This window comes from Pseudomonas sp. PDM16 (assembly GCF_014851865.1).
In the GTDB taxonomy this organism is placed as follows: Bacteria; Pseudomonadota; Gammaproteobacteria; order Pseudomonadales; family Pseudomonadaceae; genus Aquipseudomonas.
The window spans coordinates 1193365-1249187 of the sequence record NZ_JACVAM010000001.1; the positions used below are offsets into that span (position 1 = coordinate 1193365).

The 55823-nt window shown below is 63.7% G+C and carries 51 protein-coding genes and 3 tRNA genes (3 of these 54 cut by a window edge); 34 read left to right on the plus strand and 20 right to left on the minus strand.

Annotated elements, in window-relative coordinates:
- The 8 genes from IB234_RS05520 to IB234_RS05550 all read left to right on the plus strand — a co-directional run.
- Positions 1-471: the 3' portion of a lipopolysaccharide kinase InaA family protein gene (locus tag IB234_RS05520; protein ID WP_192315117.1), read on the plus strand. The gene continues 264 nt to the left of window position 1, outside the view; only the last 471 of its 735 coding nucleotides appear in the window; its start codon lies off the left edge, out of view; the stop codon is at positions 469-471.
- Complete coding sequence (locus IB234_RS05525; RefSeq protein WP_192315119.1) at positions 468-1211, plus strand: lipopolysaccharide kinase InaA family protein; 744 nt, start codon at positions 468-470, stop codon at positions 1209-1211. Before IB234_RS05520 ends, IB234_RS05525 begins: the two co-directional genes overlap by 4 nt.
- Positions 1211-2632, plus strand: a complete 1422-nt coding sequence (locus tag IB234_RS05530; RefSeq protein ID WP_192315121.1) for a lipopolysaccharide kinase InaA family protein — start codon at positions 1211-1213, stop codon at positions 2630-2632. Before IB234_RS05525 ends, IB234_RS05530 begins: the two co-directional genes overlap by 1 nt.
- Positions 2633-2789: 157 nt before the next feature.
- Positions 2790-4544, plus strand: coding sequence for a carbamoyltransferase (locus IB234_RS05535; protein WP_192315123.1), 1755 nt, complete (start codon positions 2790-2792; stop codon positions 4542-4544).
- Positions 4531-5661, plus strand: a complete 1131-nt coding sequence (locus IB234_RS05540; RefSeq protein WP_192315125.1) for a glycosyltransferase — start codon at positions 4531-4533, stop codon at positions 5659-5661. The genes IB234_RS05535 and IB234_RS05540 overlap by 14 nt, the downstream gene beginning before the upstream one ends.
- A 2-nt stretch (positions 5662-5663) precedes the next feature.
- A complete protein-coding gene (locus IB234_RS23900; protein ID WP_225580245.1) occupies positions 5664-6938 on the plus strand; it encodes a capsule biosynthesis protein in 1275 nt (424 codons plus the stop codon).
- Between the two features lie 2 nt (positions 6939-6940).
- Complete coding sequence (locus IB234_RS23905) at positions 6941-7681, plus strand: glycosyltransferase family 25 protein (RefSeq protein WP_225580247.1); 741 nt, start codon at positions 6941-6943, stop codon at positions 7679-7681.
- Positions 7682-7703: 22 nt separating this feature from the next.
- Positions 7704-8834 carry an O-antigen ligase family protein gene (locus tag IB234_RS05550; protein WP_192315127.1) on the plus strand — a complete coding sequence of 377 codons (1131 nt, stop codon included), beginning with the start codon at positions 7704-7706 and terminating at the stop codon, positions 8832-8834.
- Positions 8835-8891: 57 nt separating this feature from the next.
- Here the strand turns inward: IB234_RS05550 and IB234_RS05555 are convergent, their stop codons facing one another.
- On the minus strand, positions 8892-9506 hold the full coding sequence (locus IB234_RS05555; RefSeq protein WP_192315129.1) for a lipopolysaccharide kinase InaA family protein: 615 nt from the start codon (positions 9504-9506) through the stop codon (positions 8892-8894).
- A 35-nt stretch (positions 9507-9541) separates the two neighbouring features.
- On the opposite strand from IB234_RS05555, the gene msbA reads away from it, so the two are divergent.
- The 4 genes from msbA (at position 9542) to hldE (ending at position 15209) form a co-directional block, all read left to right on the plus strand.
- Positions 9542-11371 carry a lipid A export permease/ATP-binding protein MsbA gene (gene msbA, locus IB234_RS05560; RefSeq protein ID WP_192315131.1) on the plus strand — a complete coding sequence of 610 codons (1830 nt, stop codon included), beginning with the start codon at positions 9542-9544 and terminating at the stop codon, positions 11369-11371.
- The gene (locus IB234_RS05565) at positions 11371-12267 is read left to right on the plus strand and encodes a GNAT family N-acetyltransferase (RefSeq protein ID WP_192315133.1); all 897 of its coding nucleotides are present in this window, start codon (positions 11371-11373) and stop codon (positions 12265-12267) included. Before msbA ends, IB234_RS05565 begins: the two co-directional genes overlap by 1 nt.
- A gap of 42 nt (positions 12268-12309) precedes the next feature.
- The gene (locus tag IB234_RS05570; protein WP_192315144.1) at positions 12310-13710 is read left to right on the plus strand and encodes a PIG-L deacetylase family protein; all 1401 of its coding nucleotides are present in this window, start codon (positions 12310-12312) and stop codon (positions 13708-13710) included.
- Positions 13711-13787: 77 nt separating this feature from the next.
- Complete coding sequence (gene hldE / locus IB234_RS05575; RefSeq protein ID WP_192315146.1) at positions 13788-15209, plus strand: bifunctional D-glycero-beta-D-manno-heptose-7-phosphate kinase/D-glycero-beta-D-manno-heptose 1-phosphate adenylyltransferase HldE; 1422 nt, start codon at positions 13788-13790, stop codon at positions 15207-15209.
- Positions 15210-15240: 31 nt separating this feature from the next.
- Here hldE and IB234_RS05580 read toward each other — a convergent pair whose 3' ends face one another.
- From IB234_RS05580 to IB234_RS05595, 4 genes are all read right to left on the minus strand, one after another.
- Complete coding sequence (locus IB234_RS05580) at positions 15241-16146, minus strand: metal ABC transporter ATPase (protein WP_192315149.1); 906 nt, start codon at positions 16144-16146, stop codon at positions 15241-15243.
- An 88-nt stretch (positions 16147-16234) separates the two neighbouring features.
- Entirely contained in the window at positions 16235-17032 is a 798-nt protein-coding gene (locus IB234_RS05585) for an aldo/keto reductase (protein WP_318651977.1), read from the minus strand.
- Positions 17029-18204 carry an FAD-dependent oxidoreductase gene (locus IB234_RS05590; RefSeq protein ID WP_192315153.1) on the minus strand — a complete coding sequence of 392 codons (1176 nt, stop codon included), beginning with the start codon at positions 18202-18204 and terminating at the stop codon, positions 17029-17031. Before IB234_RS05590 ends, IB234_RS05585 begins: the two co-directional genes overlap by 4 nt.
- A 58-nt stretch (positions 18205-18262) precedes the next feature.
- On the minus strand, positions 18263-18595 hold the full coding sequence (locus IB234_RS05595) for a DMT family transporter (RefSeq protein ID WP_192315155.1): 333 nt from the start codon (positions 18593-18595) through the stop codon (positions 18263-18265).
- Between the two features lie 83 nt (positions 18596-18678).
- Between IB234_RS05595 and IB234_RS05600 the strand changes: the two genes are divergently transcribed.
- Both IB234_RS05600 and waaA read left to right on the plus strand, forming a co-directional pair.
- Positions 18679-19563: a LysR family transcriptional regulator gene (locus IB234_RS05600; protein WP_192315157.1), complete on the plus strand. Its 885-nt coding sequence runs from the start codon at positions 18679-18681 to the stop codon at positions 19561-19563.
- Positions 19564-19597: 34 nt separating this feature from the next.
- Positions 19598-20869: a lipid IV(A) 3-deoxy-D-manno-octulosonic acid transferase gene (waaA, locus tag IB234_RS05605; RefSeq protein ID WP_192315159.1), complete on the plus strand. Its 1272-nt coding sequence runs from the start codon at positions 19598-19600 to the stop codon at positions 20867-20869.
- Here waaA and IB234_RS05610 read toward each other — a convergent pair.
- The gene (locus IB234_RS05610) at positions 20843-21385 is read right to left on the minus strand and encodes a metal-dependent hydrolase (protein WP_192315161.1); all 543 of its coding nucleotides are present in this window, start codon (positions 21383-21385) and stop codon (positions 20843-20845) included. The genes waaA and IB234_RS05610 overlap by 27 nt on opposite strands.
- Positions 21382-22947 carry a histidine kinase gene (locus tag IB234_RS05615; RefSeq protein WP_192315164.1) on the minus strand — a complete coding sequence of 522 codons (1566 nt, stop codon included), beginning with the start codon at positions 22945-22947 and terminating at the stop codon, positions 21382-21384. Before IB234_RS05615 ends, IB234_RS05610 begins: the two co-directional genes overlap by 4 nt.
- A gap of 146 nt (positions 22948-23093) precedes the next feature.
- On the opposite strand from IB234_RS05615, the gene serB reads away from it, so the two are divergent.
- Positions 23094-24308, plus strand: coding sequence for a phosphoserine phosphatase SerB (gene serB / locus IB234_RS05620; protein WP_225580249.1), 1215 nt, complete (start codon positions 23094-23096; stop codon positions 24306-24308).
- 55 nt (positions 24309-24363) lie between these two features.
- Here serB and IB234_RS05625 read toward each other — a convergent pair whose 3' ends face one another.
- From IB234_RS05625 to IB234_RS05645, 5 genes are all read right to left on the minus strand, one after another.
- The gene (locus IB234_RS05625; RefSeq protein WP_192315168.1) at positions 24364-26430 is read right to left on the minus strand and encodes an EAL domain-containing protein; all 2067 of its coding nucleotides are present in this window, start codon (positions 26428-26430) and stop codon (positions 24364-24366) included.
- 64 nt (positions 26431-26494) lie between these two features.
- Positions 26495-28303, minus strand: coding sequence for a molecular chaperone (locus IB234_RS05630; protein ID WP_192315171.1), 1809 nt, complete (start codon positions 28301-28303; stop codon positions 26495-26497).
- A gap of 187 nt (positions 28304-28490) precedes the next feature.
- Entirely contained in the window at positions 28491-29351 is an 861-nt protein-coding gene (asd, locus tag IB234_RS05635; RefSeq protein ID WP_192315172.1) for an archaetidylserine decarboxylase, read from the minus strand.
- A 16-nt stretch (positions 29352-29367) separates the two neighbouring features.
- Positions 29368-30183 carry a rhodanese-like domain-containing protein gene (locus tag IB234_RS05640; protein WP_192315173.1) on the minus strand — a complete coding sequence of 272 codons (816 nt, stop codon included), beginning with the start codon at positions 30181-30183 and terminating at the stop codon, positions 29368-29370.
- A 45-nt stretch (positions 30184-30228) separates the two neighbouring features.
- Positions 30229-31758, minus strand: coding sequence for an HDOD domain-containing protein (locus tag IB234_RS05645; protein ID WP_192315174.1), 1530 nt, complete (start codon positions 31756-31758; stop codon positions 30229-30231).
- A 120-nt stretch (positions 31759-31878) separates the two neighbouring features.
- Between IB234_RS05645 and motA the strand changes: the two genes are divergently transcribed.
- Together motA and motB are read left to right on the plus strand one after the other, a co-directional pair.
- Positions 31879-32730, plus strand: coding sequence for a flagellar motor stator protein MotA (gene motA, locus IB234_RS05650; RefSeq protein ID WP_192315175.1), 852 nt, complete (start codon positions 31879-31881; stop codon positions 32728-32730).
- Positions 32731-32746: 16 nt separating this feature from the next.
- Positions 32747-33787 (plus strand): flagellar motor protein MotB, encoded by a 1041-nt coding sequence (gene motB, locus IB234_RS05655; RefSeq protein WP_192315176.1) that lies wholly within the window; start codon positions 32747-32749, stop codon positions 33785-33787.
- A gap of 42 nt (positions 33788-33829) precedes the next feature.
- Here motB and rsgA read toward each other — a convergent pair whose 3' ends face one another.
- Positions 33830-34861, minus strand: coding sequence for a small ribosomal subunit biogenesis GTPase RsgA (gene rsgA, locus IB234_RS05660; protein WP_192315177.1), 1032 nt, complete (start codon positions 34859-34861; stop codon positions 33830-33832).
- 87 nt (positions 34862-34948) lie between these two features.
- Between rsgA and IB234_RS05665 the strand changes: the two genes are divergently transcribed.
- Together IB234_RS05665 and orn are read left to right on the plus strand one after the other, a co-directional pair.
- Entirely contained in the window at positions 34949-35719 is a 771-nt protein-coding gene (locus IB234_RS05665) for a class I SAM-dependent methyltransferase (protein WP_192315178.1), read from the plus strand.
- A 178-nt stretch (positions 35720-35897) separates the two neighbouring features.
- Positions 35898-36443 carry an oligoribonuclease gene (gene orn / locus IB234_RS05670; RefSeq protein WP_192315180.1) on the plus strand — a complete coding sequence of 182 codons (546 nt, stop codon included), beginning with the start codon at positions 35898-35900 and terminating at the stop codon, positions 36441-36443.
- A 17-nt stretch (positions 36444-36460) separates the two neighbouring features.
- Here the strand turns inward: orn and queG are convergent, their stop codons facing one another.
- The gene (gene queG / locus IB234_RS05675) at positions 36461-37534 is read right to left on the minus strand and encodes a tRNA epoxyqueuosine(34) reductase QueG (protein WP_192315182.1); all 1074 of its coding nucleotides are present in this window, start codon (positions 37532-37534) and stop codon (positions 36461-36463) included.
- Positions 37535-37598: 64 nt separating this feature from the next.
- Here queG and IB234_RS05680 point away from each other — a divergent pair, with 64 nt between their 5' ends.
- From IB234_RS05680 to IB234_RS05735, 12 genes are all read left to right on the plus strand, one after another.
- Positions 37599-39092: an NAD(P)H-hydrate dehydratase gene (locus IB234_RS05680; RefSeq protein WP_192315184.1), complete on the plus strand. Its 1494-nt coding sequence runs from the start codon at positions 37599-37601 to the stop codon at positions 39090-39092.
- Entirely contained in the window at positions 39083-39535 is a 453-nt protein-coding gene (tsaE, locus tag IB234_RS05685; RefSeq protein WP_192315195.1) for a tRNA (adenosine(37)-N6)-threonylcarbamoyltransferase complex ATPase subunit type 1 TsaE, read from the plus strand. Before IB234_RS05680 ends, tsaE begins: the two co-directional genes overlap by 10 nt.
- Positions 39536-39563: 28 nt before the next feature.
- On the plus strand, positions 39564-41000 hold the full coding sequence (locus tag IB234_RS05690; RefSeq protein WP_192315197.1) for an N-acetylmuramoyl-L-alanine amidase: 1437 nt from the start codon (positions 39564-39566) through the stop codon (positions 40998-41000).
- The gene (mutL, locus tag IB234_RS05695; RefSeq protein WP_192315199.1) at positions 40997-42877 is read left to right on the plus strand and encodes a DNA mismatch repair endonuclease MutL; all 1881 of its coding nucleotides are present in this window, start codon (positions 40997-40999) and stop codon (positions 42875-42877) included. The genes IB234_RS05690 and mutL overlap by 4 nt, the downstream gene beginning before the upstream one ends.
- Before the next feature lie 15 nt (positions 42878-42892).
- Positions 42893-43864 carry a tRNA (adenosine(37)-N6)-dimethylallyltransferase MiaA gene (gene miaA / locus IB234_RS05700; protein WP_192315201.1) on the plus strand — a complete coding sequence of 324 codons (972 nt, stop codon included), beginning with the start codon at positions 42893-42895 and terminating at the stop codon, positions 43862-43864.
- A 99-nt stretch (positions 43865-43963) separates the two neighbouring features.
- Positions 43964-44218, plus strand: coding sequence for an RNA chaperone Hfq (hfq, locus tag IB234_RS05705; protein ID WP_021701802.1), 255 nt, complete (start codon positions 43964-43966; stop codon positions 44216-44218).
- A 12-nt stretch (positions 44219-44230) separates the two neighbouring features.
- A complete protein-coding gene (gene hflX / locus IB234_RS05710; RefSeq protein WP_192315212.1) occupies positions 44231-45532 on the plus strand; it encodes a ribosome rescue GTPase HflX in 1302 nt (433 codons plus the stop codon).
- A 95-nt stretch (positions 45533-45627) separates the two neighbouring features.
- Positions 45628-46779, plus strand: coding sequence for an FtsH protease activity modulator HflK (hflK, locus tag IB234_RS05715; RefSeq protein WP_192315214.1), 1152 nt, complete (start codon positions 45628-45630; stop codon positions 46777-46779).
- Entirely contained in the window at positions 46779-47648 is an 870-nt protein-coding gene (hflC, locus tag IB234_RS05720; protein ID WP_192315225.1) for a protease modulator HflC, read from the plus strand. Before hflK ends, hflC begins: the two co-directional genes overlap by 1 nt.
- 111 nt (positions 47649-47759) lie before the next feature.
- Positions 47760-47945 (plus strand): DUF2065 domain-containing protein, encoded by a 186-nt coding sequence (locus IB234_RS05725; RefSeq protein WP_192315227.1) that lies wholly within the window; start codon positions 47760-47762, stop codon positions 47943-47945.
- A 34-nt stretch (positions 47946-47979) separates the two neighbouring features.
- Complete coding sequence (locus IB234_RS05730; RefSeq protein WP_192315229.1) at positions 47980-49167, plus strand: ATP phosphoribosyltransferase regulatory subunit; 1188 nt, start codon at positions 47980-47982, stop codon at positions 49165-49167.
- Positions 49168-49219: 52 nt separating this feature from the next.
- Positions 49220-50515, plus strand: coding sequence for an adenylosuccinate synthase (locus IB234_RS05735; protein WP_192315231.1), 1296 nt, complete (start codon positions 49220-49222; stop codon positions 50513-50515).
- A 64-nt stretch (positions 50516-50579) separates the two neighbouring features.
- Here the strand turns inward: IB234_RS05735 and IB234_RS05740 are convergent, their stop codons facing one another.
- Positions 50580-50918 carry a PilZ domain-containing protein gene (locus IB234_RS05740; protein ID WP_192315233.1) on the minus strand — a complete coding sequence of 113 codons (339 nt, stop codon included), beginning with the start codon at positions 50916-50918 and terminating at the stop codon, positions 50580-50582.
- A complete protein-coding gene (locus IB234_RS05745) occupies positions 50919-53240 on the minus strand; it encodes a DUF1631 domain-containing protein (protein WP_192315235.1) in 2322 nt (773 codons plus the stop codon). It abuts the gene before it with no gap.
- Positions 53241-53417: 177 nt separating this feature from the next.
- Between IB234_RS05745 and IB234_RS05750 the strand changes: the two genes are divergently transcribed.
- The 3 genes from IB234_RS05750 (at position 53418) to IB234_RS05760 (ending at position 53660) form a co-directional block, all read left to right on the plus strand.
- Positions 53418-53493 (plus strand) — tRNA-Asn (locus IB234_RS05750).
- 9 nt (positions 53494-53502) lie between these two features.
- Positions 53503-53579 (plus strand) — tRNA-Pro (locus tag IB234_RS05755).
- 5 nt (positions 53580-53584) lie between these two features.
- A tRNA-Lys gene (locus tag IB234_RS05760) sits at positions 53585-53660 on the plus strand.
- A gap of 106 nt (positions 53661-53766) precedes the next feature.
- Here the strand turns inward: IB234_RS05760 and IB234_RS05765 are convergent.
- Positions 53767-55065, minus strand: coding sequence for an NAD(P)/FAD-dependent oxidoreductase (locus IB234_RS05765; RefSeq protein WP_192315237.1), 1299 nt, complete (start codon positions 55063-55065; stop codon positions 53767-53769).
- A gap of 60 nt (positions 55066-55125) precedes the next feature.
- Positions 55126-55299, minus strand: coding sequence for a DUF3094 domain-containing protein (locus IB234_RS05770; RefSeq protein WP_192315239.1), 174 nt, complete (start codon positions 55297-55299; stop codon positions 55126-55128).
- A gap of 42 nt (positions 55300-55341) precedes the next feature.
- On the minus strand, positions 55342-55823 hold the 3' portion of the coding sequence (locus IB234_RS05775) for an MOSC domain-containing protein (RefSeq protein ID WP_192315241.1). It continues 1 nt past the right edge of the window; 482 of the gene's 483 nt are visible here — the last part of the coding sequence; only part of the start codon is in view: it crosses the right edge, with 2 bases visible at positions 55822-55823; its stop codon occupies positions 55342-55344.
- Positions 55821-55823: the final stretch of a DUF1780 domain-containing protein gene (locus tag IB234_RS05780; protein WP_192315243.1), read on the minus strand. The gene runs 624 nt beyond the window's last position; the window shows 3 of its 627 coding nt (coding positions 625-627); its start codon lies off the right edge, out of view — the gene reads right to left on this strand; it ends in the stop codon at positions 55821-55823. Before IB234_RS05780 ends, IB234_RS05775 begins: the two co-directional genes overlap by 4 nt.

The window sequence follows — 55823 nt, forward strand, 5'->3', positions numbered from 1 at the left end:
CCCATCGTCGCCTACGGGCTGGAGCGCAAGGGAGCCGCCTTCGTGCGTGGCGCATTGATCACCCGGGAGTTGGAGGGCACCAGTGATCTGGCCGAGATGGCCAGGCAAGGTGATGAGCGCTTGAGCGATGCGAACTGGGTGGATGGCATCAGCCGCCAGTTGGCCCGGGCGACACGTGCCTTGCATGATCATCACTTTGCCCACAACGACCTGAAGTGGCGCAACCTGCTGGTCAACCAGGCGGGGGAGCTGTTTCTGATCGATTGCCCGACGGGTTCGTTCTGGTGGGGACCGCTGTTGCGTTATCGGATCGTCAAGGACCTGGCCTGTCTGGACAAGGTCGCCAGCAAGGTACTGTCGCGCTCCCAGCGCCTGCGCTTCTTCCTGCAGTACCAGGGGGGCGAGCGCCTTGGCGCCGATGACAAGCGCCGGGTTCGGCAGATACTGAGGTTCTTCGAGGGTAGGGAATGAGCGACTTCATCGCTGCGGAAGATCGGGCGTTGCTCGAGCGCCATGGATTGGCGGACTACGATGCGCTGTGGGCGCTCAAGCTGGTGGCGGTGGACGAGCCCAATACCGAGCGAGGTGGCTGGAGCAGCGTCTACCGTCTGGACCTGGGGGAAGCGGCCTATTACCTCAAGCGTCAGAGTAACCACCTCACCCGTAGCTTGCGGCATCCGCTAGGTGAGCCCACCTTCGCCCGTGAATTCCGTAATATCCGGCGTTACACCGAGCTAGCTATCCCGGCCTTGCAGGCCGCCTTCTTCGCCCAGCGCCGAGTACCGGGTGAGTGGCGCGCCATCCTGCTGACCCGTGCACTGGATGGTTGGCAGGACCTTGATCACTGGTTGTCGCGCTGGAGTCAGCTTGGTGATGCCGCGCGCAGTTCAATACTGCGGGCCTGTGGCGAACTCGCACGGCGCCTGCACGGCGCGGGACAGATGCATGGCTGCTTCTATCCCAAGCACATCTTCCTGCGTGAGGCCGAAAGTGGCTTCTCTGCCCAGTTGATTGACCTGGAAAAGACTCGCCCTTTGCTGTTCGGGGAGCGCGACCGGGTCAAGGATCTGGAACCATTGCTGCGTCGGGCGAGCGTTTGGAATGAGAGTGAGGTACGCCAGTTGCTGATTGCCTATCTGGGCGATGGTGGTGGCATCGAGCGCTGGAGCCAGCGGCTCGGCGCCCGTCGCCGATATAAGGAGGCGCGTTGATGCGTCTGGACGAGCTGCAACAGGCCGGGCGCGAGCCTGCACTTCCGCTCCAGCTGGAGTTGGGCGGCGACACGCTGGTGCTGGAGCGTCTGTTGCGGGTGCTGCCAGGGCAGCGATATGTCGGCCTGGCCCGCTGGCGAGGCCGTACGGTTCTGGCCAAGCTGCTGGTCGGAGGCAAGGCTGGGCGCCACTTCGAGCGTGAGCTGGCCGGAGCGCGTCTGCTCGCCGAGCAAGGACTGGTCACGCCGCAGTTGCTGACCGAAAGCTTCGTGGCGGGGCAGGGCGGTTGGCTGCTGTTCGAATATCTGGATGGCGCCGAGAGTCTGTGGGATGCCTGGCGCACCGTAGAGCGCGAGCCGATGCTGTCCGATGGTCAGCAACTGGTACTGGGTGAGGCCCTGGGCTCTATCGGCCAGCTGCACGCCAGGGGGCTATGGCAGGCCGACCTGCACCTGGACAACCTGCTGCGTCATGAGGGCCGCCCGTTCGTGATCGATGGCGGAGGCGTTCAGGTCGAGATGGCCGGCCAGCCACTGTCGCGCCAGCGGGTTCTGGAGAACCTCGGGGTGTTCTTCGCCCAACTGCCGGCCGAGCTGGAACCCTTCATCGAAGAGCTGCTGGTGCACTACCTGCTGGCCAATGCCGAGCATGCCTTGCCGCTGGAAGCGTTGCTGAAGGAGGTGGATAAGGTGCGGCGCTGGCGGCTGCGTGACTACCTGAAGAAGGCTGCGCGTGATTGCAGTCTGTTTGCCGCCAGGGTGGGGGCCTTCGGCCTGCGCGTGGTGCGCCGCGAGCACGAGGCGGAACTGGCGCCGCTGCTGGCGCAGATCGACGGGCACATCGAGGATGGACACATCTACAAGACCGGCGGCGCCGCCACCGTCGCCCGGGTCGGGCTGAGCGGTCGGCCACTGGTGGTCAAGCGATACAACATCAAGAACTGGCTGCACTGGCTCAAGCGTTTCTGGCGCCCGAGCCGAGCCTGGCACAGCTGGATGGAGGGTAATCGCCTGGAGCTGCTGGGTATCGCTACGCCGCGCCCGCTGGCAGTGATCGAACGGCGCTGGTGCTGGTTGCGTGGGCGAGCCTACGTGGTCACCGAGCACTGCGGCGGCGAGGATCTGATCGCACGCTTCGCCCCGTACATAGACGGGGCGCCGCCGGAGGACGAGTTGCTCGCCCTGGATCGACTGTTCGCTGCGCTGATTCGCGAGCGCATCAGTCATGGCGACTTCAAGGGCCATAACCTGTTCTGGGATGATGGCCGCTGGAGCCTGATCGATCTGGATGCCATGCGACAGCACGACGGCACGACTGGCTTTGCCCGGGCTTACGCGCGTGACCGTGCGCGCTTCCTGCGTAACTGGCCTGCGGAAACACCTCTTCATACTTTGCTTGACGCTCGGCTGCCGCGGCTCTAGAACCTGCGGTAAATCGGTCGAGCCGCCTGCTTCCCAGCGGCATACCCTCGGTCAGGCGCAGCGGCTATAATCCACCGCTTTCTCTGGCGGCCCCGTGCCCGCTTTCCACCATTTCTTCGCGGCGGCTCGCCCGCCCGTAGCTGCAAGAGGCTTTCCCGTGGCATTGACCATTCTCGGCCTGTCCGGCGCACTCAGCCATGACCCGTCCGCCGCCCTGTACATCGACGGCAAGTTGATCGCGGCGGTCGAGGAAGAGCGCTTCGTGCGCGACAAGCATGCGAAGAACCGCATGCCCTACGAGTCCGCCAAATTCTGCCTGGAACAGGCCGGGATCAAGCCGTCCGACGTCGACGTGGTGGCCATTCCCTTCGCCCCGATCAGCCTGTTCGGCAAGGCCCGCTGGCACTACGCCAAGCGCTACTGGTACGCACCGGACCGCTCGCTCGATGCGATCCTGATGGGCAACCGCCGCTACAAGCGCTACCACAAGAAGATTCAATGGTGCCTGGAGCAGCTCGGCTTCGACCTGAAGAAGGTCAAGATCGAGCCGGTCGAGCACCACCTGGCCCACGCCTCCAGCGCCTACCACTGCTCGGGCTTCAAGGAAAAAACCGCGATCCTCGGCATCGACGGCAAGGGTGAGTACGCCACCACCTTCTTCGGCTACGGCGAGAACGGCAAGATCCACAAGATCAAGGAATTCTACGACCCGGACTCGCTCGGCGGCCTGTACGGCGCGATCACCGAGTTCCTCGGCTTCGAGATGCTCGATGGCGAGTTCAAGGTCATGGGCATGGCGCCCTACGGCGACGCGGCTAAGTACGACTTCTCGCGCCTGGCCAAGTTCGAGAACGGCGAGCTGATCATCAACACCGACTACGCCAACGTCATCGGTTTCCGCCGCTACAAGGAAAACGGCAAGGGCTACTACTTCTCGCCCAAGCTGATCGAGTGGCTGGGGCCGAAGCGCCAGGGCGACATTGCCGACGACCCGTACATCCACTACGCCGCCAGCATGCAAGCGCTGTTCGAGAAGCTGGCGCTGGAGATGATGGAGTACTACCTCGGCGACATCCTCAAGGAAACCGGCAAGATCGCCTTCGCCGGCGGCTGCGCGCTGAACGTCAAGCTGAACCAGAAGATCATCGCCCGCGACGACGTGAAGGAGCTGTTCGTGCAGCCGGCCTCCGGCGACGCCGGTACCTCGGTCGGTGCCGCCGCCTACGTCTCGCACCAGCGCGGCGTGCCGGTGGAGAAAATGGAACACGTCTACCTCGGCCCTTCGTACTCTAACGAAGACGTGATCGCCGCCTGCGCCCGCCACCCGAGCAAACCGGTGTTCAAGCGCATCGACAACACTGCGCAGCGCATTGCCAAGATCATGGTCGACGCCAATCCGGTGGCCTGGTTCCAGGGCCGCATGGAGTTCGGCCCGCGTGCTCTCGGTGGTCGTTCGATCATCGGCTGCCCGAGCGTGCCGGGCGTGGCCGACCGCATCAACGAGCAGATCAAGTTCCGCGAGCGCTGGAGACCCTTCTGCCCGTCGATGCTCGACACCGTGGCGCCGCAGATGCTCAAGGTCGATCACCCGAGCCCGTTCATGACCTTCACCTTCGAGGTCAACGAAGAGTGGAAGAACCGCGTCGGCGAAGTGGTGCACGAGGACGGCACCTCGCGCGCCCAGGTGCTGGAGCGCCGCTTCAACCCGCGCTGGTATGACCTGATGCTGGAGCTGGAGAAGCTCACCGGCAACGGCGTGTCGCTGAACACTTCGCTCAACCGCCGCGGCGAGCCGATGATCTGCTCGCCGACCGACGCGCTGAACATGTTCTACGGATCCGACCTGCAGTACCTGATCATGGAAGACATCCTCGTGGTCAAGGACGGCAAGGACTGGTATGACAGCATCTGAGGTCAAAGGGGCCGGGCAGCAGTGGGTGCTGCAGTTCTGCCACGGCTATGACGGCCCCTTCCTCGATTGTGCGCGGCAGTACGCCGCGCTGTTTGCCGGTACGCCCTTCAAGGTCTGCACTGTCTACCTGACGGGTGCGCCGAGCGCCGAGGTTGAAGCCGGCTCTGCGTCCGACGAGGTGGTCTTCCTCGATTATTCCAGTCGCCAGGTGCGCGGTCTGAAGTTGGCGGCCATCCGCGACTTCAAGCGCATTGCCGCTTCCCGTGATTTCCGCCTGTGCATCGCCCACCGCTTCAAGCCGGTGTACGTCGCCCTGCTCGGTAGCGATCTGCCGGTGATCGGCGTGCATCATGCCTTTGGTGACTATCGGCGCCTGTCGCGCCGGCTGTTCGCCAACTTCTTCAAGGCGCGCCTGGCGTTGCTCGGCGTCTCCGACGCGGTGCGCGACGACATGCGCGCCTGCTTGCCGAGTTGGTCGGGCGAACGCATAGAAACTCTGTACAACCGCATCGACATCGCTGCGGTGCAGGCAGAGCAGATGTCCCGAGAGGTGGCTCGCGCGCATCTTGGGCTGCCGCAGGATGTGTGGGTGGTGGGCAATGTCGGGCGCCTGCATCCGGATAAGGACCAGGCCACCCTGATCCGTGGCTTCGCCCAGGCACTGCCCGGGCTGCCGGCCGGCAGCCTGCTGGCGATCATGGGCAGCGGCAAGCTGGAAGCTTCGCTCAAGGTGCTGGCCGCCGAGTTGGGCGTGATTGATTCGGTGCGCTTCCTCGGCCAGGTGGCTGGTGGCCGGCGCTACTTCAAGGCCTTCGATCTGTTCGTCCTGAGCTCCGATCATGAGCCCTTTGGCATGGTGCTGTTGGAGGCCATGGCCGCCGAGGTGCCGGTGATCGGCACCGACTGCGGCGGCGGGCGCGAGGTGGTGCAGGGCATCGGCGAGCTGTTTCCGCTCGGCGCTGTGAGTGGGCTGGCCGAAGCCCTTGAGCGTCAGGCACAGATCGGCGATCTGCACGCGCTGCGCCAGCGCATGCAGGAGCGCCTGCTGCAGCGCTTCTCCGACCAGGCGGTGCGCGAGCACTTCTGGTCCCTCCCCATGCGCGCCATGCTGGGCTGAACATGACGCAGAATGCAGTCGCCAACCCTTGGGCCTCCAAGGCCCGTGCTCTGGACCGCTACCGCTGGCTGCTGCTGCGTGAGCGTCACGGCCTGCTCGGCAGTGCGCTGCGCTTCACTCGCGAGGCGCTGAGTGACTGGTGGTTCGGCGTACGTGCAAAAGGGTGTCTCGCCGAGTCCGTCAAGGTCGAGCCCTGCGACTTCCTGCTGCTGCAATCGGCGCCCAAGGTCATCAAGTTTCAGCGCAAGAAGCTGCTGATCGAGGGGTTGCGTGGACGTGGCCACAATCTGGTGGAGACCGCGCTACAGGAGCCGAAGACGATCCTGCGCGAACGCCTTCTCAAGCGTCCGCCCCATCCGGTGCCGACCCGTTACTTCGGTATTGCCGCCTATGCCGAGTGGCTGGTGGAGCACCATCAGCCCCGTGTGCTGCTGAATGACCGCAACGGCAGTCTCTACGCCCCTTTCCTGCGCCTGTCGCTCAATGCGCGTCAGCGCCTGTTGGTACATCTGGCCCATGCCACCACGGTGGAGGGCTCGCGCCGGCTGGGCATGAACGACTACGACTACTACTTCCTGTTCGGCCAGAGTTCCCTGCAGGCGCTGCAGGCGCGCGAGTTGCGTTTCGGCAGCTCTATCGCGGCGCTTGTCGGTTCGCACATGATCGACCGGGAGTTCGACCTGGAGCCTGCAAGTCCCGCGTTGAAGGTGTTGCTGGTGCTCGGCGTCGGACCTGACAAAGAGAAGGAGCCGGGGTACAGGGCCACGTATGAGTTCTTATGTGCCTGGATTGCGGCTCATCCCGAGTACCGAGTTCTGATCAGGCCGCACCCGCGAAGCGGTGTGCCGTTCTGGCGGCGAGCTGCAGAGCAGTTGGATTCAGTCGAGGTGCTGGGGCCGGAGTACACCCTGGCGCAGTCGTTGGGGCGTGCTTCAGTAGTGGTCAACATCATGTCCAACGCGGTAATCGAGGCGGCACTGGCGCGTCGGGCCATCATCTATGCCAATGCGGGCAGCGATGAGGACATATTCGAGCAGGAGCGCTTCTTCGGTCCTCCGGCAGAGTCGCTGAACAGTTTCGGGAGCCGCCTGGACGCGGTGCAACAGCGCTTGCAGCGGGCACTGCAGGCCTCTCGTGACTTCGCGGAGTACCATCTCGCTCATGGTACCCAAGGGCTTGGATGCAATATCAATGCGCTCGAATCGTTGTTGTTGGGTGGTGGCTTGCCTGCCGAAATCGAGAGAGTTGCCCTGTGTTCTACTGAGTCGGAGGAGTAGCGATGGCTCAGCCCTGGCCATTTTTTGAGCATGTTCGAGTTATCAATCTCGATTCTCGCCCCGATCGCTGGGAGTCCATGCAGCGGCAATTCGCTCGCTTGAGTGTGGCAGGGGATGTGCAGCGTTTCTCGGCCGTGCGCCCGCCCATGGACGTGGTCGATCAGCCGGAGTTGGCTGGCCTTCGTGCATTCCTGCAATGCGTTGACGGCGATACCGAGGCGCTTGCGGGCAAGCTTCGCGCGACCTGGGGGTGTCTGCAGAGCCATTTGGCTGTCATCCGTATGGCCCAGGCTGAGGGATGGCCTCATGTTCTGATTTTGGAAGATGACTGCGAGTTTGAGTCCTATACGCTTCCAGTGCTGAAGCAGGTAGCTCGTCAATTGGATGGACGCGATTGGGGGATGATCTACTTGGGTGGCACCTTCAAGAAGGGGGGGCGTTTTCGTCGCTTTTCGGCCAACCTCTGGGATGCCGGACGTATCCGCCTTGGCCATGCCTATTTGGTTCACGAGCGCTTGTATTCACGCATTCTCGCGGAAGCGGAGGGTTCCTCTCTGCCAGTTGACTGGTATTACTCGGAAGTCTTGCACCCTCAGGTGGATAGTTTTCTCGTCGAGCCTGTCATTGCTTATCAACGTTTGCTGGATATGAGCGATATCGAGTCGGTAGTGCGCAGGCCGGAGTTCAAGACTCGGAAAGCCCTGCGTCGGTTTTGGAGTCGGATTCGCTATGCATTTTTTTGAGAGGGGAGCCATTGCCTCCGTTATGAGGCAATGGCTCTCGCTGGGCATGCTCTGGTGGCTTCTGGGCATGCTGTTGCTGCCGACGCACAAGCTCTATCAGCAGGGTGTGATCTTGCTGCTTTGGTTGCCAGGCGTGCTCAGCTTCGTGTTGTTGAGTGATGTACGGCGAGCCTGGTTGCAGCCGTTAGGGGGGCTGCTGGTGGCCTTCTGTTTGTGGTCATCCATTTCCGCCTCATGGAGCCGCGTTGGGGTGGACTGGGGAGAGCAGAAGATCTTCCTGTATGTGCTCATGGCTGCCAATGCGGTCATGGCATTGTCATGCCTGGACCCGCAGCGCCTGTGGCGCGTGCTGGCGATGGCAGGGCTGATCGGCGGGGTTCTGGCATGGGGCAGTCTTTTCTACTTCTATGGCTACGGTGGCCGCCCTCTGGAGGCACGTGCTCAGGGCCTCACTCTGACGTCCAATCCGATACTCGCGTCCCAGTTGCTGGGAGTGCTGGGGATTTTGCTGTTCTACCTGCGTGCCTACCTGCCCGCCTGGCTACGGGGGCTAGCCTGGGCGTCGTCGTTGTCGGGCCTGCTCGCGTTCCTTCTGCTCAGCCAGTCTAAAGGGCCTTGGCTGGCTGCGATTGCGGTGGTGATTCTTGCTCCCTTATGGGCTAGTCGCTATGACGTCAGGGGCGCGGTGATTTGCAGTGTCGTGGTGGCCGGCGCCTTGTTTGCATGGCCTGATGTCTTGTTGCAACGTGGCTTTTCCTATCGACCAGAGCTTATTCAGCAAGCCCTGCATCTGTTGGGCGAGGCCCCATTGCTGGGGCTCGGATATGGCTCCACCTATAGCTTGCCGATAGCTGCCCAGAACACCTCATACGAGCATGCTCACAATCTCTATCTGCATATCGCCGTTACCCTGGGCCTGGTCGGCCTTGCATTCTGGTTGTCGCTTGTCGCGTATGCGCTGGTTCAGGCATGGCGATCGCGCGGCGAGGTACCTGGGCGCCTACTGTGCTGCCTGCTGTGTTTTGCGGGGGTGGCTTTGTTCACCGACGGAGTAGGGCCGTGGGTGAAGCCGAGGGAAGAGTGGTTTTCGATGTGGCTGCCGCTATTCCTTTGCATGGCCTGGATGGTGAGGGGGCGGCGGTTGGAGCGGTGAGCGTTGCACGTGCCAAGCGCTCGGTGTTTCGATGGCAAGTTCTTGGCTGGAGTATGCTCACTTACCCGCTTTGCTGGCTGTCTCGTAGTGGCTTAGCAGCTGCTCCCACGGAAATCCCTGTACCTTTCGGCGCTCGAGATAGCGCTGCAGGTGGCGGAAGTTTCTGCGCACCAGCATTCGCCCCAGCGGGCGATTCTTGAAGCGGATGTCGAGAAAGTCGATCAGTCCGAAATCACCGTCGGTTGTCAGTAGGACGTTGCCGAGGTGCAGCGAGCGAAAGTAGATGCCCTGGCGATGTAGCCTGAAAATGTAGCTGGCGAGCCGTGGCAGTAGCTGATCAAACTCCGCTCGGGAGGCATTGAACAGTTTGTCCAGTGCTCTCCCTTCCAGCGGGTGATAGATACAGGCGCTGATGGCCTTCTCACGGTCTACCCAGCAGCATTCGATGATGTCAGGCGTACTGATGCCCAGGCTCTTCAGGCGCGTCGCCCTGTCAGCGAAGCGGCGAGCATCTGGGCTCATGCGGGCCAGGAGCGGCGTGCGGCGGCTGCGAAAAATCTTCAGCAGAGTGCCGTCTTCTCGACGGACTACCTTGGGGCCATTGCTGTCTTTTTCCAGCACCTCGCCCTGGCTCAGCCAATCTTGTAATTCGTTCGCTGCTACAATCCGCATCTTTTCTCTCTAGCCAGTCGTACGAGGCTCGCCGAATGGCCAATTCTAACCAGCAATCAAGCCTGAGGGTTTACCTGAGATTGCTGAAATATGTGATGCCGTATTGGATGCCGTTCACGGTGAGTCTGTTTGGCTTCCTGATATTCGCCTTGACCCAGCCCATGCTTGCGTACGTGCTCAAGTATTTTGTAGATGGTCTGGAGAATCCGGACGCCAGCTTCTTCGCCAACGCCCCCTTCCTCTCGAACATACCCTATATCGCCGATCTCAAGCTGCTGCTGGCGGTGCCGTTGCTGATCGTGCTCATCGCTCTATGGCAGGGCGTTGGCTCCTACTTGGGCAACTACTACTTGGCCAAGGTCTCCATGGGGCTCGTTCAGGATCTGCGCATCGCGCTATTCAACAACCTGCTGACCTTGCCCAATCGCTACTTCGATAACCACAACTCCGGGCATCTGATTTCCCGCATCACCTACAACGTGACGATGGTCACTGGCGCCGCTACTGATGCGATCAAGGTCGTGGTGCGTGAAGGGATGACAGTGATCTTCCTGTTCGCCTCTCTGCTGTGGATGAACTGGAAGCTGACCCTCGTGATGGTGGCCATCCTGCCGCTTATCGCCGTGATGGTGGGCAGCGCCAGTAAGAAATTCCGCAAGCAGAGCAAGAAGATTCAGGTTTCCATGGGCGACGTGACCCATGTGGCTTCCGAGACCATTCAGGGGTATCGGGTGGTGCGTAGTTTCGGTGGCGAGGGTTACGAACGGCATCGCTTCCAGGTGGCTAGCGAATCCAACAGAGACAAGCAGCTGCGCATGGTCAAGACCAACGCGATTTACACGCCCAGCCTGCAGTTGGTGATCTACAGCGCCATGGCCGTGTTGATGTTCCTGGTGCTGTTGCTGCGCGGTGACGCCACGACCGGCGATCTGGTGGCCTACATCACCCTGGCCGGCTTGCTACCCAAGCCCATCCGCCAATTGTCCGAAGTCAGCTCGACCGTCCAGAAGGGGGTGGCCGGTGCCGAGAGTATCTTCGAGCAACTGGATGAAGAGCCCGAGCTGGATCACGGAACCCAGGAGCGCGAGCGCGTCAGCGGGCGACTCGAAGTCCGTAACCTCTCCTTCCAGTATCCGGCTGCCGAGAAGCCGGTGCTGCGCGACATATCCTTCGTCGCCGAGCCGGGGCAGATGATCGCGCTGGTCGGCCGTTCCGGCAGCGGCAAGTCGACACTGGCCAGCCTGATCCCGCGCTTCTATCACCATGAGCAGGGGCAGATTCTGCTGGATGGCCTGGATATCGAAGAGTACCGCCTGCGCAACCTGCGCAAGCACATTGCCCTGGTTACCCAGCACGTCACCCTGTTCAACGACAGCGTGACCAACAACATCGCCTATGGCGATCTTGCTGGCTCATCGGCCGAGCAAGTGCGCCAGGCTGCCGAGGCCGCCTATGCCGCCGAGTTCATCGACAAGCTGCCTGAAGGCTTCGACACATTGGTGGGCGAGAATGGCGTACTGCTTTCCGGAGGCCAGCGGCAGCGTCTGGCGATCGCCCGTGCACTGCTGAAGAATGCGCCGTTGCTAATCCTCGATGAGGCCACTTCGGCACTGGATACCGAGTCCGAGCGACACATTCAGGGAGCGTTGGACGAGGTGATGAAAGGGCGTACCACCCTGGTGATCGCTCATCGCCTGACCACCATCGAGAAGGCCGACCTGATCCTGGTGATGGATCAGGGCGAGATCGTCGAGCGCGGCAGCCATGCCGAACTGTTGGCGCAGAATGGCTACTACGCCCGCCTGCATGCCAAGCAGTTCGAGGAGGACGGCGAGTCGCCACAGGCGCTGGAGCAGGGTGCCTGATGCTGGAATTTCTGCGCAGCTACCGCGAGCGTGGCTGGTGCGAGATTGATGCTTGCGCCTATGCCACTACCTGGCACCGCTTCGGTGGCAGTGTTGCCACCCATCCGCAGGTGGTCGAGCGTCTGGCCGGCCTGGCAGGCATCCCGGTTCGCTACCTGGGTTGCGAGCAGGACGGTGAGCTGCAGGCTGCCATTCCTGCCTGGGGGCGCCACCTGGCACTGTCCAAGGATGTGCTGAAGAAGCACGGTAAGCGTGGTCTGTTCGATCTGGGCAACGCCGAACTCATCCTGCCTGTCGCCGAAGGGGCGCGTATCACGCTACGCCACAAGGCGCGCTATCTTTCTCAGCTCAATGCCGAATCCATTGTCGGCCTGCGCGAACAGCCTGAAGGCCTGGCTCTGGCTCGTGAGCCGGAGGAGTACAGCAAGAAGTTCCGCTACAACCAGCGGCGCGAGCAGCGCCTGCTGGAAGAGGCTGGTGGGGTGATCCGGCCAATGCTGGAGCTGACGGCCGAGGAGCAGGCGCGTATTTACATTGAGTTGTTTCACCGCCGCTGGGGCTTCGAGGCCACAGGCAAGGAGCGTCTGGTCGAGGTCTTCGGTCTGCTGCGTGAATTCATGACGGGCTCGCTGGTCTACCTCAACGACGAGCCTGTGGCGATCCAGGTGCTATATCGGGTCGAGGCACCCAGATGGATTAGTCTGGAGTACATCAATGGCGGGGTCGATCCGCAGCAGCGTGAGTTCAGCCCTGGCAGCGTGCTCAGCTACGTCAATACGCAGGACGCATGGGCCGAGGCGCGCGCCATCGGTAAACCGCTGCGCTATTCGTTCGGTCGCGCTGATCGTGAGTATAAGGACCGCTGGTGCCACCGAGTGCCGGCCTATCAGGTGTAGCGGTGCTTTGCGAGCACACAGATAGCAACGGGTGACGACATCATGACCGGTCGCAAGCAGCAACTGCTCAAACGCCATCGTCGCAACAAGCGCATTGCCATGCTGGTGGCGCTGCTGCTGATGGTGTTGCTCGGCGTATTCGTCGCCTGGTGGTGTGTACCTCTGCTGCTGGCGCTTGCATGGGTCGCCCATGAGGCCTGGTTCGCCGACCACCTCTTCTACTCGCCGGACGACGACTACCACTACGATTTCCCCGCTGGAACGCCCTGCCTGCTGGCGCGTATCGCCGATGGTCAGTTGCGTATCGATGGCGAGCTTGGCAGTGCGGAAACACTGGTCCTAGAGCTGGAGGTCACCGCGACCTGGCTGGGCCGCTTTCTCGATCCGCGAGTTCGGCTGGGCGATGACCGGCAGGACCTGGAGCGTCGCGTCGATGGCCTGCGCTATTTCAATCTGTCGGGCCAGGGGGATGCATTGCGCGCTGGCACGCTGCGCCTGCGCGAGCGTTTCTGTCGGCTGGGCAGGGAAGGGCGCCTGTTCGCCATGACCAACCCGGATTATGCCGAGCGACGGATCATGGTTGTCGCCCCGCATGCCGATGACGCGGAACTGGCCGCCTTCGGCCTGTACAGTCGTTGCTCTCAGGCCAGTATTGTCACGCTGACCCAGGGTGAGATCGAGGCCGAGAGCTATCGGCGTCTGGGGCTCTCGACGCAGCTGGCGGCGACGCTCAAGGGTCGTCTGCGCGCATGGGACAGCCTGGCCGTACCACTTTGGGGCGGGGTGCCGCAGAGCCGCTGCGTGCAACTCGGCTACTACTGCCTGCAATTGCCGGCGATGGCCGATGCACCCGACCAGGCCTTTCCCTCGCGTGAGTCGGGTGAAGCAGATATCCGCAGTGTGCGTCTTCACAACCCGTTGACCTTGCCTGGCGATGCCGACGGCGCTCCCTCATGGCGTAACCTGGTAGCCGATCTGGCCGCATTGCTCGAACACTTTCGGCCCGAGGTGCTGGTCACTCCGCACCCGCAGCTCGATCCACACAGCGATCACGTTGCCAGTACTCGCGCGCTACTCGAAGCCGTTCAGCTCAGCGACTGGCAGCCGCAGATGCTGCTGCTCTATGCCAACCACCTGCACGACAACGATCGTTGGCCCATGGGGCCGGCAAATCACGGCATCGCCCTGCCTCCGGCGATAGTCGCCCTTCCGGCCGACGCCCTGTGGAGCCCGGTCCTGTCCGCCGAGACGCAGCTCGATAAGGCCATGGCGCTGGCCATGCAGCACGATCTGCAATCGCCGTTGGCGGGCAAGAAGCGCCTGCGCCGTCAGATCCAGCGCCTGCTTGCCGGCCGGCGCTGGCCGGTTACCGGCGAGGACGAGTTCTTCCGCAAGGCAGTGCGCCGTCACGAACTGTTCTGGGTGCGCCCACTGGGCGAGTGAGGCCGGCTGCTCGCACCTGGCGTGTTATGATCCGCGGCGATTTTTGCCGCTCCCACTCTGTCGAGAGTTCAGTATTCATGAAGCTGTCCATGCCCCGTTACGACCAAGCCCCCGTTCTGGTGGTGGGTGATGTCATGCTCGACCGATACTGGCATGGCGGTACCTCGCGCATCTCTCCCGAGGCGCCGGTACCGGTGGTCAAGGTCGAGCAGATCGAGGATCGCCCAGGTGGAGCCGCCAACGTCGCGTTGAATATTGCAGCGCTCGGGGCGCCGGCACTGCTGGTTGGTGTGACCGGTGAGGATGAGGCGGCCGAAAGCCTTTCGGACAGCCTCCATGCCGCCGGCGTGAAAGCCCACTTCCAGCGCATCGACGACCAGCCGACCATTGTCAAACTGCGCGTCATGAGCCGCCATCAGCAACTGCTACGCATGGATTTCGAGGAGCCCTTCCGTACCGATGCCGTCGCACTGGCCCAGGATGTCGACGGCCTGCTAGCCGGGGTCAAGGTGCTGGTGCTGTCCGACTACGGCAAAGGGGCTCTGCAGAACCATCAAGCGCTGATTCAGTTGGCCAGGGCTCGTGGTATCGCTGTATTGGCCGACCCCAAGGGCAAGGATTTTTCCATCTATCGCGGCGCCAGCTTGATTACGCCCAACCTCAGTGAATTCGAGACCATCGTCGGGCACTGCGCCGACGAGGCCGAGCTGGTGTCCAAGGGGGCCAGGTTGATGCGCGAGCTTGAGCTGGGTGCGCTGCTGGTCACCCGTGGCGAGCACGGCATGACACTGCTGCGCCCGCAGCATGCACCGCTGCATCTGCCAGCTCGCGCTCGCGAAGTGTTCGACGTGACTGGTGCCGGTGATACCGTGATCTCCACTCTGGCTGCCTCCATCGCCGCCGGCGAGGAGTTGCCGCAAGCCGTGGCTCTGGCCAACCTGGCCGCCGGCATTGTGGTTGGGAAACTGGGTACCGCCGCCATCAGCGCCCCGGAACTGCGTCGTGCCGTGCAGCGCGAGCAAGGCTCTGAACGTGGCGTGCTGAGTCTGGAGCAGTTACTGGTGGCCATCGAAGATGCGCGTGCCCATGACGAGAAGATCGTCTTCACCAACGGTTGCTTCGACATCCTGCATGCCGGCCACGTGACCTACCTAGAGCAGGCGCGTGCGCAGGGCGACCGTCTCGTGCTGGCGGTCAACGACGACGGCTCGGTGTCGCGTCTGAAGGGGCCTGGCCGGCCGATCAACTCGGTGGATCGGCGCATGGCCGTACTCGCTGGCCTTGGGGCTGTGGACTGGGTGGTGAGCTTCAGCGAGGACACGCCCGAGAATCTGCTGCGTGCGGTTCAGCCGGACGTGCTGGTCAAGGGCGGTGACTACGGCATCGATCAGGTGGTCGGTGCGGATATCGTCCGCGCCTATGGCGGCGAGGTGCGGGTGCTGGGGTTGGTGGAGAACAGCTCCACCACCGCGATCGTCGAGAAGATCCGCAACAAGTGACCTCCGCGGCCACCATGGGTGGCCGCTCTTGCTAACCGGCCAGGCGGCCGGGTTCCTTCTCCGCCTGGTTCAGGCGGGCCTGCCAGTCCTTCCAGTGGATGCGCTCGTCGCGTACCAGCCAGCCGTCCTGCGCGGCAAAACTCTCCGATAGCCAGACGCCACGGGTACTGGCCGGCAGCAATTCGCCCCTGCGCAGGGTGAATAGCTCGTCGGTGGGCTTGCCCTGTTTCAGCGGCAGCAGATAAAGATCAGGCCGGCGGCGCTCCAGGCAGGCCACCAATTGCTCGTCCTCCAGGCGCTCGTCGACATGGAACAGACTTGGCTGGCGGCAGTCTTTCGGCAGCTCCAGGTGCAGGTCATAGACCAGCTGTAGGGAGGCCGTCGGCAGATGCACATAGGCCCGCGGACGCTCCATCAGCATCAGGTTGCCGCATTGCACCGGGCGTGCGGCGCCGGAAAGTGGTGTGAGGCGGAAGTGGTCGCCTTCGCGGTAGCGCAACGCGCCTTGATAGGGGGTTGGCAGCCATGTGTCGGCGTAGCGGCCAGCCAGCCAGGTGCCGTCGTTCTCGATAAGGCACTCTTCGGCAACCTCCTGAATGGCAGTGAGCAGCGGCAGATTCAGCTCGTGAGCCGGCACATAGCCGGAGATCAGCTTGAGTACCACGTCGCCGCGGTCCGGACGGCGCTGACGTACCAGCAGCCAGTAATCTCGGCCCTGCCAGGATAGGGTCAGACGCACCGATACACCGAGATTGGCCAGCTCCAGGGCGAAGCGCTGGCTGTCGGCCGCTTCTACCGGGCGGCGCCGTTCGAGCATCTGGGCAAAGTTCAGTGGCAGGCCGAGGCTGCGGTAGTTGAGTCCGTCTGCTGTGGCTTCCACGTGCAGCGGAAGGGTCTTGAAGTTACCGGGGGCCTTGCGGGCCAGCAGTCTCGACATATCGGCTCCTCAGTCGGCAGCAATGGGGTGGGCTGCATCAGATGGATGGGGCGGGTTGAAGTTCTGACCGCGCCCGGAGCCTTGCAGTTTAGCCGCGGATAACCGCAGCGGCGGCCGCGGCATTTGCCGCCAGATGTTGCGGGTTGATGGTGCCGACAATGGCGGAGCTGACGCCGGGGTGGCCGAAGACCAGCTCGAAGCTGGCGCGCACTGGATCTTTCCCCGCGAGCACCGCATGGCCGCTGGCCAGGGCTTTCTTGATCAGGATGCCTTTGTGGTGGCTGGCCGCATGGTCGAGCACGGCGCGTTCGCCCTGCTCGGCGAGGTTGTAGGTGACCATGGCGCAGTCGCCCTGTTCGAGCGCCAGCAGGCCCCCTTCGACGGTCTTACCGGAGAGGCCGAAGGCGCGGATCTTGCCCTCGCGCTTGAGCTCGGCCAGGGCCTCGTACACGCCGCTGTCGCGCAGCACTGCTACGTCGTTGCCGTCCGAATGCACCAGTACCAGGTCGATGAAGTCGGTCTCCAGGCGCTGCAGGCTGCGTTCGACCGAGAAACGCGCGTGTTGCGGCGAGAAGTCGAAGTGCGACTGGCCGGCTTCGAACTCCTCGCCGACCTTGCTGACGATCACCCAGTCCTGGCGCTGGCCACGCAACAGTGGGCCCAGGCGCTGTTCGCTGACACCGTAGGCGGGGGCTGTGTCGATCAGGTTGATGCCGAGTTCGCGGGCCTGCTGGAGCAAGGCGCGCGCGGCGGTATCGTCGGGGATGGTAAAGCCGTTGGGGTACTTCACGCCCTGGTCGCGGCCCAGCTTGACCGTGCCCAGGCCGAGCGGCGAGACCAGCAGGCCGGTGTCGCCCAGCGGGCGATGCAGGTCGTGCAGACTCACGGCAGCAACTCCTCCCACACCGGTGTACCCAATGGCGGGCGTGGCAGTGCCGGCGCTGCCGCATGGCTGCCCGGAGTTATGCCGTCACGCTCGAGAGCGGCGATGGCGCGGTCGGCGAAGTCCGGCGACAGCGCCAGCTTGGTCGGCCAGCCGACCAGCAGGCGGCCCTGCTCGGCGAGGAAGGCGTTGTCCGGGCGCACCAGGCCGGATTGTGCCGGCTCGGCGCGATCGACGCGCAAGGTGGCCCAGCGTGCGTCGGAGAGGTCGACCCAGGGCAACAACTGCTGCACTTCCTTCTGCGCTGCGGCGATCTGCTCTGGCTCGCTACGCGCCACGCCGTCGGCCTCGGCGAAGTCGCCGCCGAGGTACCAGACCCACTGGCCGTCGGCGGCCGGGTGGCTGGTCACGGTGATACGCGGCTTGGGGCCGCCGCCCAGGCAATGGGCATACAGCGGCTTCAGGCTTTTACCCTTGACCAGCACCATGTGCAGCGGGCGCAGCTGCTGGCGCGGTTGCTCCACGCCTAGGGTGGCGAGCAGCGCAGCATTGCCGGCGCCGGCGCCGAGTACGACGCGCTGGGCGCGGATCTCGCGGCCGTCGACATTCAGCCCGACCAGCTCGTCATTTTCGCGCAGCGGCGTGATGTCACGGCCGGCCAGCAGGCTGTCGCCGGCCAGTTCCGCCAGGCGCGCGATCAGGCTGGGCACATCGAGGACCAGTTCGGCCAGGCGATAGACCTTGCCCTTGAATTTGGGATGTTGCAGCGCCGGTGGCAGCTGGTCGCCCTTGACCTGGTCGACACGGCCGCGCACCGCCTTGCTGGCGAAGAAGCTGGTCAGGTTGCCGGCCAGGCTGCCCGGCGACCACAGGTAGTGGGCCTCGGAGAGCAGGCGTACGCCGGTGAGGTCCAGTTCACCCTGGCCTTCCACGGCCTCGCGCCAGCGCCGCGGCATGTCGGCGATGGCTTCGGAAGCACCGGTCAGCGCGCCATGCAGGGCGTACTTGGCGCCGCCATGGATGATGCCCTGGGACTTCAGGCTCTGCCCGCCGCCCAGCGCGGCGTTTTCCACCAGCAGGGTGGCGTAGCCGAGCCGGCGCAGGCGCGCATTGAGCCAGAGGCCGGCGATACCGCCGCCGACGATCAGGATATCGGTGCTGAGGGACTGGGACATGCCGGGGCTCGCTGCAAAACGGTCCGGCAGTATAACGCGAGCGGCGCGGTACGCCCGATCAGTGTCCGGCGGTCTGCGAGAACAGCTGGATCACCACCACGCCGCTGACGATCAGGCCCATGCCGAGCATGGCCGGCAGGTCCAGGCGCTGCTGGTAGAGGAAGGTCGCGGCGATGCTCACCAGCACGATGCCGAGGCCGGCCCACACGGCGTAGGCGATGCCGACGGGGATGGTCTTGATCACCAGGCTGAGCATCCAGAACGAGATGGCGTAGCCAACCACTACCAGCACCAGCGGCAGGGGTTTGTTCAGGCCGTCGAGGGCCTTCATCGAGGTGGTGGCGATCACTTCGGCGGTGATGGCGATGGCGAGGTAGAGATAGCCGGTCATGTCGATTCTCCTGTTGAACCGCGCCATTCTAGATTCGTGGGTGATGGGGTAAAGTCATTACCTATCTTGTATGGAGATGGGTTATGCAGTGGAGCCTGGAGCAGATTCGCCTGTTCGTTGCGGTCGCCGAGGGCCAGTCCTTCTCCGCCGTGGCGCGCCGCATGCGCCGTGCGCAATCGGCGGTGAGCAACGCCATCGCCCTGCTGGAGACTGACCTTGGCGTGCTGCTGTTCGAGCGCAGCAGTGGCCGCCAGCCAAGGCTGACGGCGGCGGGCATCGCCCTGCTGGAGGAGGCCCGCGAGCTGTTGCGCCAGGAGGAGCGCCTGCAGTCGCGCGCCCAGGGCCTGGTGCGTGGTGAGGAGGTCTGCCTGCGCCTGGCCCAGGATGAGGCGATGCCCTATCAGCCGGTGCTGAACAGCTTGGAGGCACTGGCCAGGGCTTTCCCCCTGTTGGAGGTGCAGCTGGCCAGCGGCGCCCAGGGCGATGTGGCGCGCAAGCTGTTGGAGCGCCGTGCCGACCTCGGCCTGCTGTTCCACCACGAGGACATGCCGGCCGCGCTGGAGCGCCAGCGCCTGGGCACCATCGAGCTGGTGACCGTGTGCGGCGCCGGGCATCCACTGGCTGCGCTGGGTCAGGTCGATCGCCGCGAGCTGGCGCGTCACCGACAGCTACTGATGGCGCCGCAGGACAGCCACTACCCCGGCGGCGAGCAGCTCAGCCCGTCGGTCTGGCGCGCCGACAGCTTCTACGCCATGGCCGAACTGCTGATGCGTAACCTGGGTTGGGCCTGGCTGCCGCGCCACGTGGTGCAGTACCCGACCTATCAGGGCCAGCTGGTCGAGCTGAGTTGCGACTGGACGCCGCCGCCGCTGCTGGTGGAGCTGGTCTGCCGCCGTGACGAGGCGCTGGGGCCTGCTGCGCTGTGGCTGGCCGAGGCCTTCGCCGAGCACCTGCAGGCGATGGGCTGATCGGGCGCGGGACGCTCTGTTAAGCTGCGCGCCCATGAACAGAACCCTCTATACCCTGATCCTGCACCTGGCCCTGCCGTTCATCTTCCTGCGTCTGTGGCTGCGGGCGCGGAGCGCTCCGGCCTACGGCAAACGCATTGGCGAGCGCTTCGCCTTCGGCCTGCCGGCGTTCCGCCAGGGTGGCATCTGGATTCATGCCGTGTCGCTGGGCGAGAGCATCGCCGCCGCGCCGCTGATCCGCGAGCTGCTGGCGCGCCATCCCGAGCTGCCGATTACCGTCACCTGCATGACGCCGACCGGCTCCGAGCGTATCCAGGCGCTGTTCGGTGAGCGTATCCAGCACTGCTACCTGCCCTATGACCTGCCTTGGGCCTGCTCGCGTTTCATCCAGCGCCTGCAGCCGCGGCTGGCGGTGATCATGGAAACCGAGCTGTGGCCCAACCACATTGCCGCCTGCCATCGCCGCGGCATTCCCGTGGCGCTGGCCAATGCGCGCCTGTCCGAGCGCTCGGCAAGGGGCTATGCGCGTTTCTCGCGGCTGACCGCGCCGATGCTCGCCCAGCTGTCGCTGATCGCCGTGCAGACCGAGGCTGAGGCCGAGCGCTTCCGCCAATTGGGCGCGCGCTCCGACTGCGTGCAGGTCACCGGCTCGATCAAGTTCGATCTGAGCGTGGATGCCGAGCTGCCGCAACGTGCTGCTGCGCTGCGGCAGAGCTGGGGGGCGGCACGACCGGTATGGATCGCCGCCAGTACCCATGCCGGCGAGGATGAGGTGGTGCTGGCCGCGCATCGTCAGTTGCTGAGCGAGCATGCCGATGCGTTGCTGATTCTGGTGCCGCGCCATCCCGAGCGTTTCGAGCAAGCTTACGAGATGAGCCGGCGCGAGGGCTTCAGCGTCGTGCGCCGCTCCAGCGCCGAGCCGGTAGCGGCGGATGTGCAGGTGCTGGTCGGCGATACTCTGGGCGAGCTGCTGTTCCTATACGCACTGGCCGACCTGGCCTTCGTCGGTGGCAGCCTGATCCCCAATGGCGGGCACAACCTGCTGGAGCCGGCGGCGCTGGGCAAGCCGCTGCTGAGCGGCCCGCACCTGTTCAACTTCCTCGAGATCGCCGCGCAGCTGCGTGCGGCCGGTGATCTGCTCGAAGTGCAGGATGCCGCTCAGCTGCATGCGGCGTTGCGTGCGCTGTTCGCTGATTCGGGTGAGTCGACGCGTATGGCCGAGGCCGGGCTGGGCGTGCTACGCGCCAACCAGGGCGCGCTGGCGCGTCTGCTGGCTGGGCTAGAGCGCCTGCTGGCGCGGGCGTAACAGCAGGCGCAGCGCCGTTCCGCCCAGAGCCAGGCCCAGGCAGGGCAGCCAGACCCAGCGCGCTTCGGAGATCAGCACATCGATCCCGCGCTGGCTGAAGAAGCCATGCACGAAGGGCGATACCTCGATGGGCCGCCACGGCAGGAAGAAGCGCTGCTCGCTCCAGGGCCACAGCCAGGCCACGCCCAGGCCACCGTCGGTAGCGGCGTCCAGCAGGCTGTGCGAGGCGCTGGCCAGGGCGATCCAGCAGAAGGCCTTGAGCGGCCCGCAGCCGAGCAGACGGCAACTCAGTGCGCCCAGCACGCCACAGACTCCGGCAAACAGCAGCGAGTGGCTGAATCCTCGATGGCCGAATGCGTCGGCATAGGCGATGCCGAACTTGAAGGCCAGCACATCGGCATCCGGCAGCAGGGTGAAGAGCAATCCGGCCAGCAGCAGGCGCGGCGGTATTACCTGCGGCCCGAGCGCCAGTCCCAGGGCCAGGACCGGCAGCGGATGGGTGATCAGCGTGGTCACGAATGCTCGTGCATGCGTGCCAGCTGGCGCTCCAGCAGCGAGGGGTAGGGTTCGAGCAGGCGCTCGACGCAGCTGGCGCCCTCCGGGCTGGCGATGGCGCGGATGCGCGCGCGCTGGCGCAACAGCGGATCGTCGGCGACGCTGCGTTGTACCAGCAGCAGGTTGCGGCTGTGCTGGGCCAGGGCCAGGGCATCCTGGGCGACTTCGCTGAGCAGCAGTTCTGCCTGGCTCGGGCTGAGCTCCTCGTCGGTCTTGGTCAGGCCTAGCTGCAGTTGCAGGGTGATGCCGCTATCAGCCACCTCGATCTGCAGGGCATGGCCGAGGGCGCGCATCAGCTCGCCGCAGCACAGGGCGTGGGTCAGATAGTCCTCGTCGCTGTGCTCACTGGAGAACAGCATCAGGCTGCTGCCGTCGTTGAGGGTATACAGCTTGCCCTGGTACAGCGCAGCGGCCTTTTCCAGGCAGTCGCGATAGCGCTGCAGCAACTCCATCAGGCGCGAGCGGGGCAGGTGGCGCAGCTGCTCCTGGGCGCCGAGCTGGATGGCCAGCACGGCAGTGTTGATCTGACCTTGCTCCTGTTCCTGAGGCTCGGTCGGAGCAGCTTGCGGTGTCGGCAACTGCTCGCGCGCTTCGACGTCCTGGTGCAGGTCGCGCAGGTCGGCAAAGGGATCGTCTTCGTCATGGCGCTCGACGGAGACGGCACGCTGGATCGGCTTGTCGAACTCGTCGTAGTCATCCAGGCCGGCGCGCAGGTCGGGAGTGTCGAATTCGGGTTCGCGGAGGTCTTCCTGGTGGTAATCCTGTTCGCTATCCAGATTGAGATCGGCGTACTCGTCGTGCTCTTCGATGTGCGGCTCTGGCTCTGGCTTTTCCGGAACCAGTCGGGCCTGCAGCTGGCGAGCGAGGTCGCCGATTTCGTCCTGGCGAGCGGCACCCGGTGCGGGGTCATCGGGGTCTCGCAACCAGACGCGCAGTTGCATCAAGGGTGTGGAGATGTGCCGGCCGAGACGCAGGCTGAGCGACATGGCCAGGGCCAGCAGAATCAGGCTGAGCAGCCCCATGCTCTGCAGGCTGATGGTCATCGGTTGCTGGAACTGCTGCATGTCCAGGCTGATCCTCAGCTGGCCGGCGATCACTTCCTGAAAGGTGATCGGCGTCGAGTACAGGCCCTCGGTTTCGCCGAGGATGCTCTGGGTTGGGCGTGAGCCGGCCTCTGCGAGGATGCGGTTGTCCACGCTGTAGATGGCCGCATGGGCCACCAGCGGGTTCTTCGCCAGGTTGCTGAGGAGCACGTTGAGGCTGAGGATGTCGTTGGACACCAGCAGCTCGGTGGCCGAGGCGGCGGTCTGCACGGTCAGGCTCTGGCCGAGTGCGTCGGCCTGCTGCTGCATGGCCTGCTTGAACTGCATGCCCATGACCCAGGCGTAGATCACCAGAGCGAGGGCGACCAGCAGCAGGCTGTGGCTGGCAATGCGCAGGGCGAGCGGCACGCGACGCTGGCGCAGGGCATTAAACAGCAGCAGGAAGAAATTGTCGGGCTTTACCTGAACGGGCCGGTTCACAGAGCTCGGCTCTTCTCGAATGAAATTGCCGCGCAGTATAACCACCGCCCCCCAGCGGGCAAAGCGCCGCCCGTGCCCTGCGCCAGGCGAAACGGGTTAGAATGTGCGCCTTTTCGCTGACCCATTTGCAAGCTGGAGTGTGCGCCTTGCGCGAAATCGTCCTGATCAACATCACCGGGGAAGATCGCCCGGGCCTGACCGCGGCCATCACCGGCGTGCTGGCGCAGGGCGGGGTGAACATCCTCGATATCGGCCAGGCGGTGATCCACGACACCCTGTCGTTCGGCATCCTGGTCGAGATCCCGGATACCGAGCAGGCCTCCTCTGTGCTCAAGGACGTGCTGTTCACCGGCTACAAGCTGGACCAGCAGGTGCGTTTCACTCCGGTCTCTGAGGCGGACTACCAGCAGTGGGTCGGTGGTCAGGGTAAGACCCGCTACATGGTCACCCTGCTGACCCGCAAGGTTACCGCCGAGCAGCTGCAGCGGGTCAGCTCGATCACCGCCAAGTACGGCCTGAATATCGACCATATTGATCGCCTGTCCGGGCGCATGCCGCTGGACATGCCGGACGACCAGGGCAAGGGCTGCATCGAGTTCTCCGTGCGCGGCGAGCCGGCCGATGTCGACGCGCTGCGCGCCGAGTTCCTTAGCGTAGCTCAGGAACTCGATGTGGATATTGCCTTCCAGCGCGACTCGGTGTTCCGCCGCAATCGTCGCCTGGCAGTGTTCGACATGGATTCCACGCTGATCGAGGCGGAAGTCATCGATGAGCTGGCCAAGGCTCATGGCGTCGGCGACAAGGTGTCCGAGATCACCGAGCGCGCCATGCGCGGCGAGCTGGATTTCCGCGCTAGCTTCAAGGAACGCATGGCGCTGTTGCAGGGCTTGCCGGAAACCGTTCTGGCCGAGATCGGCGCTTCGCTACGTCTGACCGAGGGCGCCGAGGTGCTGTTCGCCGAGCTCAAACGCCTGGGCTACAAGACCGCCATCCTCTCTGGCGGCTTCACCTATTTCGCCAAGCAGCTGCAGGCCAAGCTGGGCATCGACTACGTGTTCGCCAACGAACTGCAGATTGTCGATGGCAAGGTCACCGGCGTGGCGATCGAGCCGATCGTCGACGCCCAGCGCAAGGCCGATCTGCTGCGCGAGCTGGCCGAGAAGGAAGGCCTGCGCCTGGAACAGACCATCGCCGTGGGCGATGGCGCCAACGACCTGCCGATGCTCGGCCTGGCCGGCCTCGGCGTAGCCTTCCGCGCCAAGCCGCTGGTCAAGCAGTCGGCCAAGCAGGCGATCTCCACTCTGGGTCTGGATGGCATTCTGTACCTGCTGGGCTTCCGCGACCGCGACGGTCAGGACTGATTCTCGGGCCGGAATAAAAAAGCCCCGCTTTGCGGGGCTTTTTTATAGGGCTGGATCACTCATCTCCGGCGGAGAAGTCGTAGTCCATCGACTGACTCGGGCCCTGCAGGTAGTAGCCCTGGATGTAATTGACACCTGCCTGCCAGAGCGTCGCCAATACGCTGGCGCTCTCGACGTAGGGCACGATGGTCATTTTCGCCTGGGCGTGCAGGCTGGCCAACAGCGTCTTCAGCGCCTCCTGGTTCTCCGCGCTGGAAAGATCCTGGGAGAAGGAGCCGTCCACCTTCACGAAGTCGACACTCAGGTACTTGAGTGTGTTGAAGGGGTTGATGGCGCAGCCGAACTGGCCGAGGCCCACCTTGCAATGCAGCTCAGCCAGCCCCTGCGTCAGCGCCTTGGCCTGTTTGAGATAGGCCACCGCGTCCGGCTCGCTGATTTGGAACACCAGCGAGTCCGACGGCAGTCGTGCGGCCTTGAGGGCCACGCTGAGCCAGGGCAGCAGAGTCTGGTCCTGCACACTGTTGGCGGACAGGTGGACGAACAGCCGGGTGCTGTGGCCCTTGCTGCGATGCTCGGCGAGCAGCTTGATCGAGTTGAGGATTACCCAGCGATCGATCTTCTCGGCCAGGCCGGCCTCTTTGGCTGCGTTGAGGAAATCGACCGGCGGGACTTCTTCGCCTTGTGGGTTGAGAAGGCGCAGTAGCACTTCGTAGTGCTCATCGCTATCGCCGCGCAGGCTGATGATGGGCTGGAACAGCAGGCGGAAGCTGTTGTTGTCCAGGGCTTGTTGCACCATGGCCACCAGGTTGCCGCGGCTCGCCGCCGCCGCCAGCTCGTCGGCCGGGTTGTAGATCTTGATGGCATTGCCGTCGAGTTCATCGGCGCAGCGGTGGGCGCGGTCGATGACTTCCTGCGCCTTGCTGGTTTGTTCGCTGAGGCCTGCGATGCCGATGGACAGTGTCGTCTGCACCGTTCGGCCGGCAACGTCGAACAGATGGCCTTCGACCTTTTTCAGTAGCGGTGACAGCTTTTCAGCGCATTGCTCTGGCGTGACGCCCGGTTGCAGCAGCGTGAACACGTCATCGCCGAAGCGCGCCAGCTGGGCGCCGGCGCCGAAGTGTTCGCGCAGCATGACAGCCAGGTCGGCGAGCAGAATATCGATGCCGGCCAGACCCACTTCGCTGACGATTTCGCTGTGCCGGTCGGTGCGGACATAGGCCAGGCTGGATACCTGCCCCTCGTTCACTGCCTTCTGAGCTGCGGTGTCCATCAGTTCGACGAAATGCGAGCGGTTGAACAGGCCGGTGACCAGGTCCTGACTGCTGATTTCGCGCAGTTTCTCTTCCAGCTCCGCGTTATCGCTTTCGGCGCGAATCACGACCTGGATGCAGGGCTCGCCATCATAGGCGGCAGGTGAGAAGGTCATGCGCGCCTGGAAACGCTGGCCGTCGGGCTTGACCCCGGCGCAGCTGAGCTCGGTACTGCCTGTGCCGCTGGCGTAGCCCTTGAGGAAGTCCTTGAAGCGAGACTGATCGTCGCAGTGGATCAGGTCGATCATGGGCATACCTTCCAGCTCGTCCGCGTCCTCGTAGCCGAATAGCTGGAGGTAGGCGCGGTTGGCGTAGATATGCATGCCATCGTGGACGTAGGTGATGGCGTCTACCGAACTGTCCAGGAGCAGCTGGCAGCGCTTCTCCGCTTCGCGCAGCGCCACTTCGGCTGCACGCCGTGAGCGGCGCTCCTCGAGGTTGGCCAGCTCGCGCCCGGCGACCAGGATGAGTCGCTCGTCTTCGCCCTGGGGCAGGGCGTCCTGGGCGCCCAGGGTCAGCGCTTCAGTGATGGTGTCGGAGTCATTGTCGGCAACCAGCTGGATAACCGGAATGTCCTTCGCTTGGCGGCGGATAGCGCTGATCGCCTCGCTTGGGTCCAGATGATCGCTGCTCGGTGCACTGATCAGCAGGTCCCAGCTGTTCTGCAGGGCTTCCGAAAGATTGTCGCTGGAAGTAATGCGATGCACTCGGGTGGCGTGCCCCGCATTTCTGAACAGGCTAACCAGGCGCTCGGCCTCGTTCTGCGAATCCTCAAGAATCAGCAGCCGTATGGTTTTTTTTTCGATGGCCATGAGGTTTTTTCAGATATTGCCGAAGAGCGGATAAAAAAAGGCGACGGATGGCTTTTTCGGCAGCCTACAGCGACTTCCATAGTGAGTCAAAGTCTTCATCGCCGCCCTTGTCCGGGGTGTTCGGAGCTGTGACGGAGGTCCCGGACGTGGGGTTGGCTTCGTCGAGAAGCCGGTACTCGAACTGGCTGAAACTGCCAGTGCTGGTCTGCTTGCGACTGAGGATCGCGCGGGTTTCGTCGCCGCTGCGATTGATGATCACCTTGTTGCTCTCCTGAAACGGCAGGCGCGGGGTGATGATCGTGGCGGGGCGGGAGATCACGCGGATCTCTGGCAGCAGCATGGCTCGCAGATATTGACTGTTCTGATCACTCTTGCGTACCAGCTGGACTCCGCAGGGTTGTGCGTGGGGCGCGATCAGTTCGATGCCCATCTGCGTTCCTCCCCCTCTGACCTGGCGTACCCATCGGACTATCGCCACGCTCCAGGTTTGATCGGGCGCATCTTGCACGCCCAGCAGTTCGCCGGCCTGCAGCTGAGCAGGCACTTCCTTCGGCCAGCTCAGGCAGTATCCCCCGGGGCTGTGATTGACGATGGGTACTTCGAAAGTGGGGTAGGTTTCCGGCGGCGGCTCGGTCGGCTCTCCCGGGCGCTGGTGGCTCTTGTACTGAATGACCTCCATCGGAATGCCGTTTTCCCACTGGCTTTCGCGTTGAGCGTCGAAGGCGTTGGCCCACACGTCCTTGCTGCTGTCACTGGTGCTGGTCGCAAATTGTGCGGCGCGTGGAGCCTCTTCCTGTTTGAGTACGTCGGAAAAATTACGCTTGCCCGCGAGGTAATAGTGGACTGCCGACATGCCGATGCACACCGTCAGGCTGCCGCGACCGGCGGTACGCTGGAACGTGCGCTCCGCAATGTCCCCCCAGGCGGATGTGAGATGTTGCAGAAGGTCGGTCGACATTCCCTCCGGCACCTGCAGGCGATTCAGCTCGGGGCTGTCCGGAGGCAGCAGCAGGTGCTCCTTGATGGCGTCGACCAGTGCCTGTGGGTCGAGGCCGAGCAGGCTGTTGAGTTCGGTATCGCTGAATAACGACTTGTAGCGGGGCGGGCCGTCAAGTTGCGGGGCGACCGCGAAAAGGCTGTTTGGTGCGTCCGCACTGTGCAGTGTGGCCATCTTGCTCCAGCTTTCTACCGCCTCTGCCAGCCGCGCTATGCCGCTCTGACGCATCTGGTTGCAGCGGGCGCAGCCGAGCAGTAGTGCGCCGATGTAGATCTGCTCGTGGCTGAGGCTAGTGCCGTTGCGTGCCAGCCCGTCGCGTACCTGTACCTGATGCAGGCCATGTTGGCGGGCGATGCGGTACAGCTGGTGCAACTCCAGCCACAGTCCCTCGGGGACCGGACAGTACAGTTGGCTGGCTCGAACGAGTGGGCCGCATAGCGCGTGGCTTGCTCGCTGCAGGGCCACCGTGAGCAGCTGTGCTCGTTCCTTGGAGAGGCGGGGCAGCTCCTGCGCGATAATCAGCTTGTAGCCGATAGCCATGTGGTTCTGGAGGGCCTGGCATAGGTTGGCGACCTTGCGCGGGCGCTCGTCTAGGACGATGGACTGGTTGAGGAAGTGGCGTTCCAGATGGGTGCTGACAAAGTGAACTTCGGGTCGCAGCAGCTCGAGTATCTGCAGGCGATTGTCGCTAGGGGTGATCAGCTGGTTCAGCTCGATCAGGCCCTGGTAAAGCTGGCGCGCCGTTTCTCCGATATTGGCTTTCGGTAGGCCGGCTATCCAGCGCTTCATGTCGCGCGGATTGGCTTCGCAGAAGGACAAGCCCTGTCTGTCGGGGGTGGGTACACGCAGGAGCAGGTGAGGGCTCTGTTTATCCATACCTTACAAGGGGTCCATAGCGAGCGGGGTGACGTCCTGGCCGGCGGGTTTTTCGGAACTCTAGCAGCATCGCGGATGAGTCGCAGCCCTTAACAGGGCTGACGAAGCTTTGCGGGCGTTGGAGTGCAAGGCCCGCATATGCCTCGGAACCTTCCGAGGCATATGCGGGAGGCCGGTATACAAGCCTCTAGCTGCGCGGCAAGGCCAATGCCTGTCCCATGCGCACCGGGCTGCCGGCGACAAGGCCCTCGGCCCATTGCACCTGCTGGGGGCCGAACAGGACGATGGCGGTGGAGCCGAGTTTGAAGCGGCCCAGTTCGCCACCCTTTTCCAGCTCGATAGCGGCGCGTGCGGCCTCGTCGTAACGAACCGTCTTCAGCTCGCGCTTCGGCGGTGTGACCAGTCCGGCCCAGACCGTCTCGATGCTGGCGACGATCATCGCGCCAACCAGCACCACGGCCATCGGCCCACGCTCGGTGTCGAACAGGCAGACGACGCGCTCGTTGCGGGCGAACAGCTCCGGCACGTTCTCTGCGGTGGTCTGATTGACCGAGAACAGGCGGCCCGGGACATAGATCATTTCCTTCAGGGCTCCGGCCAGCGGCATATGCACGCGGTGGTAGTCCTTCGGCGAAAGGTAGACGGTGGCGAAGTCGCCGCCCATGTAGGGCGCGGCGCGTTCGGCGTCGCCGCCCAGCAGCTCCAGTACGCTGAAGCTATGTCCCTTGGCCTGGAAGCAGCGGCCCTGCTCGATCGGTCCGAGCTGGCTGACTGCACCGTCGGCCGGGCAGAGGATGGAGCCAGGCGTCTCATCCAGCGGGCGCGCGCCGTCTTTCAAGGCGCGAGTGAAGAAAGCGTTGAAGTGCTCATAGGCGGTCAGGTCCTCGACCTGAGCCTCGGTCATGTTGACCTGGTACTGCTTGGCGAACCAGCCGATCAGGCGATCCTTGAACCAGGCTGCGCGGCACTCGGCGGCGAAGCCGATCAGGCGCGACAGCAGGTGATGCGGCAGCAGGTACTGGCTGATGATAAAGAGGCGCTGTTTCATCGTGGTTCCTTGAGATTCAAAGCTCGACCGGTGTGTCGGGGAGGTTGCCCCATTCGGACCAGGAACCGGCGTAGGCCCTGACCCTCGGAAAGCCCAGCGCCTTGGCCACCACGTAGGTGAAGCCCGAGCGGCGGTGGGTCTGGCAATGGGTGATCACTTCCTTGTCCGGGGTAATGCCCAGTTCTTCCAGAGCCTGAGCTATGTCTGTGCGAATGCGGAGCCCGCGTTGAGAGTCCATGCCGGCGGTCCACTCGAAGTTGATCGCCCCGGGGACGTGGCCGCCCCGCGCGGCGAGCACCTTCTCGCCCCTGAATTCGGCAGGCGAGCGAGCATCCCAGACGACGGTGTCGGGCGAACCCAGCTTGCTCTCCAGATAGTCGCGGCTGGCGGTGGGCCCCTCACCCAGGATTAGCGCTACATGGCCAGTTGCTGTCGGCGGTGTCTCCTGGCTGAGTTCGCGTCTCTCGCCCATCCAGGCTTGCAGGCCGCCGTTGAGGAAGTGGTAGTTGCCATGGCCAATCACGTCGAGCAGCCATATGAAGCGTCCAGCCCACCCGCCGCCCTCGTCGTCATAGACCACGTAGACTGCGTCCGGTTTGTGTCCGAGCTCACCGAATAGGGCCTCCAGCTGGGCCTTTTCTGGCAGCAGGCCGGGGGATGGAGGCTGGCCCAGTTGCGTTCGCTTGCTATCGACCCAGCGGGCGCCGGGAATGTGGCCTTCTGCATAGCGTGCTGCGGGGCTCAGATCGACCAGAATCAGCTCGGGAGCCTGCAGGCGGGTGGCCAGTTCGGCCGGTTCGATCACCAGCGGCAGGCCGGAGAAAGCGGACATGCATAGCCTCCGAGAAACGGAAAGGGACGGATTGTAGCGGAAAGGTCAGGTACCGCGGCGAGCGAAGGTGGCCAATGCCCGCTCGATGCATTGCACGGTTTTGCCGAAGACCTGTAGCGGCGTTGCGCCTATCTCCCCGCCACCTTGGTCGACTACCAGCAGCATCACCACTCGGCCGTTGCTCGCCAGGGAGCGCAGCACCAGGTGTTCACCGCTGAACAGCGCCTTCAGGCTGCCTGGCAGCAGAGCGGAAACCTGAGCCATATTGGTTGGGCTCAGGCGCAACTGGCCAGGCTCGGCGAGCAGTCGACGCAGGACCTGGCTCTGTGCCGGGTCCAGGCGCAGCTGCGCCGCGGCGGTAGGTAGTCCCGCTACCTGCTGGGCCTGCAGCCGACTGTGATTACGATCTACCAGCAGCACCAATACCCGCTGCATGCCACTGGCCGTCAGGGCCTGGCAGGCGCTGTCGGTCAGCTGCAGTACGTTGGCGAACGGCGTGGGTTGGGTAAGCAGCTTGGCGCAGTGCTGCTTCCATTGGTCGAGCCGAGCGTTGGCCATCGGAGCGGGCGGTGCCGGTGGTTGCAGGTCTTTCAGGCGGCAGGCATCCCACGGCCATATAAGGGCCTCTGCGGGATGCCACAGTCCGGGCAAGTCATGCTGGCGAGCGCTCTGTGCTGCCTGCTGGTGCACCAATTGCTGCAGTTCGGGCAGAGCGACATGCAGATAGAGCCCTGTCAGGCGTTGCCAGCGTAGATGGTGTTCGCAGGCCCAGTTGTGATGACTGGATAACGCCAGGCCGTTTGCCAGCAGAATGCTGTTGCCTGGTTGAGTCAGCCAGCGGCGCAGCGCCGTGTCTTCGTCCAGTTGCTGCTGCTGATGGAGCGGATGTTCGTTGTCGCGGGCGATGTGCAGGGCCTTGACCAGCAGGCGGCGGTCCTCCACTAGCAGGCGATAGCCCTGGACTATCCACTCCGGCAGGCGCCAGTGGCGAGCCAGAGCCAGGCAGAGTGCAGGCAGCGCAACCCCGAGCAGCTCCCGCTCGACCTTGCAGGCGGGTTCGCCGCGGCCGAGTACGCGACGCTCCCAGGTCTCGAAGAATTGCGGGTAGGTGGCTACCAGGGGCCATAGTGGTGCGAGAAACAACAGGCTTCCCCAATGAATCTCCTGCCACAGGCGTGCCAGGCGCCCGGCAAAAAGGCCGCTGGCCTGCTGTGCCGCGTGCAAGCCAATCAGCTGCAGCTGGCGTAATGGAAGGGGTATCTGGCTCTCTTCCTGCACCGGCATCTGGCTGAGAAGCGTTTCAGCGCGTTTCAGACCCAGGCGGTTGAGTGCCATCTCCAGGCTTTCGGCCGGCTCACTGAAACTGCTGGTGCTGCGATTGGCCTCGCGCAGCACGGCCAGTGCGATGGCCGGGCTCTCCTGCATCTGATCGGCGATCTCGCGCAGTGATTTGCGACTGTCCAGCAGTGTGCGGCGAACCGTCTCATGGTGATGGGTCGCGATAGGCAGGCGCACCTCGTCCAGCTGCTTGAGCCAGGTATCGAGGCTGCGAGGTATGGTCTTGTCAGTGGGCATGCAGGTTGAGCCAAACTGGCTTTTCGCCTTTACTGCCTATAGTCTGGCGCAATACTTCCGATAATTAGAAGGGTTGTTTTACAGAACCCTTTTCGACTGACTCTTCAAGCTTAAATTCCCATGGTCAAGATCATCGGCATCCTGGTTGTTTTCGGCTGCGTTTTTGGCGGCTTCATTTTGTCCGGCGGCAAGTTCATGGCGCTGGTGCACCCTTTCGAAGTCATGATCATCGGCGGGGCGGCGCTTGGAGCTTTCCTCCAGGCCAACCCCGGCAGTGCCTTCATGACGGTGTTCAAGAAGTCGCTGGCGATGTTCAGCAGCCGCTTCACCCACGCCTTCTACCTGGAGGTGTTGAAGCTGCTCTATGAGATCCTCAACAAGAGTCGTCGCGAAGGCATGATGGCCATCGAGGCCGATGTCGAGGACCCCAGCGCCAGTCCGATCTTCAGCAAGTACCCGGCCATCCTCAAGGATGCACAGATGACGGCGTTCATCTGCGATTACCTGCGCATCATGTCCTCCGGCAACATGGCTCCCCATGAGCTGGAAAACCTGTTCGACATGGAAATCTCCAGCCTGAAGGAAGAGCTTGAGCACCCGGCGCATGCGGTGTCCAAGGTGGCGGACGGCATGCCCGCGATGGGTATCGTGGCCGCAGTACTGGGTATCGTGATCACCATGTCCATCCTCGCTACCGCCGACAACGCGCAGATCGGTGAGAAGGTGGGTACGGCGCTGGTCGGTACCTTCCTCGGTATTCTCGCGTCCTACGGCTTCTTCGCCCCGCTGGCCGACGCCCTGACGCACGACGCCAAGGAAGAGCTCAACCTGTACGAGTCGATCAAGGCCACCTTGGTGGCATCCGCCTCCGGCATGCCGCCGACGCTGGCCGTGGAGTTTGGCCGCAAGGTGTTGTTGCCGGCGCATCGGCCGAGCTTCAGCGAGCTCGAACAGGCCATGCGTGGCAGCTGAGTTGGATCGCTGAGCCATGGAAAACAATCAGCCGATACTGGTCAAACGGGTCAAGAAGATCGCCGGCGGTCACCATGGTGGTGCCTGGAAGATCGCCTTCGCCGACTTTGCTACAGCCATGATGGCCTTCTTCATGGTGATGTGGCTGATGTCATCGGCTACCCCGGAGCAGAAGAAGGCCATTTCCGGCTACTTCCAGGACCCGATCGGTTTCACCGAGAGCGCCAGCCCCTACGTCATCGACCTGGGCGGCACTCCCACGCCGGCGCCGGATCGCACCCTCAACCCCGAGCTGAAGGATGCGCCGGATTCGGCCGAGGCGGCGGTCGACGCGAAGAGCGACCAGGCCGAGAACGACTCCGAAAAGATCAGCGATAACATGGCGGAAGCGCTGGCCGAGCAGGTCGAGCGCGAGCGCCTGGAGCTGCTGCTGCAGGAGCTGCAGACCAAGGTCGATGAAGACCCGCAGCTGCAGAAATTCAAGGACCAGATCCTCTTCGAAATCACCCAGGACGGCCTGCGCATCCAGATCATGGATGCCGAGAACCGGCCTATGTTCGATATCGGTAGCGCCCGGCTGCAGCCCTATTTTGAAGACATCCTGCTGATTCTCGCCGAGACCATCAAGGCGGTGCCGAACAAGATCAGTGTCAGTGGGCATACCGACGCCAAGCCTTTTGCGGGCCAGGCCGAGTTCGGCAATTGGGAGCTGTCCGCCAACCGCGCCAACGCCGCGCGGCGCACGCTCGTGGCTGGCGGCTATCCGGATGAGCGTGTGGCGCGTGTAGTGGGTTACGCCTCGTCGGCGCTGTTCGATCGCAACGACCCATTCAATCCTGTGAACCGCCGGATCGATATTGTGGTGCTAACCAAGAAGGCCCAGCGGGCCATCGAGGGAGAGCAGGACGGCGGTGCGGCGGAACAGGCGCCTACCGAAGCCGTGGCTCCCGGCTCTGCGCCGGCATCGTCGGGCGATCCCGCGCAGGCGGACGAGCTGCGCCAGCGCCTGAATATCTTCGAGGACGGCGCGCTGCAGTTCGACCAGCCCCAGGAATAGACAGAGGCCGCGATCATCGCGGCCTCTTCGTTTCAGTCTCTATCAATATTCGGGTGAGGGCAGGCTGGCGAGGATGTGCCGGTAGCTGGCCATCCGTTGCGGCTGGATGCGACCGTCTTCCAGTGCCTTGAGTAGGGCGCAGCCCGGCTCGCGGTCGTGCTTGCAGTCGCGGAAGCGGCAGGTGCCGAGCAGGTCACGGAACTCGATGAAGCCGGCTTCCACATCGTCACGGCTGACGTGGCCAAGGCCGAACTCACGGATACCGGGCGAGTCGATCAGCTCACCGCCGCCGGGGAAGTGGAACAGCCGCGCAGTGGTGGTGGTGTGGGTGCCCTTGCCGGTGACTTCCGACAGTGGCCCGACGCGGGTATCGACGCCCGGCAGCAGGCTGTTGACCAGCGACGACTTGCCCACCCCGGATTGACCAACGAACACACTGACGTGACCGTCCAGGCGCGCTCGCAACTGATCCATGCCGTCGCCTTCGTGGGCCGAAACCTCCAGCAGCGGATAGCCCAGCTGGCGGTAGGTGGTGAGCAGGCCGTTGAGGTGCTCGGAGTTCTCCTCATCGACCAGATCGGCCTTGTTCAGCAGCAGCTGAGGCTGAATGCCGGCGTGCTCGGCGGCGATCAGATAGCGGTCGATCAGGTTGGCGTGGGCATGCGGCAGCGGGGCGAAGACGATGACGATCAGGTCGACGTTGCCGGCCACCGGCTTGAGTAAGCCGCGCATGTCCGGGCGGCATAGCTCGGAGGTGCGTGGCAGTTGGGCCACGATCACCCCGTTGCCCTGGTTGCCGGGGCGCCAGACCACGCGGTCGCCAGTGACCAGGGTCGGCAGGTTGGCGCGCAGGTGGCAGCGCTGCACTTGGCCTGCCAGTTCGCCTTCCAGCGCCTCGACTTCTACCTGTACGCCGAAGTGGGCGATCACCAAGCCAGTCTGTTCTGGGCCGAGGTCGCCACCCTCCAGTTCTTCGAGCATGCGCGATTCACGCTTGGCGGCGCGGGCGGCACGCTCTTCCTGAACCTTGTCGATACGCCAGTTCTGGCGGCGGGTGAGTTGGCGTTTGGCCATAGCCTTTCCGATCAATAAGAAAACGGCGGCGAGTTTAGCACGGGCCCCGGCTGGCCCTGGCCTCGGCCTGCTGGTACAACAGGCGCCATGCTCGAACTCCTGCGCTCCCGTTACCCTGCCGTTCTCGCCCTGCTGGCCCAAGTTCTGGCCCTGGCTGGCGTGGCTCTGCTGCTGTTCGCTCTGGCGCGTCTGGGCGACTGGCGGCCGACGCTGTGGCAGGCGGCTCTGGGCCAGGGTGTGCTGGCGGCTGCTTTTGGGCATTGGCTGGGGTTGCGCCGCTGGTGGCTACCGCTGAACTTGGCCTTCGTCCCCGGATTGCTGGCACTGCAGAGTCGCGAGTGGCCGGCTTGGTGGTTCCTCGCGGCCTTCGTCGTGCTGCTATTGATCAACTGGAACAGCTTTCGTGAGCGGGTGCCGCTCTATCTGAGTGGTGCACGCACCCGCCAGCGTCTGAGCGAGCGGCTGGCTGGGCTACCTGCTGATTTTCGTTTCGTCGACCTGGGCTGCGGTTTGGGTGGCACCCTGGCGCAACTGGCGCGTGACTACCCGGCGGCGCGGTTGATGGGCGTGGAGACGGCGCCGCTGGTATTCCTGCTGGCCTGGCTGCGCTGCCTGCCGTATCGCAATTGCCAGGTGCGCTACCGCAGCCTGTGGCAGGAAGACCTGTCCGTCTACGACGCGGTGTACTGCTTCCTCTCGCCGGCGCCCATGGTCGAGCTATGGGCCAAGGCGCGTCGGGAGATGCGTCCGGGCACGCTGCTGGTCAGCAACAGTTTCGAGATTCCCGGGGTGGCGCCCGGCGAGATCATCGAGCTGAACGACTGGCGCAGTTCGCGACTGCTGCTCTGGCATCTGTGAGAAGGTGTTTCTGATCCTCTGGCTGTCGACCATACGGCGTTAAAAGCGGCCTCGGATGCTCATGTGCTACTTGTACACTCCGCTTCCTCGGCCGCTTTTGCCTTGTCTGGCTCTAATCCAGAAGATCATAAACTGCTTCTAAGCGGCTAAACTGGCGCCAATCTAGAAGGAGCCGACCATGCCGCAGAACCCCAACAACCTGATCTGGATCGACCTGGAAATGACCGGGCTGGAGCCGGAACGGGACGTGATCATCGAGATGGCTACCATCGTCACCGACAGCGAGCTGAACATCCTTGCCGAAGGCCCGGTGATCGCCGTGCACCAGAGTGACGAGCTGCTGGCCGGCATGGACGAGTGGAATACCCGAACCCACGGCGAGAGCGGCCTGACCCAGCGCGTGCGCGAGAGCAAGGTCGGCCCGGCCGAGGCCGAGGCGCAGACCATCGCCTTCCTCGAGCAGTGGGTGCCGAAGGGCAAGTCGCCGATCTGCGGCAACAGCATCGGCCAGGATCGGCGCTTCCTCTACAAGTACATGCAGAACCTGGAAGCCTACTTCCACTACCGCTACCTAGATGTGTCGACCCTGAAGATACTCGCCAGCATGTGGGCGCCGCAGGTCAAGGACTCGTTCCAGAAGCAGGGCACCCACCAGGCACTGGACGATATCCGTGAGTCCATCGCCGAGCTGAAGCACTATCGTCAGCACTTCCTGAAAGTGTGAGATGTCCCAAGGCCCGCCTAGTGCGGGCCTTTTTCATGGTGACGGGCCAGCGCCCATGCGACATGTTCACGTACCAGCTCCGACGGATACTCGCGCCGTGCCTGCAGGGCCTCCAGCACCGGGATGGTCGAAGGTGCATTGCCCAGGCCCACGGCCAGGTTGCGCAGCCAGCGCTCGTAGCCGGCGCGGCGCAGCGGCGAGCCTTCGGTGCGGGTCAGGAATTCCTCTTCGCTCCACAGGAACAGCTGGGCCAGGTTACCGCTGTCCAGGCCATGCCGTGGCTGGAAGTCGCCCTGTTCGGTGGGGCGGGCGAAGCGGTTCCAGGGGCAGACGATCTGGCAGTCGTCGCAACCGAACACCCGGTTGCCGATCGGTGCGCGCAGTTCCTCGGGGATTGGGCCCTTCAGCTCGATCGTCAGGTAGGAGATGCAGCGCCGCGCGTCCAGTACATAAGGTCCGACGAAGGCGTTGGTCGGGCACACATCCAGACAGGCGCTGCAGCGGCCGCAATGCTCGCTGGCGTGCGGTGCATCCACCGGTAGCGGCAGATCGACGAACAGTTCGCCGAGGAAGAACCAGCTACCAGCCTTGCGGTTGAGTACCAGGGTGTTCTTGCCGATCCAGCCGAGCCCGGCCTTTTCGGCGATGGCCTTTTCCAGCACCGGGGCGCTGTCGACGAAGGCGCGATGGCCGAACGGGCCGACGGCGCCCTGGATGCGCTCGGCCAGCTGCTGCAGGCGCTTGCGGATCAGTTTGTGGTAATCGCGGCCGAGGGCGTAGCGCGACACATAGGCGCTCTCCGGTTCGGCCAGGCGCTGGGTCATCTGCGTGTCGCCGGGCAGGTAATCCATGCGCAGCGACACCACGCGCAGGGTGCCGGGCACCAGTTCATCCGGATGCGAGCGTTTGCTGCCGTGGGCGGCCATGTAGTCCATCTCGCCCTGGTAGCCGGCGTCCAGCCAGCGTTGCAGATGCGCTTCGTGCTCGCCCAGTTCGACATCGGTGATGCCGACCTGCTGGAAGCCCAGCTCGCGTCCCCAGTCCTTGATGGACTGCGCCAGGTGAGCGAGGTCGAGGGTCGAATCGGGCATGACGGGACGGCAGGGCAGGGGAGATGGGTATAATTCTGCCAGACCTCGCTCGAATCGCCGAACCATGCCTGCCAGTCACGACCTGCCCCTTTCTCTCTATAGCGCCGCTCAGGTGCGCGAACTGGATGCCCGCCTGATCGCTGCCGGCACGCCCGGCTTCGAATTGATGCAGCGCGCCGCCCATGCTGCCTGGCGTGCTCTGCGTCAGCGCTGGCCGCAGGTCGAGGAAATTACCGTGCTGGCTGGGGCTGGTAACAATGCCGGCGACGGCTACTTGGTGGCCGAGTTGGCGCATAAATTCGGCTGGGCCGTACGAGTGCTGGCCGTCGCTGCGCCGGAGAAGCTGACCGGCGATGCCGCTGCGGCTCGCGATGCGGCGCGGGCGGCTGGAGTCGCCGTGGATGGCTGGAGCGATGGCAGCGAGCTGCGCGGCGTGCTGGTCGATGCGCTGCTCGGCACCGGCTTCAAGGGTGATCTGCGTTCGCCCTATGATTCCGCCATCGAGGCGATCAATGCCTCCGGCCTGCCGGTGCTGGCGCTGGATCTGCCTTCCGGCCTGTGTGCCGATACCGGCCGAGTGGCCGAGCAGGCGGTACGCGCCGATCTGACCGTCAGCTTTATTGGCCTGAAGCTCGGCCTGTTCACCGGCGATGCGCCGGATTGGGTGGGCGAGCTACTGTTCGACGACCTGCAGGCCGATCCACGACTGGTCGCCCAGCAGCCATACGTGGCGCTGCGCCTGGCCGGCACTGCGCTGCCGCATCCGGCGCCGCGGGCGCGCACCGCACACAAGGGCCAGTTCGGCCATGTATTGGTGATTGGTGGTGATCGTGGTTTCGGTGGCGCCGCGCTGCTCAGTGCCGAGAGCGCCCTGCGCGCTGGTGCCGGCCTGGTGTCCCTGGCGACTCGCCCTGAGCATGTCGCGGCCAGTCTGGCGCGCCTGCCGGAAGTGATGTGCCAGGCCAGCGAGTCCACCTATCAGCTGCCCGGCCTGTGTGAACGTGCCGATGTGCTGGTGGTCGGTCCCGGTCTCGGTCAGCGTGCCTGGGGGCGCAGCCTGCTCAGCGCGGCAGCGGCCAGCCCGCGACCACAGGTGTGGGACGCCGACGCGCTCAATCTGCTGGCGGACGGCGCCGTGACGTTGCCGGCCTACAGCGTGATCACCCCGCATCCCGGCGAGGCCGGCCGGCTGTTGGGTTGTTCGACCGCCGAGGTGCAGGTCGATCGCCCTGCCGCCGCTCTTGCCTTGGCGCAGAGATATCAGGCGGTAGTGGTACTCAAGGGCGCCAGCAGTCTGGTAGCTGCGCCGGATGGCCGCCTGCGCCTGTGCGATCTCGGCCATCCGGCCATGGCCACCGCCGGCCTGGGCGATGTGCTGGCCGGGCTAGTTGGCGCGCTGCGCGGCCAGGGGCTGGACGCTTTCGAGGCTGCCTGCTTGGGTGTCTGGTTGCATGCCGGTGCTGGCCAGCACCTTGGAGAGCTGGGCCGGGGCCTGGCGGCCAGCGATCTGATTCCGACCATTCGTCAGTTGTTGCAGGAGCATGCGCCATGTCAGTGACCCTCTATGCCGAAGGCGAAGACGCCATGCACGAACTGGGGGCGCGCATTGCCCAGGCGACCGCTGGTTGCGGCGTGATCTACCTGCATGGCGATCTCGGCGCCGGCAAGACCACCCTGTCGCGCGGCATCCTGCGTGGCCTGGGGCATGCCGGAGCGGTGAAAAGTCCGACCTTCACCCTGGTCGAGCCCTATGAGCTGGGCGAGGTGCGCGTGTTCCACTTCGACCTTTACCGCCTGGCCGATCCGGAGGAACTGGAGTTCCTCGGCATCCGCGATTATTTCGAGGGCGATGCGCTGTGCCTGATCGAGTGGCCGCAGCGCGGCGTAGGCGTTTTGCCAAAGGCGGACATGGACATTACCATTAGCCCGCAAGGAGTCGGCCGTGCGCTGCTGTTGCAGCCGCATAGTGCGAGGGCCGAGGCGTGGTGTGCTGCCTTATAAGAGTTTAAGAAAGAAGATGGGGAAGGCTATGCGCATGCGGGCACTGTTGGGTGCTGTGGGGCTGATGTTGGCGACCGTGGGCGCCGACGTGATGGCCGCCGCCACCGAAATCCGCAGCGTGCGTCTGTGGCGTGCTCCGGATAACACCCGCCTGGTCTTCGATCTGTCCGGCCCGGTGCAGCACAGCGTGTTCACCCTGGCCGCGCCCAATCGTATCGTCATCGACGTTAACGGCGCTCAGCTCTCCACCAAGCTGGACCAGCTGTCGCTGAGCAATACGCCGATCACCGGTGTCCGCTCTGCTCAGCGCTCGCCCACAGACTTGCGTCTTGTACTCGACCTGTCCACCACCGTGACGCCGAAGAGCTTCAGTCTGGCGCCCAACCAGCAGTACGGCCACCGTCTAGTCGTCGATCTGTTCGATCAGGAGTCTGCTGCGCCCGGCGTGCCCCAGGCACCGCAAGCCAATACGCCGACGGTCGAGATCAAACCTTCGGTGGCCACAGTGCCCGGCTCTCCACCGGCCAAGCTGCCGCCGGTTCCGGGCGGCAAGCGTGATATCGTCATCGCCATCGACGCCGGCCACGGTGGTGAGGACCCGGGGGCGTTGGGTCCGGGTCGCAAGGTCTTCGAGAAGAATGTGACTCTGGCCATTGCCAAAGAGCTGCAGCGGCAGATCAATGCCGAGAAGGGCTTCCGTGGTGAGCTGGTGCGTACCGGAGACTACTTCATCCCGCTACGCAAGCGCACCGAGATCGCGCGTAAGAAGGGCGCCGACCTGTTCGTCTCCGTCCACGCCGATGCCGCGCCGCGTGCGGCTGCCTTTGGCGCCTCGGTGTACGCTCTGTCCGAGCGTGGTGCGACTTCCGAGACCGCACGTTGGCTGGCCGACGCCGAGAACCAGTCTGACCTGATTGGCGGTGCCGGCAATGTCAGCCTGGATGACAAGGATCGTATGCTTGCCGGCGTGCTGCTCGACCTGTCGATGACCGCCTCGCTGTCCTCCAGTCTGAACGTCGGGCAGAAGGTGCTGAGCAACATGGGCAGTATTACCCCGTTGCACAAGCGTCGGGTGGAGCAGGCTGGTTTCATGGTGCTGAAGTCGCCAGACATTCCATCAATCCTGGTGGAAACCGGTTTCATCTCCAACCCCAATGAGGCCAAGAAGCTGGCTACGCTTGCCCACCAGCAGGCATTGGCTCGCTCGATCACCGCGGGCGTCCGCCAGTTCTTCCAGCAGAACCCGCCTCCCGGTACCTACATCGCCATGCTGCGTGATTCAGGCAAGATCGATGCTGGACCTCGTGAACATGTAGTCACTTCCGGCGAGAGCCTGGCGCTGATCGCTCAGCGCTACCAGGTCAGCCTGGCGTCGCTGCGCAGCGCCAACTCACTGAAGAACGACACCATCAAGGTCGGTCAGACCCTGAATATCCCGGCGACTGCCCTGGCGGCTCAGCCATGAGTGAGGCGCGTCGCATCCAGCTGCTGAGTCCGCGGCTGGCCAACCAGATTGCCGCCGGTGAGGTGGTCGAGCGCCCGGCCTCGGTGGCCAAGGAGCTGCTGGAGAACAGCCTGGACGCCGGCGCCCGCCGCGTCGACGTAGAGGTCGAGCAGGGTGGCATCAAACTGCTGCGCATCCGCGACGACGGCGGCGGCATTCCTGCCGACGACCTGCCGCTGGCCCTGGCCCGCCACGCCACCAGTAAGATCCGCGAGCTGGAAGACCTGGAGGCGGTAGCCAGCCTCGGTTTCCGTGGCGAGGCGCTGGCCTCGATCAGCTCCGTTGCGCGTCTGACCATGACCTCGCGCACCGCCGATGCCGAACAGGCCTGGCAGGTGGAGACCGAGGGGCGCGATATGGAGGCCCGGGTGCAGCCAGCGGCGCACCCGGTCGGCACCTCGGTGGAAGTGCGCGATCTGTTTTTCAATACGCCGGCTCGGCGCAAATTCCTGCGCGCCGAGAAGACCGAATTCGACCACTTGCAGGAAGTCATCAAGCGTCTGGCCCTGGCCCGCTTCGATGTGGCCTTCCACCTGCGCCACAACGGTAAGACGGTGTTCGCCCTGCACGAGGCGCCGGACGAGATCAGCCGTGCGCGCCGCGTGGCCAGCGTCTGTGGCCCGGCTTTCCTTGAGCAGGCCCTGCCGATCGAGGTGGAGCGCAGCGGCCTGCGCTTGTGGGGCTGGGTCGGCCTGCCGACCTTCTCGCGCAGCCAGGCGGACCTGCAGTACTTCTACGTCAATGGCCGCATGGTGCGCGACAAACTGGTCGCCCACGCGGTACGCCAGGCATACCGTGACGTGCTGTTCAACGGTCGTCATCCGACCTTCGTGCTGTTCCTCGAGATCGATCCGGGCGTGGTCGACGTCAACGTGCACCCGACCAAGCACGAAGTGCGTTTCCGTGACAGCCGCATGGTCCACGACTTCCTCTATGGCACCCTGCATCGGGCGCTTGGTGAGGTACGGCCGGAAGACCAGTTGGCGGCGCCGGCAGCGGTGGGGCAGATCGTCCGCCCGACGGGGCTGGCGGCCGGCGAGTTCGGCCCGCAGGCAGAGATGGGCCTGGCGGCCCAGGTGCTGGAGCAGCCGGTGACCCAGGGTTCGGTCTGGAGTTCGCCGGGGGCTGGTTACCAAGCGCCCCGCCCGCAGCCCGCGATTCCTCAGGCGGAGGCCCAGGGTGCCTATCGCGAGTACTTTTCGCCATTGCCCGAGTCGTCTGCTCTGGCCGGATTGCCGCAGACCCAGGGCGATATCCCGCCGCTGGGCTATGCCCTCGCGCAGCTCAAGGGCGTGTACATCCTCGCCGAGAATGCCCAGGGCATGGTGCTGGTGGACATGCATGCGGCTCATGAACGCATCACTTACGAGCGGCTCAAGACCGCCATGGCCAGCGAAGGGCTACGCGGCCAGCCGCTGCTGGTGCCCGAGTCCATAGCCCTGAGCCAGCGCGAGGCCGATTGTGCCGAAGAGCACGCGCAGTGGTTCCAGCGCTTGGGCTTCGAGTTGCAGCGTCTGGGCGAGGAGAGCCTGGCGATCCGCCAGATCCCGGCCCTGCTCAAGCAGGCCGAGGCCACGCAATTGGTGCGCGACGTGCTCGCCGACCTGTTGGAGTACGGTACAAGCGACCGCATCCAGGCCCATCTCAACGAGCTGCTGGCGACCATGGCCTGTCACGGCGCGGTGCGCGCCAATCGCCGCCTGACCCTGCCGGAGATGAACGGCCTGCTGCGCGATATGGAAAACACCGAGCGCAGCGGCCAGTGCAACCACGGACGGCCGACCTGGACCCAGCTCGGCATGGATGACCTCGACAAGCTGTTCCTGCGCGGACGCTGAGGTCGCGATTCCATCATGAGCGAGCGCCTGCCTCCCGCCATCTTCCTGATGGGGCCTACTGCTTCCGGCAAGACCGACCTGGCTCTGGCCCTGGCCGATGCCTTGCCTTGCGAGCTGATCAGTGTTGATTCGGCGCTGATCTACCGCGACATGGACATCGGCACGGCCAAGCCCGACAAGGCCACGCTGGCGCGCTATCCGCATCGCCTGGTGGATATCCGCGATGCGGCCGAGAGCTATTCGGCTGCAGAGTTTCGCGCGGATGCCCTGGCGGCCATGACCGACATCACCTCTCGCGGCCGTATTCCTCTGCTGGTCGGCGGCACCATGCTTTATTACAAGGCATTGCTGGAGGGGCTGGCAGACATGCCCAGCGCCGATCCGGCGGTGCGTGCCGAGCTGGAGGTCTGGGCTGCGGCGGAGGGTTGGGAGGCGCTGCATCGCGAGCTGGCGCGCATCGATCCTGAGTCGGCGGCGCGCATTCATCCCAACGATCCGCAACGGCTGACCCGGGCCCTCGAGGTGCACCGTGTCAGCGGTCTCAGCATGACCGAGCACCGCAAGCGCCAGACGGCTCAAAATAGCGGCTCGGAGGCGCCTGGGCCAGGGCATTTGCCTTATACTGTGGCGCAGTTTGCCATTGCCCCCGAGCAGCGCCAGGTCTTGCACGAGCGGATCTCCCGCCGATTTCACCTGATGTTGGAACAGGGCTTTGTCGAAGAGGTCGAAGCGTTGCGTCTGCGGGGTGATCTGCATGCGGGGCTGCCATCGATCCGCGCGGTGGGCTATCGCCAGGTATGGGATTACCTGGAGGGTGGTCTGAGTCGCGAGGAAATGGCGGAGCGCGGCATTATCGCCACGCGCCAGCTCGCCAAACGCCAGTTCACCTGGCTGCGCAGCTGGGAAAAGCTGCACTGGCTGGATAGCCTGGCTGGTGACAATCTATCTCGTGCCTTGAAATACCTGGAGGCGGTCTCCATATTGTGATGAGACCCGCCTATTCGCCGTCTATCCTTGCTTGAAAGGTTGTTACGGCATAAAGCCATATTGGCGTTACTACTATTTGACCCTGAAGGAGTGCGGCACATGTCAAAAGGGCATTCGCTACAAGACCCTTACCTGAATACCCTGCGTAAGGAACGCGTACCGGTTTCCATCTATCTGGTTAACGGTATCAAGCTGCAAGGACAGATCGAATCCTTCGACCAGTTCGTGATTTTGCTGAAGAACACTGTCAGTCAGATGGTCTACAAGCACGCCATTTCCACCGTGGTGCCGAGCCGTCCAGTGCGCCTGCCGAGTGCGACCGAAGGCGAACAGGTCGAGCCGGGCAACGCCTGATAGGAGCCTGACTTGTTCTTCGAGCGTCACGGCGGCGGCGAGCGGGCGATCCTCGTTCACCTGGAAGGCAGTAACCCCGAGGCGGCCGAAGATCCGCAGGAATTCCAGGATCTGGCCCTGTCGGCCGGTGCGGACATGGTGGCTCTGGTCACCGTGTCGCGCCACATGCCCACGGCCAAGTTCCTGATCGGCAGTGGCAAGGTCGAGGAACTACGCGACCTGGTCAAGGATTCCGAGGCCGAGCTGGTCATCTTCAATCACACCCTCACGCCCAGTCAGGAACGTAACCTCGAACGCGTCTTCGAGTGTCGCGTGCTGGACCGTACCGGTCTGATTCTGGATATCTTCGCCCAGCGCGCCCGTACCCACGAGGGCAAGCTGCAGGTTGAACTGGCCCAGCTGGATCACATGAGCACACGTCTGGTGCGTGGCTGGACCCACTTGGAGCGGCAGAAGGGCGGTATTGGCCTGCGTGGTCCGGGTGAAACCCAGCTGGAAACCGACCGCCGCCTGCTGCGTGTGCGTATCCGCCAGATCAAGCAGAAGCTCGAGAAGGTGCGCAGCCAGCGCGAGCAGGCCCGCCGCGGGCGTCGTCGTGCGGATATCCCCTCGGTTTCACTGGTTGGCTACACCAACGCCGGCAAGTCCACCCTGTTCAATGCCCTGACCACCTCCGAGGTCTATGCGGCCGATCAGCTGTTCGCCACTCTCGACCCGACCCTGCGCCGCCTGGAGCTGGATGACTTGGGCCCGGTAGTGCTGGCCGATACGGTGGGCTTCATTCGTCACCTGCCGCACAAGCTGGTGGAGGCCTTCCGTGCCACCCTGGAAGAGTCGAGCAACTCCGACCTGCTGCTACACGTGATCGACTCCCATGAGCCCGAGCGCGACCAGCAGATCGAACAGGTTCTGGCGGTGCTCGGTGAGATCGGTGCCAACGAGCTGCCGATGCTCGAGGTGTACAACAAGATCGATCTGGTCGATGGCGTCGAACCGCAGATTCAGCGCGATGGCGACGGCAAGCCCGAGCGGGTGTGGCTGTCTGCGCGTGATGGCAAGGGCCTGGAGTTGTTGCGTCAGGCCGTAGCCGAGCTGCTCGCCGAGGACTTGTTTGTCGGTACCTTGCGTCTGCCGCAGCGTCTCGGGCGCCTGCGTGCACAGTTCTTTGCGCTCAACGCGGTACAAAGCGAGGCGCACGATGAAATTGGGGATACCCTGCTCGCCATTCGCCTGCCACGCGCCGAGCTCAATCGGTTGGTAAGTCGCGAGGGTTTGGTGCCGCAGGACTTTCTGGCGCAACACACTTTGCAATAAAGCCTGAGTCGTGCTTTTTGCGACGGCTCAGGCGCTTTCGGTAGCATGGGCGGCGCGCCGTGGGCGCGTCTTTGCTTTATCAGATGGAGAGCGCTATGGCTTGGAATGAGCCGGGTGGCAACTCGAACAATCAGGATCCTTGGGGCGGCCGCAAAGGCGGTGGACGCCAGGGCCCGCCTGACCTCGACGAAGCCTTCCGCAAGCTGCAGGAGAGCCTGAACGGCATCTTCGGTGGCGGCAAGAAACGTGATGGTGGTGGTCAGAGTGGTGGCGGCTTCGGCCTGCTCGGCATCGGCGTCGTTCTGCTGCTGGTGATTTGGCTGTGGAATGCCGTCTACATCGTGGACGCTCAGGAGCAGGCCGTTATCCTGCGTCTCGGTAAGTACCACGAGACCGTGGGGCAGGGGCTGAACATCTATTTCCCGCCTATCGACAGGAAGTTCCAGGAGAACGTGACTCGTGAGCGCTCCTTCTCGAAAGAAGGGCAGATGCTGACCGAAGACGAGAACATCGTCGAGGTGCCGCTGACTGTTCAGTACAAGATCAGCAACCTCAAGGACTTCGTGCTCAATGTCGATGCGCCTGAGGTGAGCCTGCAGCACGCCACCGAGAGTGCCCTGCGCCATGTCGCTGGTTCTACCTCGATGGATGAGGTGATCACCCTCGGCCGCGAGCAGATGGGGCAGGACGTCAGCAAGCGCTTGCAGGACTTCCTCGACACCTACGGCACCGGCATTACCGTCACTCAGGTCAACATTCAGCGTGCCACCGCTCCAGCAGAGGTCAAGGATGCGTTCGATGACGTGATTCGTGCTCGTGAAGACGAGCAGCGCGAGAAGAACCAGGCCGAGACCTATGCCAATGGCGTGGTGCCGGAGGCTCGTGGTCAGGCCCAGCGCATCATCGAAGATGCCAATGGCTACCGCGATGAAGTGGTTGCTCGCTCTCAGGGTGAGGCGGATCGCTTCACCAAGCTGGTCGCCGAATACCGCAAGGCGCCGGAAGTCACCCGTCAGCGTCTGTATCTGGACACCATGCAACAGGTCTTCAGCAGTACCAGCAAGGTGCTTGTGACTGGTAAGGAGGGGCAGAACAACCTGCTCTATCTGCCGCTGGACAAGATGATCGACAGCCGCGGCAGCATTGGCTCGGGAGCTCAAAGCGTACCGAGCACCGGCGGCGAGACCGGCACCCGTGTCATCAATAATGCCGAGCGGGGCGATCTGCGCACGAGGGAGGGCCGCTGATGAGCAACAAGTCGCTGTTTGCCCTGATCGCCGGGGTACTGGTTGCCATTCTGGCGTGGAATAGCCTGTACATCGTCAATCAGACAGAGAAGGCCGTGCTCCTGCAGTTCGGTAAGATCCAAGTGGCCGATGTACCGCCGGGGCTGCACATCAAGGTTCCAGTGATGAACCAGGTGCGCAAGTTCGACGCTCGCCTGCTGACCCTGGAGTCGCCTATTCAGCGTGTGCTGACGCTGGAGAAGAAGGCTGTGATGGTCGATGCCTACGCCAAATGGCGTGTCGCCGATGCACAGCGTTACTACACCGCTACCTCTGGCATCCGTCAGATCGCTGATGATCGCCTGTCCCAGCGTCTGATCGCTGCGCTGGCCAACCAGTTCGGTAACCGCACGCTGCACGAGGTGGTGTCCGGCGAGCGTGATGCGCTGATGGCGGCCATCACCAAGTCGCTCAACACCATGGCGCAGAAGGAGCTAGGCATTGAGGTGGTGGACGTTCGCGTCAAGGCCATCGATCTGCCAAAAGAGGTCTATCGTAGCGTGTTCGACCGCATGAGCTCGGAGCGTGAGCGCGAGGCTCGCGAGCACCGGGCTAAGGGGCGTGAGCTGGCCGAAGGCATTCGCGCCGATGCCGATCGGCAGAAGCGTGTGATCCTCGCCGAGGCTTATCGCGAGGCGGAAGAAGTGCGCGGTGACGGCGACGCCAAGTCGGCCGCCATCTACGCCAAGGCCTACGGTCAGGACGCCGAGTTCTATGCGTTCTACCGCAGCCTGGGTGCATATCGCGACAGCTTCTCGAGCAAGAGCGATGTACTGGTGCTGGATCCGGATAGCGAGTTCTTCCGCTATCTGCAGCAGCCCAAGCCCTGATCGAAGCCACTCCGGCACGGCCGTTCGGCCGCGTCGGGGTGACCTCCGGGGAAAACGTGTTATCATGGGTCAGCCGGGAAAAAGCCCGGCTTTTTTGCGTCTGCGGGAATCATGTGGCAGGAACTGGGCATCGCGTTTTGTCTGATGTTGGTGCTGGAAGGCATCCTGCCCTTCCTCTATCCGCGGCGTTGGCGCGGAGCGATCACGCAACTGGCACAACTGCCCGATAGGCAGTTGCGTCTCATGGGGCTGGCCAGCATGCTGCTGGGGACCACCCTCCTGTATCTGCTTCACTGAAGGCTGCCGCCCGTACCGAGAGGGGAATGGCGAAATGGCAACGGTAGACCGCTGGCTGCTGCCAGATGGCATCGAAGAAGTACTTCCGCCGGAAGCGGCACTGATCGAGGCGGCACGCCGCCAGGTCCTGGATCTGTTCCAGCGTTGGGGCTACGAGTTCGTCGTAACCCCGCATATCGAATATTTGGAATCCCTGCTCATCGGTGCCGGTCAGGACCTGGATTTGCGCACCTTCAAGGTGACCGATCCGCTGTCGGGTCGGCAGATGGGTTTCCGTGCCGACATCACCCCGCAGGTGGCGCGGATGGATGCGCACACCCTGCGTCGCGAGGGTCCGAGCCGTCTGTGCTACGCCGGTAGCGTGCTGCATGCCAAGCCGCGTGCCTTGGCTACCTCGCGCAGCCCGATCCAGCTCGGTGCCGAGCTATACGGCGACGCCAGCCCGGCCAGCGACGTGGAAGTCATCAGTCTGATGCTCGACACCCTGGCCCTGGCACGCGTGCCGGATGTGCACATGGACCTCGGTCATGTCGGCATCTATCGCGGCCTGGCCCGCGCCGCCGGCCTATCCGGCGAGGCCGAGCAGCAGCTGTTCGACGCCCTACAGCGCAAGGCCGTCGATGAAGTCGATGCGCTCACTGAGTCCCTGCAACCGCACCTGGCCAGCATGCTGCGCGCGCTGGTCGAGCTGTGTGGCGGTCGCGAAGTGCTGGACCTGGCTCAGGCGTGCCTGGTCGAGGCGCCGGCCGAGGTGCATGCCGCACTGGACCAACTGGTGGCCATCGCCGACCAGCTGGAGCTGCGCTACCCCGAGCTGCCGCTGTATTTCGACCTTGGCGAGCTGCGTGGCTACCACTACCACACTGGTGTGGTGTTCGCTGCCTTTGTGCCGGGCGTCGGCCAGTCCATCGCCCAGGGCGGTCGCTATGACGATGTCGGCGGCAATTTCGGCCGGGCGCGCCCGGCTACCGGTTTCTCCACCGACCTGAAGACCCTGGTCACCCTCGGTGATATGCAGGTCGAGGCTCCGGCCGCGGGCGTCTGGGCGCCGGATCATCACGATCTGTATCTGTGGCAGGCCGTACAGCGCCTGCGCAGCGAGGGCGTGCGCGTGGTCCAGGCATTGCCCGGGCAGGATGTGAGCGCGGCGAGCGAGGCGGGCTGCGACCGCCAGCTGCAGCTGTGCGATGGGCGTTGGCAGTTGGCGCCGTTGGCGTCCTGATGGTTTTCCGCCGGCTATGGCCGGCATCGAGCTTCCAAAGAGGACAAGTGTTATGGGTAAGAATGTCGTGGTCCTGGGCACCCAGTGGGGTGATGAGGGCAAGGGCAAGATCGTCGATCTGCTGACCGAGCAGGCCGCCGCGGTAGTGCGCTACCAGGGCGGTCATAACGCCGGCCACACGCTGGTCATCGACGGTGAGAAGACCGTGCTGCACCTGATCCCGTCCGGCATCCTGCGCGAAGGCGTGCAGTGCCTGATCGGCAATGGCGTGGTGGTTGCCCCCGACGCCCTGATGCGCGAGATCACCAAGCTGGAAGAGAAGGGCGTACCGGTGCGCGAGCGCCTGCGCATCAGCCCGTCCTGCCCGCTGATCCTGTCCTACCACGTGGCCCTCGACCAGGCCCGCGAGAAGGCTCGTGGCGACGCCAAGATCGGTACCACCGGTCGCGGTATCGGACCGGCCTACGAAGACAAGGTGGCCCGCCGCGGCCTGCGCATCGGCGACCTGTTCCACCGCGAGCGCTTCGCTTCCAAGCTGGGCGAGCTGCTGGACTACCACAACTTCGTGCTGGTCAATTACTACAAAGAGCCGGCCATCGACTTCCAGGCCACCCTGGACGAGTGCATGGCGTTCGCCGAGCTACTGCGCCCGATGATGACCGACGTCACAGCCGACCTGCACGAGCTGCGCCGCGCCGGCAAGGACATCATGTTCGAAGGTGCTCAGGGCTCGCTGCTGGACATCGACCACGGCACCTACCCGTACGTCACCAGCTCCAACACCACCGCTGGCGGCACCGCCACCGGATCTGGTTTCGGCCCGCTGTACCTGGATTACATCCTCGGTATCACCAAGGCTTACACCACCCGTGTCGGCTCCGGTCCGTTCCCCACCGAACTGTTCGACGAGACCGGCGCCTACCTGGCCAAGAAGGGCCACGAGTTCGGCTCCACCACCGGTCGTGCCCGTCGTTGCGGCTGGTTCGACGCCGTGATCCTGCGTCGCGCCATCGAGATCAATAGTATCTCCGGCCTGTGCCTGACCAAGCTGGACGTACTCGACGGCCTGGAAACCATCCGCATCTGCACCGGTTACAAGGATGCCGCTGGCAACCTGCTGACCGACGCACCGACCGATGCCGACAGCTACATCGGCCTGCAGCCGGTGTACGAGGACATGCCGGGCTGGACCGACTCCACCGTCGGCGCCAAGAGCCTGGAAGAGCTGCCGGCGGCCGCTCGTGCCTACATCAAGCGCGTGGAAGAGCTGGTTGGTGCGCCGATCGACATCATCTCCACCGGCCCGGACCGCAACGAGACCATCGTGTTGCGCCACCCGTTTGCCTGATCCCTCTGTAGCAAAAAAGGCCGCTTTGAGCGGCCTTTTTCATTGATGCGGTAGGTCCTTGTTCTCAGGCCTGTAGGTGTTGCAAGAGAAGCCGCAGTGACGCGGCTTGATCCTCTGCCAGATCGATGATCTGAAAGCCGCACCAGCCATTGTGGCCAGGTTCGCCGGGGCGACTCCAGAGGCAATCCGCTCCTAGGCGAACCTCATGAAGGTCGTTCAGGGGCTGGTCGAGAACCAGGCGACATTCCCAGACCGAATCAGCCTGCGGTGGCGTGTCGCTGATCAGCATGAAGCCATCTTCCGACAAATCGACGACCCTGCCGAGACGATGACCGCTGTGCAGGTCCATTGCCTCTATATTCAGTTCCGTAGTATGTCGGCTATGTTGGCGGCGATCGTCCATTCAGGCTCCTTGTCCGGCTGGGGCGGCGCGTCCGGTGATACGTTGCAGCACCCGGTAGATGGCTCCAAGGGCGCGGTCCACCAGTGGGTTGCTGCGCTCCGGCGTGATGATGCGAGCGAGACCCTTCTCCATTTCGCTTGCTAGCAGGCGTATGGGTTTGACAGCCACTCGTTGGCCAGTGTGATCGACAAACATGTAGTTGTGAGTGGTCGGGCTGAACCATGACAGCTTGAGCGTGAGCGTATCCTGCCCCTGTACGAACTCAAACCAGGTGCCGAACTCCAGTCGCTGCAGTTCCTTCATCAAGGACTGGGCGCGAGGTGAGAGAGGTTCGTCGCGCTTGATTGGCTCGACCAAGGCAGCATCTTCACCGAGCATCGCGCCCAGTGTGCTTTCCGGTAGTTGTGTTTTGAGCTGTGCCGCCAGTTGCGGCTGCTGGGCCTGAATCGCATGCTGGCAGGCGACTATGTCCTGCAGCAGGCGTCGAATGCCGTCTTCATGGTAGCCACCGAGTCGCTCCAGTCCGCTGCGCAATTCGTCGAGCAAGTTGACTCGCATGCCCTGGAGGCGGTTTCTGCCCTCTTCATCGAGAGGGATGCCGCTCCAAGCCAGCGTTTCGGCAACTTGGCTGGCGCGTTCCCATTCAGTACTACGCTCTCCATGTCTGATGAGGGTAAATACCAGAACATCGGCCCAGGTCAGCTCGAGGAAGTTGTGGATGACGCCGGGCAGGTTGCGACCGCTCAGGGCTCCTTGAATAACCGTTACAGCCTGTTGCCTTGCTCCGAGCAGGCGATCACGGCCTTTTGCCGCCTCTACTGCGCGCCGCTCCCTTAGTTCGACCTTCTGCTTGAGGGTTGCAGTGAACTCGCTAAACTCGACAAGCAATCGGTCGAATAGCTTCAGGTCGCTGGCATAGTCGCGAACCACTGCTTCTACGACCCAGTAGATCTTGGCCACGATGCCCCTTTCATCACCGTCCCCGCCGTAGAGCACCCCGGCCTGGGCCATGGTGTTGAGAAGGCGGCGAGCCGGATGGTGATGCTGGGTGAACATTGCCTTGTCCTGCAGTGCTACTTTCAGATAAGGCGTGTGCAGATGAGAGAGGGCCGTTTTGCAAGCATGGGGAAGGTTCTCATCATCCAAGATGAAGTCGAACAGCATGCCGACCAGGTCGATCACGTCAGCTTCGTTATCCGCCAGTTTTTGCTGGCCTGGTAGCGAGCTGTAGGTCTCCAACTGCTGCTGGAGGTGGACCTTGATGTCCTCAACGGGCTGAGGTTGCTGCAGCCGCTGGGCCAGTGTGTTGGCCGACTGCTGTTGAAGTCGGTTTAGGGCTGCCAGAAGCTCGCTGGCACTGTAGGTGCTGGTCGCTGCGCGTGGCGCGAAGCTGGAGATGCTGCGAGTTCCGCCAGGCAGGGGGCTATCGGGATCCAGCTGGCGGCGCTCTCCCAGCAGGGCGGTCAGCCCGCCGAACAGCTGGCCCGCATCCTGCGGTGGAGGCGCATTGAGGTCGCGGGAGTACTCCTGCTCTTGTGGGGTGTACAGAGCCTTGGGAGTTTCCCGGCCTGTATCGGTCTTGGCCGAGGGCCTGTCGGGTGGAGTGGCGGAAGCCGGTGATCGCAGGGCGCTGTACTTGAGGTTTGGAAGGATGCCAGCGTTGATCAGGCGCTGATTGAGCAACTCGTACACCGTGTCCAAGCCCTGCATCACGTGGCTTTCGAACAGTACGTAGAGGATCACTTTGATTCGCAACGACAGGGGGTGCGCTGCCAGTGCGTCGCGAAATGCATCGGCCAACGCCTGGGGTCCGAATGGGTTGCTATCTTCGCCAAGCTTTTGGCCGTTATTGAGCAGGGCCAGGCGTTGATCGAGGGCGAAGAGCGTGCTGGCGTTGCGTGCCTTGACCTTGCTGACCATGTTGGTCACCTGAAGGCTTTCCTCATACTCTTCGTTCTGGATCAGGGCCAGGCTCTGTGCGTCGGTTTCGGCAGGCGCAGCAGATGACTGGATCTTGCCCTCCATGAACGTTGTGAAGTTCAGGGCAATGCGTTGGTGATAGCTGCGTTCTATCTGGGGGCGTAGCTTGCGCAGGTCATGCATGGCCTCGAAAAACAGGCTCTGAACCTTGTTGTTTTCCGCCTTCTCTGCGCCTTCGAAGAGGGTTTCGTCGGCCCTTACGAAAAGCTCTGAAAGATGTTCGGCCAGATTGCTCATCACCAGCTTGCGGCAGTCCTGCACTAACTCGTTGAAGTGCGGCTGTATGGCGCGCCGGGCGATGCCAGGTGTATGGGAAGGAGGAGGCGGATCCTGCGGGCTCATGCGGTGTCCTGTGCGAGACTAGCAACTCGCTGTATTCGGGCGATGCTGCGGATAGAGTAGCTGGGATGAAATAAGTTGTCGCCAGGGTTGACATGAGCGCTTCCGTCCGTAAAATGGCGCGCCTCTGATGCGGGAATCGGCCTGGCCGGACCAGTAGAAGAGGTGGAAGACCGTAGTTCCGCGATAGCTCAGTCGGTAGAGCAAATGACTGTTAATCATTGGGTCCCTGGTTCGAGTCCAGGTCGCGGAGCCAACTTCCTGTCGGGGTATAGCGCAGTCCGGTAGCGCGCTTGCTTTGGGAGCAAGATGTCGGGAGTTCGAATCCCCCTACCCCGACCATTTTTGGGTCGTTAGCTCAGTTGGTAGAGCAGTTGGCTTTTAACCAATTGGTCGTAGGTTCGAATCCTACACGACCCACCATAGATAAAGAGCCCGCCTAGTGCGGGCTTTTTATTGTCTGTGTGTTTTGCCTTGGTCGCTTGATTGGCTGCGCATGGATTCGACCCATGCGCAGTGTCGCTAGCTATCAGTGCAGCTTGAGGCGTGGTTCGGTGCTGCGACCGATGCGGTCGCCCAGCATCAGCAGGGCGGTGCGCAGTACGCCGTACAAGGCCATCTGGTGCATGCGGTACAGCGAGATGTAGAACATCCGCGCCAACCAGCCTTCCAGTTTCACGCTGCCCATCAGATTCCCCATCAGGTTGCCCACCGCCGAGAAGCGTGACAGCGAGATCAGCGAGCCGTAATCGCGGTAGTGAAATTCCGGCAGCGCCTGGCTGCTCATCTGCAGTTTGAGCGACTTGGCCAGCAGTGATGCTTGCTGGTGCGCGGCCTGGGCGCGCGGCGGCACGGTGCGTTCGCTGCCGTCGCCCAATGGGCAGGCGGCGCAGTCGCCGAAGGCGAAGATGCTGTCGTCCAGCGTGGTCTGCAGGGTAGGTCGCACCAGAAGCTGGTTGATGCGATTGCTTTCCAGGCCGTCCAGCGTTTTCAGGAAGTCGGGGGCGCGGATGCCGGCGGCCCAGACCTTGAGGCTGGCAGGTATCTCCATGCCTTGGGCGGTGAGCAGCGCTTCGCTATTGACCGTGCTCACCGAGGTGTTGGTGAGTACGGTGACGCCGAGTTTTTCCAGGGTCTTGTGCACGGGGCCGCTGATGCGCTCCGGTAGCGCTGGCAATACACGCGGGCCGGCCTCGATCAGGGTGATGCGCATGTTCTGCGGCTGGATGCGATCCAGGCCGTAGGCGGCCAGCTCGTGAGCGGCATGGTGCAGTTCGGCGGCCAGCTCCACACCAGTGGCTCCGGCTCCGACGATGGCTACGCTGATACGGCTATCGTCGCTCTTGCCGGCATGGGCGCGTAGGTAGTGGCTGAGCATCTGCCGGTGGAAGCGTTCGGCCTGCTCGCGGGTGTCGAGGAAGATGCAGTGCTCGGCCGCACCGGGCGTGCCGAAGTCGTTGGTGGTGCTGCCGACGGCAATCACCAGGCTGTCGTATGCCAGCTCGCGCTCGGGCAGCAGCTCGCCGCCGTCCTCGTCCAGGGTGGCTGCCAGGCGGATCGTCTTGCGAGCACGGTCCAGGCCACTCATGCGTCCGAGCTGGAACTCGAAGTGGTTCCATTTGCCCTGGGCCACATAGTTCAGCTCGTCCTCGGAGGAGTTCAGCGAGCCGGCGGCGACTTCGTGCAGCAGCGGTTTCCAGATATGGGTGAGGGTGGCGTCGACCAGAACGATGCTGGCCTGTTTGCGTTTGCCCAGGGTTCTACCCAGGCGGGTAGCAAGCTCCAGGCCGCCGGCGCCGCCGCCGACGATCACGATGCGATGGTTCATGGGGATATCTCACAAGGCTTAAGGAAATCGGTAGGCCCGGCTGGGCGAGCGCGAGGCAGCTCATAGCACCAGTCCGGCGAGTAGGCGGGAGAGCAAGCCGAGTCCGATCGTCACGGCGACGACCATTAGCAGGAGGAGCCAGGGGCGGAACGGCTTGCGCTCCACCTGGTGTTGCGGAGCGCTGAGATACTGCTCGACGCGTTGCTGGTCTTCCGGGTTGAGGCGGCTAGCCATGGGCGGTCCTCTCGAAGAATGCCTGCATTCTAGACGTGTGGATCATAAGGGCTCAACGCGAACGTCATCGCCCAGGCGGATGATGCCTCCTTCGATTACTCGGGCAGTGATACCACCGTGGCCGCGTATGGCCTGGAATATGCCAGGGCCGAGGCGTTCCTCCAGGCGGGCACACGGCTGGCACCATCCAGTGGTCTCCAGGATGGCCTGACCAATGCGGAAACGCCGAGCTTTGAGGCTGAACAGATTGATGCCGCTGATGGCGATATTGCGGCGCAGGTCCGCAGGCGTGATGTCGCGCCCGGTCAGCGAGCTGACCACGGATAGGTGTTCCCATTGGATCAGCGTGACCTGGCGCAGGTTGCGCGGGCCGGAGCGGGCGTGATCGCCGGTCAGGCCAGCCTCGCGCCTGGCTTCTACGGCCTCCGGCTCCAGCATGGCGCCGCGTGATTGTGGGCGCACCCCCAGCCAGCGAACCTGGCCGCATTGCGGAACACTGGCGAGCAGTTCCTGCAGGGGGCTCA

What these genes read in the sequence shown, in the direction of transcription:
- IB234_RS05550 (WP_192315127.1), top strand. Translation starts at nt 7,704, where the DNA reads ATGAGGCAATGGCTCTCGCTGGGCATGCTCTGGTGGCTTCTGGGCATG.
- IB234_RS05725 (WP_192315227.1), top strand. Translation starts at nt 47,760, where the DNA reads ATGTGGCAGGAACTGGGCATCGCGTTTTGTCTGATGTTGGTGCTGGAA.
- IB234_RS05765 (WP_192315237.1), bottom strand. Translation starts at nt 55,065, where the DNA reads ATGAACCATCGCATCGTGATCGTCGGCGGCGGCGCCGGCGGCCTGGAG.
- IB234_RS05770 (WP_192315239.1), bottom strand. Translation starts at nt 55,299, where the DNA reads ATGGCTAGCCGCCTCAACCCGGAAGACCAGCAACGCGTCGAGCAGTAT.
- IB234_RS05730 (WP_192315229.1), top strand. Translation starts at nt 47,980, where the DNA reads ATGGCAACGGTAGACCGCTGGCTGCTGCCAGATGGCATCGAAGAAGTA.
- IB234_RS05640 (WP_192315173.1), bottom strand. Translation starts at nt 30,183, where the DNA reads ATGTCCGCTTTCTCCGGCCTGCCGCTGGTGATCGAACCGGCCGAACTG.
- IB234_RS05665 (WP_192315178.1), top strand. Translation starts at nt 34,949, where the DNA reads ATGCTCGAACTCCTGCGCTCCCGTTACCCTGCCGTTCTCGCCCTGCTG.
- hldE (WP_192315146.1), top strand. Translation starts at nt 13,788, where the DNA reads ATGAAGCTGTCCATGCCCCGTTACGACCAAGCCCCCGTTCTGGTGGTG.
- IB234_RS05595 (WP_192315155.1), bottom strand. Translation starts at nt 18,595, where the DNA reads ATGACCGGCTATCTCTACCTCGCCATCGCCATCACCGCCGAAGTGATC.
- IB234_RS05570 (WP_192315144.1), top strand. Translation starts at nt 12,310, where the DNA reads ATGACCGGTCGCAAGCAGCAACTGCTCAAACGCCATCGTCGCAACAAG.
- msbA (WP_192315131.1), top strand. Translation starts at nt 9,542, where the DNA reads ATGGCCAATTCTAACCAGCAATCAAGCCTGAGGGTTTACCTGAGATTG.
- queG (WP_192315182.1), bottom strand. Translation starts at nt 37,534, where the DNA reads ATGCCCGATTCGACCCTCGACCTCGCTCACCTGGCGCAGTCCATCAAG.
- orn (WP_192315180.1), top strand. Translation starts at nt 35,898, where the DNA reads ATGCCGCAGAACCCCAACAACCTGATCTGGATCGACCTGGAAATGACC.
- IB234_RS05590 (WP_192315153.1), bottom strand. Translation starts at nt 18,204, where the DNA reads ATGTCCCAGTCCCTCAGCACCGATATCCTGATCGTCGGCGGCGGTATC.
- hflK (WP_192315214.1), top strand. Translation starts at nt 45,628, where the DNA reads ATGGCTTGGAATGAGCCGGGTGGCAACTCGAACAATCAGGATCCTTGG.
- IB234_RS05580 (WP_192315149.1), bottom strand. Translation starts at nt 16,146, where the DNA reads ATGTCGAGACTGCTGGCCCGCAAGGCCCCCGGTAACTTCAAGACCCTT.
- IB234_RS05630 (WP_192315171.1), bottom strand. Translation starts at nt 28,303, where the DNA reads ATGGATAAACAGAGCCCTCACCTGCTCCTGCGTGTACCCACCCCCGAC.
- IB234_RS05740 (WP_192315233.1), bottom strand. Translation starts at nt 50,918, where the DNA reads ATGGACGATCGCCGCCAACATAGCCGACATACTACGGAACTGAATATA.
- IB234_RS05735 (WP_192315231.1), top strand. Translation starts at nt 49,220, where the DNA reads ATGGGTAAGAATGTCGTGGTCCTGGGCACCCAGTGGGGTGATGAGGGC.
- miaA (WP_192315201.1), top strand. Translation starts at nt 42,893, where the DNA reads ATGAGCGAGCGCCTGCCTCCCGCCATCTTCCTGATGGGGCCTACTGCT.
- hflC (WP_192315225.1), top strand. Translation starts at nt 46,779, where the DNA reads ATGAGCAACAAGTCGCTGTTTGCCCTGATCGCCGGGGTACTGGTTGCC.
- IB234_RS05530 (WP_192315121.1), top strand. Translation starts at nt 1,211, where the DNA reads ATGCGTCTGGACGAGCTGCAACAGGCCGGGCGCGAGCCTGCACTTCCG.
- IB234_RS05745 (WP_192315235.1), bottom strand. Translation starts at nt 53,240, where the DNA reads ATGAGCCCGCAGGATCCGCCTCCTCCTTCCCATACACCTGGCATCGCC.
- tsaE (WP_192315195.1), top strand. Translation starts at nt 39,083, where the DNA reads ATGTCAGTGACCCTCTATGCCGAAGGCGAAGACGCCATGCACGAACTG.
- asd (WP_192315172.1), bottom strand. Translation starts at nt 29,351, where the DNA reads ATGAAACAGCGCCTCTTTATCATCAGCCAGTACCTGCTGCCGCATCAC.
- IB234_RS05625 (WP_192315168.1), bottom strand. Translation starts at nt 26,430, where the DNA reads ATGGCCATCGAAAAAAAAACCATACGGCTGCTGATTCTTGAGGATTCG.
- IB234_RS05565 (WP_192315133.1), top strand. Translation starts at nt 11,371, where the DNA reads ATGCTGGAATTTCTGCGCAGCTACCGCGAGCGTGGCTGGTGCGAGATT.
- IB234_RS05690 (WP_192315197.1), top strand. Translation starts at nt 39,564, where the DNA reads ATGCGCATGCGGGCACTGTTGGGTGCTGTGGGGCTGATGTTGGCGACC.
- IB234_RS05645 (WP_192315174.1), bottom strand. Translation starts at nt 31,758, where the DNA reads ATGCCCACTGACAAGACCATACCTCGCAGCCTCGATACCTGGCTCAAG.
- rsgA (WP_192315177.1), bottom strand. Translation starts at nt 34,861, where the DNA reads ATGGCCAAACGCCAACTCACCCGCCGCCAGAACTGGCGTATCGACAAG.
- mutL (WP_192315199.1), top strand. Translation starts at nt 40,997, where the DNA reads ATGAGTGAGGCGCGTCGCATCCAGCTGCTGAGTCCGCGGCTGGCCAAC.
- IB234_RS23905 (WP_225580247.1), top strand. Translation starts at nt 6,941, where the DNA reads ATGGCTCAGCCCTGGCCATTTTTTGAGCATGTTCGAGTTATCAATCTC.
- IB234_RS23900 (WP_225580245.1), top strand. Translation starts at nt 5,664, where the DNA reads ATGACGCAGAATGCAGTCGCCAACCCTTGGGCCTCCAAGGCCCGTGCT.
- motB (WP_192315176.1), top strand. Translation starts at nt 32,747, where the DNA reads ATGGAAAACAATCAGCCGATACTGGTCAAACGGGTCAAGAAGATCGCC.
- waaA (WP_192315159.1), top strand. Translation starts at nt 19,598, where the DNA reads ATGAACAGAACCCTCTATACCCTGATCCTGCACCTGGCCCTGCCGTTC.
- IB234_RS05600 (WP_192315157.1), top strand. Translation starts at nt 18,679, where the DNA reads ATGCAGTGGAGCCTGGAGCAGATTCGCCTGTTCGTTGCGGTCGCCGAG.
- IB234_RS05680 (WP_192315184.1), top strand. Translation starts at nt 37,599, where the DNA reads ATGCCTGCCAGTCACGACCTGCCCCTTTCTCTCTATAGCGCCGCTCAG.
- motA (WP_192315175.1), top strand. Translation starts at nt 31,879, where the DNA reads ATGGTCAAGATCATCGGCATCCTGGTTGTTTTCGGCTGCGTTTTTGGC.
- hfq (WP_021701802.1), top strand. Translation starts at nt 43,964, where the DNA reads ATGTCAAAAGGGCATTCGCTACAAGACCCTTACCTGAATACCCTGCGT.
- IB234_RS05555 (WP_192315129.1), bottom strand. Translation starts at nt 9,506, where the DNA reads ATGCGGATTGTAGCAGCGAACGAATTACAAGATTGGCTGAGCCAGGGC.
- IB234_RS05525 (WP_192315119.1), top strand. Translation starts at nt 468, where the DNA reads ATGAGCGACTTCATCGCTGCGGAAGATCGGGCGTTGCTCGAGCGCCAT.
- IB234_RS05540 (WP_192315125.1), top strand. Translation starts at nt 4,531, where the DNA reads ATGACAGCATCTGAGGTCAAAGGGGCCGGGCAGCAGTGGGTGCTGCAG.